The following is a 57,671-nucleotide window of genomic DNA, read 5'->3' as shown; positions in this document are numbered from 1 at the left end:
TTGGGGAGATTGGTGTATAGGAATTTATCGACTTCGTGCAGTCGGTTAGGCTGATTGACAATATTTTTGAAGAAATCCTTCAGTATGTCCACCGTATCGTTGCGTGCCGCGATAGCTTTTAATTTTGATCGCTGCTGCAGATTCGATTCGATGTCTTGGATCGTATTTTTGGCTTGATCCATCGTGTTGCGGAAATAGGCAATCTGTTCCTTGGTCATCCCTTTTGAATGGTAGAAGGCTTCTTTTTCGGTGCTCACTTTTCCCAGTGCGCCTCTTTGTTTCTTGGTCTTCCGTGACCATTGCATGCTTCCGCCGTTTTGGACGTAATATAGAAAGATGCCCAAGCCGATGGTCATCCCGATTGAAGTCCAGAAATCGAATTCGAAGATGAAAAAGAATATCACTAATGCAATCAGGCAAATTACGCTGGAAAACGTATATTTCAATATATCCTTGATGTTGCTCCACATAAATTTTTCCTCCTTTAATAACGTGCTGTTCACTTCGTCTGTGCTTATGCTATTATTTTAGCATAAAAGCCTATTAAGCACCTATCGGCCGAAAGGATGATTTTCAACGTCAACACCCATTTGCGCTGAATCTCTCGCGGCTCTTGTAAATAGCGGAAAAGATAGGTTATGATAATACATGATTCGGATAGTAGATTGGGAGGAAAATAAAATGGAATTTGAAGAAAAAACATTGAAAAGTGAAAGAATATTTGACGGTGTCTTGTTGCATTTGGTGAGGGAAGAAGTATTGTTGCCGAACGGAAAAACTTCAGTCAGAGAGATGATCAGGCATCCGGGCGCTGTAGCGATGATACCCTTCACTTCCGACGGGAAAATGGTCATGGTCAGACAGTTCCGCAAACCATTGGATCGGACCGTTGTCGAAATCCCGGCAGGTAAATTGGAGACATCCGATGCTGAACCTTTGCTGGCAGCGATCCGTGAGCTAGAGGAAGAAACGGATTATCGTGCGGAAAAATGGTCCGAATTGACGGTTTTTTATCCGACACCGGCTTATTTGGATGAGCGGATCACAATCTATCTGGCGGAAGGCTTGACGAAAGTCGATAATTCTTTGCCGATGGATGAGGATGAATTCATTGAGATCTTGGAATTGACATACGACGAAGCGAAAGTCTTGCAGGAGTCCGGAGAAATCTGCGATTCGAAAACAATCTATGCCATGCTGTACTGGGAGATGCGTCTTTTGCGTGAAAGAATAGAGGGATAGTATGTCAGAACCAAAAAAACCGTTGATCACCCGGGAACGCTATCGTCAGTACAAAAGGGACCAAACAACAAAACCGGGGACAGATGAAAAGAAAGTCGCTCCGCGGGTAAAAGATACAGAGCGTTCCGCTCCGGCAACGGAAAAGAACAATAAGCAGCAAACTGTTTCTGCGGGAGAGAATAGCAGTGTTCCAACCGAAAAGAAAAGGTCGGAGAACGGTAATAAAGCTAAGACTGCCAAGCCAAAGGCGAAGCTGTTCCGAAAAGCAGACAAACCTGCAGCTTCAACTAAGGTGCAGCGTCTGACGGACAAAGAAAGAGGCAGAAAACTGGACAACTATCTGAACAAAGCCATCCTGATTGTCATCTTGTTGATCATCTTGGTTTTTGTGATAGCCTTCGTCTTATGATCTAACAATGCAGCTACAAGGAAGGAAACACTCATGATCGGAATTATTGGAGCAATGGAAGAAGAAAACCGTATTTTGTTGGAAAATATGACTGAAAAGATAGAGGAAGTACATTTTCATCTCGCCTTTACACGAGGCAAGATCGAAAATCAGGATGTAGTATTGGTGCAGTCAGGCATCGGTAAAGTCAACTCAGCCATAGCGACCGCCTTCATCATTGATCGTTATCGTCCCGATTTCGTCATCAATACCGGTTCGGCTGGAGGATTAAACACAGACTTGCATGTGGGGGACGTCGTTGTAGCGGATAAAGTTGCTTATCATGATGTGGATGCTACGGCATTCGGTTATTCTGTGGGACAAGTGCCTCAGATGCCCCATTATTATACAGCTGATAAAAAAATCGTCGAAAAGATTACGCGGGCAGCTGAAAAAGTCGGTTTGCATGCCGTGCAAGGGACGATTGTTTCCAGCGATTCTTTTATCGCTTCCGAAAGCGGCACAAACCGCATCAAGGAACATTTCCCTGACGCCTATGCGACCGAAATGGAGGGCGCATCAATTGCCCAGGCTTGCTATGTATTGGGCACACCCTTCGCGATCATCCGTGCCATTTCGGACGGAGCGAGCGAGGGTGCGGCGCTGACGTTCGACGAGTTCATCGTCGAAGCCGGAAAGAAATCCGCGGAAATGGTCATCGAATTACTGAAAAATAGCGAAGAATAGGGGAGACGTTCATGCGAGCATTGTTGTCGATCGATTATACGAATGATTTTGTTGCGACAGACGGGGCCTTGACGACTGGAGCGGATGGCCAGCTCATCGAATCGGAGTTGGTTGCAATCACGCAGGCCTTTATCGAGAACGGTGATTTTGTCGTTTTTGCTATTGATTGTCATGATCTAGAGGACGTTTACCATCCTGAGAATAATCTTTTCCCCCCGCATAATCTTGTGGGAACCGATGGAAGGACACTGTATGGGTCTTTGGCAGCACTTTATGATGCGCATAAAGAGAGCCGAACCGTTCATTGGATCGACAAGCGCCACTATTCCGCATTCAGCGTTACGGATTTGGACATCCGTCTCAGGGAACGCGGCATTACCGAAATCCATCTGACGGGTGTCTGTACTGACATCTGCATCCTGCATACAGCTGTGGATGCGTACAATCTCGGATACAAAATTGTCATCCATGAGAAAGCTGTCGCAAGTTTCGATCCAATCGGACACGAATGGGCATTGCGGCATTTTGCCGGTTCTTTGGGAGCTGAAATCATCAATTAAGCAGGCCTGAACCACTCAACCGAAAATGGGGGAGTGGTTTTTGCTGTCTGCGGCACTTTAGGACGCTATTATTTCAGAAAAGGAAGTGCTTTATGTTTGTAAGGGTTTTTCAAAATATTGTACAATAAGGATGAGATGTCAGGCTAAGGAGGGGTTTTGGATGCGCCACGAACTGGTGATCGGGAAAGGGGACAAACCGGCAATCATCCATTTGGACAAGCTGAATCGCCACGGCTTGATCGCTGGAGCGACCGGTACGGGGAAAACGGTAACTTTGAAAGTGATAGCGGAACAATTGAGCAAAGCGGGGATTCCGGTATTCCTTGCGGACATCAAAGGTGATTTGGCAAGCATTGCGGAACCGGGTGAATTGAGCGGAAAAATAATGGAGCGAGTAACGAAACTGCAGCCAGAGGATTTTGAGCCGCGCGCTTACCCCGTTGAGCTTTTGGATATCTTTGGATCGAACGGTGTGCCGGTTCGGACAACCATTTCCGATATGGGGCCGATCCTGTTGTCGCGTCTGTTGGGGCTCAATGAAACGCAGGAAGGAATCATGAACATTGCGTTCAAAGTGGCGGATGAGAAACAACTCTTGCTCATCGACATCAAAGATTTGCGGGCGATCCTGAATTTTGTCGGAGACAACGCCACAGAATTACGCCGGGAATACGGAAATATTTCAAAGCAATCGATCGGCGCAATCTTAAGAGGTTTATTGGTGATCGAGGAACAAGGCGGGGATTTATTCTTTGGGGAGCCGATGTTCGATATCCAGGATTTATTGAAAACAGATCCAGCCGGACGCGGTTATGTAAACATTTTGATGGCGAATCGCCTGTTTATGTCTCCAAAACTCTACTCGACATTCCTTCTGTGGTTCCTTTCTGAGCTGTATGAGCAATTACCGGAAGTCGGCGATCTTGATAAACCCAAAATTGTCTTCTTTTTTGATGAAGCGCATGTCCTTTTCCAAGACGTTCCGGATGTTCTTGAGGAAAAAATCGAACTCATTGTCCGGCTAATCCGTTCCAAAGGAGTTGGTGTTTATTTTGTGACGCAAAATCCCACCGACCTTCCGAATGCTATTCTTAGCCAATTAGGCAACAAAATTCAACATGCTTTGCGAGCCTTTACCCCTAGGGAGCAGAAGACCGTCAAGGCGGTCGCCGAAACATTCCGGCAGCTGGAGGGGGAAGAATTGGACAAGAAATTGACGGAACTGAAGGTCGGTGAAGCGTTGGTCTCCTTTCTCGATCCGGAAGGAATTCCCGGCTATGTTCAGCAAGTCATGATTTATCCGCCGGAGAGCAAAATGGGCATCCTGGATCCGCTTGTCAAAGAAGAAAAAATCAACCGCTCCTTGTTGTATTATAAATACAGCGATACAATCGACAGAGAGTCCTCTTACGAACAACTGCAGCGACTATCGGAAATCAAAGCGATTGAGTTGGAGGAAAATGAAGAGCTTGCCGCAAGGGACAGGGGAAAAGCCGAACAGGTGAAGCAACTTGAAAAAGGGCGCCAAAAAGAACAAACCCAACAAAAACGGGCGAGCAGTTCCCGTGATTCGACGATGGACAGATTCACGAAAAATTTGATGTCGCAAGTAGGCAGGGAAGTGGGCCGCGTCATCTCCCGCGGTATTTTGGGCATCCTAAAAAAATGAATACAGTTCAATAAGACCAGTCCACACAAGGGCTGGTCTTTTCGTTTTCCTTTTTTCGGATGAACCCGAGAGATGAAAACGTTCCCCTTAAAGTTGCTTACTTTTTTTCATGGAAATCTCATGTTTGGTATTGTGTTTTATTTCAGTATCCAGTAGAATAGCACCTATACCGTCAATTGAGAATGATTCTCAATTAGAATCGTTATCATTAAGGAGTTGTTTTTGGAAGATGGTGAATAGATGTTGAGAAAAATGCTGCTCGTTCTGGCATTGGTAGGAGCGATGGTGCTGTCCCTGGGTGTGGGGACTGCTGCATTTTCGGTGGAACAGTTTCTGGTCGGGAGCAACACAGACCGTTTGATACTGTTGTCGTCACGGCTGCCTAGGACGATTACGGTTCTCTTGGCTGGAGCAGGATTGTCCTTATCCGGGCTGATTATGCAATCATTGACGCAGAACCGATTTGCCGCTCCCGATACAGTCGGTACGGTGGATGCGGCGAGAGTGGGCATGCTGTGCGGCATGATTTTCTTTCCGGGCTTATCCGTTGTGGGGAAAATGACTCTTTCCTTCCTCTTTGCAGCGGCAGGAACCTTCCTGTTTTTGGTGGTCGTGAATCGCTTGCCTTTCAAGAGCCAGATGACGATCCCTTTGCTGGGTCTGATGTACGGAAATATTTTGGGAGGGATCGCCAATTTTTTTGCCTTCCGCTTCAACGTCACCCAAAATCTTTCCGCTTGGATGCAAGGGGATTTTTCTTTGGTCATCAAAGGACAATATGAGGGGATGTACCTCATTTTCCTGTTATTTTTGGCACTTTATTTTTTTGCCGATCATTTTACGATTGCGCGCTTCGGGAAAGACGCGGCCAAAAACCTGGGTCTGCCTTTTGAAGCCGTCTTGTTCATCGGGACTCTGTTCGTCTCCTTGGCGGTCGCCGTCATCCTTAGTACGGTCGGCAATCTGCCATTTTTGGGAGTCATCATCCCGAATCTCGTCTCGTTGCGCTTCGGCGATAATATCCGCAATACACATGGCAAGGTTGCGCTGTTCGGAGCGATTTTCTTGTTGCTTTGTGATGTGTTCGCCCGATCGGTCATTCCTCCATACGAAATACCGGTGGAAACGGTATTGGGTGTTTTCGGCGGCGGCTTGTTCCTCTGGTTGTTGCTGAAGGGAGGGCGACCCGCATGAAAAACGTGTTGAACAACCGCATCATCATGAAACGGTTGGCTATCCTGGCGGTGGCGTTGGCTTTCCTTTATTTCTTTTGGAACCAAGGCAACGGAAATGTATTCATTGTGAAGTTGCGGAGCACGAAGCTTTTGACGTTTGCGGTCATCAGCATCAGCACTGCCTTTGCAACAGTCAGCTTTCAGACGGTCGTGCATAGCAATTTTTTGACCCCCAGCATCCTCGGGGTTGAATCCTTCTATCGCCTCCTGCAGACAGTGTTGATGTTCTTCAGCTTTTCGCTGCTGGGCAACCAATTGAATGCTGAATGGCAGTTCATTTTTCTGTTGTTCCTGATGCTTGGCAGTTACTTTTTGCTGTACCGGCTTTCTTGGAACCGGAAAAATTACGATATGCAGGTGATCCTGATGATTGGGCTCATCATGGGTACCTTCTTCAACAGCATCAGTTCCTTCATGCAAGTGCTGATGGACCCGAATGAGTATGACAAACTGCAGACGAAGTTGTATGCCAGTTTTCAGAATATCAATGATTCCGTACTTATTTTGGCTGTTCCGATTGCCGTGTTTTCGATCATTAGTTTGTGGCGTAAGCGCAAGGTATTGGAAGTTTTGGGGCTGGGGACACAAATGGCCAAAAATTTAGGGGTTGCCGTCGAAAAAGAGACCAAGCTCACCTTCATGCATGTCATCCTGCTGATGACAGTCTCCGCAGCGCTCGTCGGACCGATGATGTTCCTCGGGTTTGTGGCGGCGAACATCGCTTATCGTCTGTTCAGGACGTATTGCCTGAACTACCTGTTGCCTGGTGCGAGCCTGCTCAGTTTTGTGATGGTCGTGGCCGGACAATTCCTGGCAGAGGAAGTCTTCAAGCTGCAGACGAATTTGAGCATTCTCGTCGAACTGTTCGGGGGAATCTACTTCTTTTGGTTATTATGGAAGGAAAGGAGCAAGTTATGAAAATCAGTCATGTCAGCAAAGCCTATGAGGATGAAAAAGTATTGGATGACATCTCTCTGGCGATCGAGAAAGGAAAAATCACGGCTTTCATCGGTCCAAACGGGGCAGGCAAAAGCACACTCCTTTCGGTCATCAGTCGTCTGTTGACAAAGGACGAGGGGATATTGACGATACACGGGAAAGAAATCGAGGCTTGGCAATCCGATGAACTGGCGCGGGAGCTTTCGATCCTGAAACAACAGAATGCCTACCAAGTGCGCATGACGGTCCGCGAATTGGTTTCGTTCGGCAGGTTCCCTTATACGAAGGGCAGGCTGAACGAGGAGGATCATGCCATGATCGATAAGGTTCTGGGCTATCTGAACCTGGGGGAATTCTCAAACCGCTATCTGGATACTCTGTCTGGGGGGCAACTCCAGCGGGCGGCCATCGCGATGATCCTGGTGCAGGATACAGAGTACATCTTATTGGATGAACCGCTGAACAATCTCGACCTGAAACAAAGCATCGTGACGATGCAGACCATCCGGAATTTGGCGGATGAATTGGGTAAAACCATTCTGGTCGTCATACACGACGTCAATTTTGCTTCCGTTTTTTCGGACAACATCATCGCCATGAAAAACGGAAAAGTGTTCCAGAGCGGCACGGTCGAGGAAGTCATCCGGACACAAGTTTTGCAGGAATTATATGAAGTGCCATTGGAAGTCATCACGACTGCGGATGGAAAAAAACATTGCACGTATCAAGCAATTTAACATAGAGGAGAATGGAAAATGAAAAAATGGCAAAAGACAATCTTAAGTTTGGCTTCGATCTTCACCCTGGCGGCTTGCGGATCCCAGGAAGGGGCTGCTGATGCGGCAGATTCAACAACAGCGACTGCGGAAGCCGAAACAACGGTGACCATCGAGGATGCACGCGGATCCGTAGAAGTGCCCAAAGACCCGAAAAACGTGGCTGTTTTGGATTTTGGACATTTGGACACATTGATCGCATTGGGTAAAGAGGATGCAGTCACGGGTACAGCGACCGAAAACATGCCGGCTTATCTGGCGGATACAGCAGATCAATTCGAGAATGTAGGAACGCTTAAGGAACCGAATGTGGAGGCGTTGGCGAATTTAGCGCCGGAGCTCATCATCATTTCGAACCGATTGGTGGACTTTGCGGAACAATTGGAGGAAATCGCGCCCGTAGTCGTGCTGAGTGTCGATTACACGGATTATTGGGGTTCGGTCCAAAAGAACATCACTACTTTAGGGACTATCTTCGACGAAGAAGCTGCAGCCGATGAAGCCATCGCTACCTTGAACGAAGAGATTGAGGCCGTGCAAGCGAAGACCGCCGGAATCAGCGAGAAAACATTGACGTTGCTCTTGAACGATGGCAGCATGTCCGCTTTCAGCACAGGCTCACGCTTCGGCTTCATTTACGATACATTGGGCTTCACGCCTGTCGATGCAGCGATCGAGGATTCCACACATGGACAGTCCGTCGGCTACGAAGGATTGCTGGAAATCAATCCGCAGATTTTGTTTGTCGTCGACCGCACAGCGGCAATCGGAACAGCGTCGGATGAAAACGCGGCGTTATTGGAGAATGATTTCGTCTATCAAACGGATGCTTATAAAAACAACAAAATCATCAACCTGTCCTCCGACTTGTGGTATCTCTCCGGCGGCGGGATAGAATCAATCCACCTGATGGTCGAAGAGATCGCAGCGGATTTCCAGTAATCAAAAGCGGAATCAAAAGATTGTCCATATGTTGGTTTTTTCTCTATAATGAGGGAAGGAAATCAGAAAGAGGTGCACGGTTTGGCAGAAAATCACTTCAGCAAGGAAGACTTCACCGTTTTTGACATTCAGGGACTCGACGAAAGGATGGCAGGCATCCGCGAACGGATCCAACCCAAGTTCCGCCATTTCGCGGCAGCGGGGGCCCGCCTCATCGTTTCGGAAGAGCATGATGAATCGGTGGTTCCCGTGCATGTCGCCAAGCACCTGCGCCGCACGAAGTATGCACCCGAGAATACTTGGTGCGCCATCGGTGGGGACACGAGGGGCTACAAAAAGTATCCGCATTTCCAGATTGGGATTGCGAAAGAGGGAGTCAGCTTTTATCTTTGCCTGATTGATCAACCCGTCAAAGAAAAAGAGATGGCTGCCGCTTTGTTGGAACGGATTCCTGAGTTGGAGCAGTTGCCGCGTGATTACGTCGTTTCGGTCGACCATACCGTTCCGACTGTGCAGCCGATTGAGGCTGTCGATTGGCCGCCTATCCTAGTCCGACTGCGGGATGTGAAGAAGGCTGAATTGCTGATTGGACGCAAGTTGGCGCCAGCCGATCCGCGCTTGGCGACGGAAGTAGGCACGCTGGCAGTGATGGAGGAAACGCTCCGTGAACTGCTGCCGATCTACCGGGCCTGCATGGAACAGTATCGCTAAATGCGGAACCTAAGACAAACCAAAAAAGGACTGAACAGCAGGATTGATCGCTGTTCAGTCCTTTTCTTTGTACAAAAAAAACGGCAAATTGCTTTGCCGTTTCCTTGAAGCTGATCCCCGGGGAGATTAGCCTAATTTGTTGTAGTATTCTACTACGAATGACTCATCGATTTCAGCTGGCAATTCTTCGCGAACTGGCAGACGGTTCAATGAACCTTCGAATGTTTCTGTGTCGAAGGTGATGAAGTCTGGACGTCCGAACAAAGCTTCAGCAGCAGCTTTAACAACTACTAAGTTTTTAGATTTTTCGCGCAAGCCGATTACTTGGCCAACAGCCACTTCGTATGAAGGGATATCAACACGTTTGCCATCGACAGTTACGTGACCGTGGTTAACTAATTGACGTGCTTGACGACGAGTAGAAGCTAAACCTAGACGGTAAACTACGTTATCCAAACGTTGTTCCAATAAGATCATGAAGTTAACACCTTGTTTACCTTCTTTGATTTTACCAGCTTTTTTGAATAAAGTTGCAAATTGACGTTCGTTCATGCCGTACATGTGACGCAATTTTTGTTTTTCTTGCAATTGCATAGCATATTCAGATAATTTTTTACGGTTGTTAGGGCCGTGTTGACCTGGAACGTATGGACGACGCTCCAATTCTTTACCTGTTCCCAAAAGGGAGATTCCTAAACGACGAGCCTGTTTCCAGCTAGGTCCTGTATAACGTGACATAATAAAATTCCTCCAATAAATGTTTGATTTTTGGAGTAAAATAAGAATGATAAGTCAGCAATGCGTGCAGTTGATCCTTCAATCTTCACCTTATGCAGCCGCAAGGGTACGCAATTGAACCATCTAACGATGGCGATGAACTGTTGACGCGGGTGCTTCTTTCTCGCTGCATTATTTTACACAAAGGTTATTGTACCAAACAACAGAAGTTAATGCAATGGAAAAGTGATGTTTTTCAGACTTTGCCTGGCAGCGGAACGCTTTCACTGTTCCAAGGAAAGGAATTCCGTTCCCTTATTATTTTCTGGTTTCTGATTGGTTCTTTCTATGTTATACTAAAAAATGAGATATATTGGGCGTTTTCAATTTTCAGATCAAATAAACGAAATTGTCGGAATAGGTGGAGGATTTATTGATGGAGTTTATATACTGGTTAGTAGCGATAATATTATTAGTGTTGATCGGGTACGGTGCGATCATGTATTTGACGAGGCAACAAGCGAATCGAATCAAAGAAATCGATGAGAAGAAGCAAAAAGCGATGGCCATACCTGTGGCCGATAACCTGTTCACATTGAAAAATATGAATTTGACAGGGCAAACAAAGCGTACATATGAAAGTTGGCAAGCTACATGGCAGACCATCACGCGTTTTCAGTATCCTGAAATTGAGGCGGCGCTTGTCAGTGCTGAACAATACATCCAACGCATGAACTTCATCAAGGCGAAGCAAGCCATTTCGCAAGCGGATCAACTGATCGACGAAACGAAAAACAGCGTTGAAAAAGTGAACAAGGCACTCGAAAAACTATTGGAAAGTGCACAGGAAAACCGCAAAGAGTTGGAAGAAATCCAGGAACGCTACAATAAAATCCGCAAACAATTATTGGCGCACAGCTTTACATTCGGTCCAGCTATCGAAACGTTGGAGAAGAACCTGAATTACATGGAGTTGGATTTCACGAAATTCAATTCATTGACGAACGAAGGCGACCATATGGAAGCCAAAGAAATCTTATCGCGTATCGAGCAGGATTTGCTTGTTATGGAAGAAGTCGTTGAAAAGATCCCTCAGCTGAACGAAAAAATCAAAACAGAGTATGAAGAACAAGTGAATGATTTGAAAGACGGTTACCAACGCTTGTTGGATGAAAAGTACATTTTCGAAGGTGTGGATGTCTCCGTTGAGATAGCTGCTGTTGAAAAAGAAATTCAGGAAGCAAAAGATTCCATCGCCCTTGCCGATATCAATGAAGCAGGCAAGAAGATGGATAAGGTAGAACGCGATATCGAAGCGGTCTATGCCATCATGGAAAAAGAAATGGAAGCCAAGGAATTTGTGGGCCGTCATACGGCGAATCTGCAAAAGAAAATGGATCACGTCCTGCAGAGCAACCGTTATGTGCTACTTGAAATCGACCGTGTTTCCCAGAATTACTTCTTGAACAAAAATGAATTGGGCCGTGCGCAAGAGTTCGAAGAGCAGTTGCTGAAGGAAAATGAAGCTTTGCGTTACTACGATAAGATGATGAAGGAACATGAAATTTCCTACTCGGTTGTCCGCGAATATTATGAGAAAATCAGCCAACGCCTTTCGGAAATCGACAAAGAACAGTCTGAATTGGTAAGCAACCTCAGTGACTTGCGCAACCGCGAAAAGGAAATCAAGGACAGCATCGATTTGTACGAGTTGGACATGCGCAACATGAAACGGACAATCGAGAAATACCATCTGCCTGGATTGCCGAAAATCTATTTGGATCTTTTCTTCTCGGTTACGGATCGCATCGAGGATTTGGCTTCCAAGCTTAACCGAGTGAAGATAGACATGGACGAAATCGATGCCATTTCCAAGATGTGCGAAGAGGACATCGAAATGTTGGATAACCAAACCCAAACGATTGTGGACAATGCGATGCTGACGGAGTATATGATTCAGTACGCAAACCGTTTCCGTCATTCGCATGTGGAGATCGAAAATGCCATCAACAAAGCTTTGGTGCTTTTCCATCGTGAATTTGACTATGCAGGTGCATTGGAGGCTGTCAAAATCCCACTGAATCGCATCGAAGCAGGGGCTGCCCGCAAAGTGGAAGAGTCTTATCAGGAAGAAAAAAATCGTCACTACTATTAAATGCAGAACAAACAGAACGCAGGGGTCGGGACATTGTCTCGGCCCTTTTTTGGACCCTCTTTATATGAGAACGGAATAAAATTCAGCCGTATGCTTTAAATGGTCAGGCATTTTCTATATAATAGATGGGATGTCCCGATGAGAGTGCAAAGTTATTAAGGAAGTGTAGATAAAGATGATTTATTTTGACAACAGTGCAACAACAAAAATGTATCTGGAAGCTATGGATACATACCGGAAGGTCAATGAACAATTTTTTGGTAATCCTTCCAGTCTGCACAGATTAGGCAATGAAGCGGATGCTTTGTTGCAGCAATCGCGCAAACAGATTGCACTATTACTGGGTGCCCAGCCGGATGAAATATTCTTCACGAGCGGTGGGACAGAGAGTGACAACTGGGCGATCAAAGGTACTGCGATGGAGAAATTTGCAGCAGGGAAACACATGATCGCTTCTTCCGTTGAGCATCCTGCCGTATCAAAGTCGTTGGAGCAACTGGAAAAGTTAGGCTTTGAAATCAGCTACGTGCCTGTCGACGCGAACGGAATCGTATCCATCGAGGAACTTGAGAAAACGATAAGGAAAGATACGATCCTGCTGAGCGTTATGGCAATCAACAATGAAGTGGGTAGCATCCAACCAATCGAGGCTATCGGCGAGTTGTTGGAAAACTATCCTTGGGTCCATTTCCATGTGGATGCCGTGCAGGCTGTCGGTGAATGCGAGCCGCTGATCCGACACCCACGAGTGGATCTGCTGTCGCTTTCAGCGCATAAATTCCATGGTCCCAAAGGCGTCGGCATCCTCTATAAGAAACATGGCAAACGGATCGCGCCGTTGTTGACGGGAGGCGGGCAAGAATCGGGCATGCGCAGCACGACGGAGAATGTCGGGGGAGTCGCAGCGATGGCGAAAGCTTTGCGCATGACGCTTGAAGGCAGCGAATCCAGCCGAAAACAAGAATGGCTGGTCCGGAGTAAGTTGGTTGCGGCCCTTTCGGAATATGAAGATGTGCGGATTTTTTCACCTGAAGATGGCGCCGGCCATATCCTTTGTTTTGCCATGAAAGGCGTCAGGGGAGAAGTGATGGTCCATGCTTTCGAAAGTCAGGATATCTTCATTTCAACTACCAGCGCCTGCTCAAGCCGGAAGAAAGGCACGCCCTATACGTTGGGATCGATGGGCATCCCCCTTTCCTGGAGCCAGTGTGCTGTCAGGATAAGCCTTTCCGGCGAAAATACGGAGTCGGAAGCGGAAGCGTTCATTGGACATTTCCGGACGCTGCATGAACAGTTCCAAAAGATACAATAGACTAACAGACAGATAGGAAGAGAACATAAATGGAAACGCACATTCAAATCCGCTTTGGCGAATTGTCGACCAAAGGGAAAAATAAAAAACGTTTTGTCCAACAGTTGGCGCAAAATGTCAGGATGGTCACAAAGGATCATCCGCAGATAAAAATCAAACCCGAGCACGATTCTATGCTGTTGGACCTGAACGGAGCTGACGAGGCCGTCATCATCGAACGCCTGCAGCATGTGTTCGGCATCCAAAACTATTCGCCGGTCTATCTGGTTTCGCGTGATCTCGATGAAGTGAAACGGGTTTTGGTGGACTTGCTTGCCAAAATGGAGACTGCCGGAAAAACGTTCAAGATAGCTACGCGCCGTGCGGATCATACCTACGAGCATGACACGACCTTCATGAATGCCGAGCTGGGGGCTACCGTGCTGGATGCTTTCCCGGGTATTTCGGTCAAGATGAAGCAGCCGGACATCCTTGTGCGCGTAGACATCAAAACCGGCGGCATCATGCTGAGCACGCAAACCTATCAAGGGCCTGGCGGATTGCCTGTCGGCTCCAGCGGCAGAGGCATGCTTATGCTTTCCGGAGGCATCGATTCGCCGGTAGCCGGTTATCTTGCCATGAAGCGCGGCGTGAAGATCGAGGCGGTGCATTTCCACAGCCCGCCTTACACAAGTCCGCAAGCGTTGCAGAAAGCCAAAGATCTGGCTGCCAAATTGACTAAATTCGGCGGTGAAATCCAGTTCATCGAAGTGCCGTTCACAGAGATTCAGGAAGAAATCAAAGAGAAAATCCCTGCGGATTACCTGATGACGATCACGCGCCGGATGATGCTGCGGATCACCGATGCCATCAGAGCCGAACGCAAAGGGCTGGCCATCTTTAATGGGGAATCTTTGGCCCAAGTCGCTTCCCAGACGCTGGAGAGCATGATCGCCATCAATGATGTCACAACGACGCCGATCATTCGTCCTGTCGCAACAATGGATAAATTGGAAATCATCGATTTGGCGCAGAAAATCGATACCTTTGATTTGTCGGTGCAACCTTTCGAAGACTGCTGCACGATTTTTGCGCCACCGTCACCCAAAACGAAACCACATTTGGACAAGGCCAGACGTTTTGAAGCGATCCTTGATGTGGAACCGCTCGTGGCACGCGCGGTTGCGGGCATCGTAGTATCAAGCATAACCGGCCGCGAAGATACAGCCAGCCAAGACGAGGCGCTCTTTTCGGATTTGCTGTAACCTCTGCCAATGCAGGAGCGTATCCTTACCATAAATCACCGCTTATCTGTATAATGAGAGTACTATCGGATAAGGGGGAATGTTTTCATGCAAGTGACATTAAAAGGTGAGATTGTTGAAGTTTTAGGGAATCAGCCCGTAGTTGGGGAGAAGGCGCCGGCATTTTCGTTGTACAACACTGAAGACGAAAAGGTATCTTTGGATGATTTGCGCGGTTCGGTTGTTCTGATCAGCGTATTCCCGGACATCAACACAAGCGTCTGCGACAAACAAACACGCAAATTCAACGAAACGGCAGCGAATATCGAAGGCTTGACCTTGTTGTCGGTTTCGAAAAATACAAAAGAAGAATTGATCAACTGGTGCTCGGCAAACGGCATCGATATGCAGATGCTGCATGACGATGCAGGCGAGTTTGGGGAAGCCTATGGACTGAAAGTGCCCAAATTAGGCAACAAGTTAGCCCGCAGCGTATTCGTCATCGACAAAGAAGGCGTCCTTTCCTACATGGAAATCGTCCCTGAAATCGCGACCGAACCAGATGAAGCAGCAGCATTGTCAGCTGCAAAAAAATTACTTTAATCGCATTGAGATTTCGATCAAAAGGTGCTAAACTAGTGAAGTATAAATAAGCGTCGATCAAGAAGAGTAGCTTACCCGGAACCACACAAGAGAGAAAAGCGTTTGGTGAAAGCTTTTTTGGGGAAGGAAAGTGAAGTAGCTTGTGAGCAAGTTGTGTGAAGGTCTGTGGACTGGGTAGCGCAGCTCGGAGTATTCTCCGTTATCAAAAAGAGAGACAGGGATCCGATTCCTGTAATTTAGGTGGTACCGCGATCATATCGTCCTGCATATTCGTATGCAGGGCGTTTTTTTTTCGCAACAAATCGATGTAAAAGAGAGAGGAAGTGGCTGAATGTCTAAAGCAGATGCAATGCCGACAAAGTATCAACCCCAGCAAGTAGAAGCAGGAAAATATCAAAAATGGGTGGAAGCGGGACTGTTCAAACCGAGCGGCGACAAAAGCAAAAAACCGTATTCGATCGTGATTCCGCCTCCAAACGTAACCGGCAGACTGCACTTGGGCCATGCCTGGGATGTGACGCTGCAGGATATGTTGATTCGCCAAAAACGCATGCAAGGATTCGATACATTGTGGTTGCCTGGGATGGACCACGCCGGCATCGCCACCCAAGCCAAGGTTGAAGCAAAATTAGCCGAGGATGGCCTTACCCGCTATGACCTCGGCCGAGAAGCCTTTGTCGACAAGGTTTGGGAATGGAAAGAGGATTACGCTAGCGTCATCCGTGAACAATGGGGAAAAATGGGCATTTCCGTTGATTATGACCGCGAGCGATTTACGCTCGATGAAGGTTTGTCGGATGCAGTACGGAAAGTTTTTGTTGGATTGTATGAAAAAGACTTGATCTACCGCGGCGCCTATATCATCAACTGGGACCCTAAAGCGAAAACAGCCTTATCCGATATTGAAGTCATCCACAAGGACGTTCAGGGCGCCTTCTATCACTTCCGCTATCCGATGACGGATGGTTCAGGCTACCTGGAGTTGGCGACTACCCGTCCCGAAACCATGTTGGGCGATACTGCCATCGCGGTTCATCCGGAAGATGAAAGATATCAGCAATTCATCGGCAAGACCGTGACATTGCCGCTGGTGAATCGGGAAATCCCGGTCATCGCTGATGATTATGTTGAGATGGACTTCGGGACTGGTGTCGTTAAGATCACACCCGCTCATGACCCGAACGACTTTGAAGTCGGATTACGCCATGATTTGCCGCAAGTGAACGTCATGAACGATGATGCGACGATGAACGAAGCAGCCGGAAAATATGCAGGAATGGACCGTTTTGCGGCGCGCAAAGCGATCATAAAAGATATGGAAGAACTGGGCTATTTGGTCAAAATTGAAGAAATGACCCACAGTGTCGGACATTCAGAACGCACAAACGTTATTGTGGAACCGCGCATCTCGACGCAATGGTTCGTCAAAATGCAACCGTTGGCTGAGCGTGCTGTCGAAAATCAATCGGCAGAAGAAAAAGTTTCCTTCTATCCGGAACGATTTGAGAATACATTCCTGACTTGGATGGGCAACGTCCATGACTGGGTCATTTCTCGCCAATTATGGTGGGGACATCAAATCCCGGCCTGGTATCATAAGGAAACCGGCGAAATGTACGTAGGCATGGAAGCTCCGAGCGACAGCGAAAACTGGACGCAGGATGAGGATGTTCTGGATACGTGGTTCAGTTCAGCACTTTGGCCGTTCTCGACGATGGGCTGGCCGGATGAAGATGCGGAAGATTTCAAACGTTATTTCCCTACCAGCACGTTGGTTACCGGCTATGACATCATCTTCTTCTGGGTAAGCCGAATGATCTTCCAGAGTCTGGAGTTCACCGACAAGCGTCCGTTTGAGAATGTGCTGATCCATGGTCTGATCCGTGATGAGCAAGGCCGCAAGATGAGCAAATCGCTCGGAAACGGAATCGATCCGATGGAAGTTGTCGAAAAATACGGGGCGGATGCTTTGCGTTGGTTCTTGGCCAACGGTTCCGCACCTGGACAGGATGTGCGCTTCAGCTATGAGAAGATGGATGCATCCTGGAACTTCATCAACAAAATCTGGAATGCCAGCCGTTACGTGCTCCTTAATTTGGAAGATCTGACTTTCGACGACATCGACATTTCAGGGGAAAAGACAATCGCCGATAAATGGATTCTTTCCAGCCTGAACAAGACCATCACAAAAGTGACGGATCTGTTCGAGAAATTTGAATTCGGTGAAGCAGGCCGTTTGTTGTACCGTTTCATCTGGGATGATTACTGTGACTGGTATATCGAAATGTCCAAAGAAGTTCTGCAAGGGGAAAATGAAGAGGCAAAACGCACAACCCGCAGCATCTTGGCGTATGTTTTGGATAATGTCTTGCGCTTATTGCATCCGGTCATGCCGTTCGTCACCGAAGAAATCTGGCAGAATGTACCGCATCAAGGCGATTCTATCGTAACGGCAGCCTATCCGGAAACGGATGACAGCTATATCGATGAAGCAGCTGAGGAAGCGATGGAAAAACTGATCGAATTGATCCGTGGCGTCCGCAATGTCCGCGCAGAAATGAACACACCGTTGTCCAAGAAAGTTCCGATGCAGCTGAAAGTGAATGACGAGGCGACCGAAGCGATTTTCCGCGCCAACGAATCCTACATCTTCCGTTTCTGCAATCCGGATACGCTGGAAATAGGTCTACACATCCAAGCAGCCAGCGACGCTGTCACCGCCGTTTTCTCAGGCGGAGAAGTGTACATGCCTTTAGCGGGTCTGATCAAATTGGAAGATGAGATTTCCCGTCTCGAAAAGGAAGCGGAGAAATTGACCAAAGAAGTCGACCGGGTGGAAAGCAAATTGAATAACGAAAAATTCATCAGCAAAGCACCGCAGGCTGTAATTGATGGGGAGAAACAAAAAGAAACGGAATACCGCGATAAACTCGTGGCTGTGGAAGAACGTATCGCTGCTCTGAAAGAACAGTTGGCTTGACCATAGAATTAAATTGAATTGAATTGAACAGGAAGAACCCTATTAGCAAGCGCCTTTGTGGATAGGGTTCTTCTTAAATGGAAATGGAGTGAAGCGGTAGATGTTTGCAACTTATGAAGAAGCGATGGAATGGATCCATTCCCGCAAAGGCATGGGTCCTAAACCGGGAATAGCCCGGATGAAATGGTTGATGGAAAAACTGGATCACCCGGAACGTAAATTCAGATCCATCCATATTGCCGGAACAAATGGAAAAGGGTCGAATGTTGCTTACTTAAGAAGCCTGTTCATGGCGGCTGGCTGTACGGTGGGAACCTTCACCTCGCCGCATATCGTCAGTTTCAATGAAAGGATCGGCGTGAATGGAGCGAACATCCCGGATGAGGACGTATTGGAACAAGCGAACATTCTGTACGCACTTTATGAGGAAATCGGCCTGACGGATATGGGTCCGCTGACGGAATTCGAAGTAGTGACCGCCATGATGTTCTCCTATTTTGGCTCCCATCCGTGCGATGTCGTATTGTTGGAAGTCGGCCTGGGCGGTCTTTACGACAGCACGAATGTTGCCGAGCCGGATTTGTCGCTCATCACGACGATAGGCAAAGATCACAGCAATATTCTTGGAAATACCATTGAGAAAATCGCCTTTCAAAAAGCGGGCATCATCAAGAAAGGGACACCGGTCGTCATTGGAAGATTGCCTGAAGAGGCTTTGTCGGTGATGCGTGACACTGCGGAAAAAAAGGCTGCGCCCTTGCATGTATTCGGCCCGGATTTCAGCGTCTCCAATTGGCATGAGGGTTCTGATTACCATGAGGTCTTTGACTTTACCTCTCCGTTGGGCACTTTTGAAAACCTGGAAATAACCTTGATGGGTGGCCATCAAGTCGATAATGCGGCCACTGCGCTGCAAGCTTTCTTGCTGTTCTGCCAAAAGTACGTTTTAGACTATTCGGAAACCACGATCAAAGCAGGGCTTCTCGGGACAGCTTGGCCGGTTCGGATGGAGATCGTTTCGCAAGAACCATTTGTCATGCTGGATGGTGCGCATAATATCCCGGCTATGGAAGTTCTGACTGAAGCGATCAAGAAGAAGTTTTCGGATAAGGACATCACCATTCTGTTGGCGGCGTTGGCGGATAAGGACCTGGAGGAAATGGGCCAGTTGATTAAGTCAATCCCTGACAGCAAGCTTTACGTGACCAGTTTTGATTTCCCAAGAGCTGCATCGGTCAAGGAACTGTGCGAGCGGATGGGCATATCCGAAGCTGCGGCCTATGAAGATTGGCGCATTGCAATCGATGATCTGAAGGCGAAGCAATCCGAAGAAGGCCTGTTGTTGATCACAGGCTCACTGTATTTTCTTTCCGAAGTAAGACATTATTTATTAAAGAATGAGGAGTTTTGAGATGCGTAAAAAAGCAGTCATTTTTGATATGGATGGATTGATGTTCGATACGGAAACGTTGGGATACCAGGCACAAGGTGAATTGGCTGAAGAGCTGGCTTTGCCGATAGCGTTCGACTTTGATTATTACCTGAAACAAGTAGGACGATCCGATAGGGATGTGATGCCTGAATTGGCCTCCGACTTCGGTGACGCTGAACTAGCGGAGCGATTCCTGAGAAAAATGAAGAAAAGGCAGACAACCATCGCCTCCGAGCAGGGGCTTCCGATCAAAAAAGGCCTGTATGATCTGCTGGCCTTTCTGAAGGAAGAAGGAGTGGTGTGCGTCGTTGCTTCCAGCAGCCGAAGGAGGGAGGTCAGCTTCTACCTTGAATTGGCTGATATTTCGCAGTATTTCCGCTACCAAGTCTGCGGGGATGAAGTGTCCTTCGCCAAACCGGATCCGGAAATTTTCCTGAGTGCCTGGAAACCCCTCGGCATTCCGAAAGAGGATTGTCTGATCCTGGAAGATTCGCTTAATGGCATCCGTGCGGCTTATGATGCGGGCATTGAAGTGATCATGATCCCCGATCTGATTGTTCCGGATGACGAAGCGAAAGCAAAAACGACGGCCATTTTGCCGGACCTGCACGCGGTCATGGATTGGTTGAAAGAGAAATAACCTGTTTTCGCCCCTTCCTGCGTATCTATTGAGTAGACGGAAGGAAAGGGGTAAAACAGGATGGTGCAAGAAACAAATCTGCTGATGGAGGTTCCGAAAGCCTCGCGCCCGCGTGAAAGATTGGATCAATTCGGAGAAAAAGCCCTAGCGACGCATGAATTATTGGCGATCATTCTGCGTACAGGGCCCAGGGACAGCAATGTTATGCAGTTGGCCTTACGGGTGCTGAATGAGTTCGAGGATTTGCATTCTTTAAAGCTGGCCTCACTGGAAGAATTGACTTCGATCCACGGAATCGGCCGAACCAAAGCGATCGAAATAAAGGCCTGTGTCGAATTGGGAGTCCGTGTAGCCAATGCCACGCAATTGAAGAGCGGTACAATCACCTCGACGCAAAGCGCCGGAACACTTTTGCAGAAAGAGATGCGCGACCTCCAGCAGGAACACGTGGTGGCTGTCTATCTGAACACAAAGAACGAAATCATCAAGAAGAAGACGATATTCATAGGCAGCCTGAACAGTTCGGTTGCGCATCCGCGCGAAATTTTTCGGGAGGCGGTAAGGTTTGCCGCGGCGCGGATCATCCTCGCTCACAATCATCCTTCCGGGAATCCGGATCCCTCTGAAGCTGATTTGGTGTTTACCCGCCGGATGGTGGAATGCGGAGAAATGATGGGTATTGAGATTCTTGATCATTTCATCATCGGGGTCGATGATTATCTCAGCCTGCGTGAATACGGGATCATTTAGTTTCTATTGCCGCCAGTATTTCCGCAGATAAAAATGAAAATCTGATGGCAAAAAACTTGCAATATCGGAAAACCTGATATATCATTATATTAGTGTTTTTGTTTGGTAAAGAAAAGATTGTCTTGAACATTCCTATCGTACCAAAAGCAAGAATCACATTTTTAGTGCTTTGCACGAGGAGGAATTTTTCATGGAAAAAGGAACAGTAAAATGGTTTAACGCAGAAAAAGGTTTTGGATTTATCGAACGCGAAAGCGGTGACGATGTATTCGTACATTTCTCAGCTATCTTAGGCGACGGATTCAAATCATTAGAAGAAGGACAAGCAGTTTCATTCGAAATCGTTGATGGAAACCGTGGACCGCAAGCTTCTAACGTAGAAAAAATCTAATATTCCTTAACTTAAACGATCAAAGGGTCCGGGACACTGTCTCGGGCCCTTTTTAAATGCCAAGCGAATTGGTTTGTCGCGTATCCGATGTTCATCAAGGAATGCTGACCAACTGGCGGATTCACTGTGAATCGTGTAGTCATATTGTGTCAATTGGAATGAATATTTGACGACAGTATTACTGAACGACGGCTTTCCTGTCAAATAGATTAATTCTTTCTTTTGTTTGTTACATTGATGTTTTTCTTGTTCCGGTTTGTGGTAAAATAGAAAAGAATTTGTTTGTGGGAGAGTTTGTAGTCAATCAGACGGAAGGATGAGAAGTACTTGGTAAGTTTGAATTTTAAAGGTAAAAACATCGGAATTGATTTAGGTACGGCCAATACGATCGTCTTCATAGCCGGCAAGGGCATCGTGATCAGAGAACCTTCTGTCGTCGCAAAAAATATCCATACGGGGGAGATTCTTTCCGTTGGGGAAGAAGCTTTCCAGATGCTTGGCAGGACGCCCGGCACCATTGTGGCTTCGCGCCCGATGAAAGAAGGCGTCATTGCGGATTACGATACAACTGTCGCAATGATGAAGTATTTCATCAAAAAAGCGACTGGGAATGCATTCATAAAACCATATGTGATGGTCTGCGTACCGAGTGGTGTGACGGAAGTCGAGAAGCGGGCAGTTCTTGATGCTACCCGGACAGCCGGCGCCAAAGAAGCATTCATCATAGAAGAGCCTTTCGCCGCGGCGGTGGGAGCGGGACTGCCGGTGCATGCACCTACAGGCAATATGGTGGTGGACATCGGTGGCGGGACGACGGATGTCGCGACGATTTCCCTTGGTGGAATCGTTACAAGCCGCTCGAGCACAGCCGGTGGTGATCGTATGGATGAGGCAATCATTCAATTCATACGCAAAAAATACGGTCTGCTGATCGGTGAGCGCACTGCCGAAAACATCAAAATAACAATCGGCTGTGCCGACATCGAACAGGCAGCTTCTTACGGCTCCATGGAAATAAGAGGCCGGGATATGGTGAACGGCCTGCCCAAAACTTTAGAGATCCATGCTGAGGATGTAGCGGTTGCGATTCATGATGTGGTCGAGAACATCATCCTTTCCGTGAGGGAAGTGCTGGAAGAGACCCCTCCCGAAATATCTGCTGACGTCATTGACCATGGCATCGTTCTGACAGGCGGCGGCGCTTTGTTGAAGAACATTGCTGAAGTCATTTCAGCGGAAGCAGAAGTTCCTGTGTTTATCGCCAACGACCCATTGGATTGTGTTTCCATCGGGACAGGCGAAACATTGAAGAATATCAACGTGTACAAGCGTAAAAATTTAAGGCATTAAGCATAATGAATGTAATTGAAAGTGATGTACGAAATGAGGTGTCAATGTGAATCAGTTTTTTAACAATAAAAAATTGATCATCCTATTGATCAGTGTGATCACCTTTATCAGCTTGATAGCATATTCTCTTACGAACAACAGAGAAGATACATCGATACCGCAACAAGTAGGGAACGATGTGACAGGCTCCATTGCGAGAATATTTTCTAAGCCGGCGGAAGTAGTGGCGAATTTTGTTGATTCAGTCGATAACCTGATGAATACGTATGAAGAAAATCAATCTTTAAAAAGTAAAATTGATACCGTTTATGAGCTGCAAGTGAAAGTCTATAATCTGGAGCAAGAAAATGCACGGATGCAGGAAGAACTTGAATTAAAAAGCACTTTATCAGAATATGAACAAATCAATGCTTCTGTAGTATCCCGCAACCCAGACAGTTGGTTGAACCAAATCGTCATCGACAAAGGATCACAGGATGGGGTAGAGGTCGACATGTCGGTGATGGCCGGAAACGGTCTGATCGGCCGTGTATCCGAAGTCAATTCAACCAGCGCGAAAGTTCTCTTGTTGACTACTTCGAACGATACGACCAACCGGGTGTCTGCTGAAATCCAAACGGAATCCGGTCCCGTTCATGGCATCGTCAATGGCTATGATGAGAACACGAAGATGCTTTCCATGTCCCAGATTGCCCCTGATGCGGTAATCAATCCGGGCGACAGTGTGATCACTTCAGGCTTGGGCGGCGTTTCGCCAAGCGCCTTGTTAATTGGAACCGTCAAAGAAGTATCCATGGACAGCTACGGCTTGTTCAAGCAAGTTACGATTGAGCCCGCCGGAGAGGTTTATAATATCCGCTTCGTGACGGTCATCAAACGGCTGAGCGGGAGTGGTGAGTGATGGTGCAGAACAGATCTTTACATCACACTTATTTCATCCCTGTGATGCTTTACTTGCTTTTGATTTTGGATGGCTTTTTGATCAATGCCTTCCCGGGCCAGTTCGTCAGTGAAGAGTATATCCTCGTGCCGCACCTGGCGCTTTTCGGGTTCGTGCTTTTTTCCTACTATTTCCCAAAGCAGCCGATGCAGTTCTACGCGGTTCTGTTCGGGCTGTTGTTCGACAGTTACTACAGCGGCATTTTGGGCGTGTACGCAGTCGCTTTTGCGGTGATCGTGTATTTCGTGAAGAAAATGCAGAAATATTTGACGGAAAATGTTTTTGTGTTGGCCTTGTTGTTCATCCTGGCAATTGTAGCGGTAGATTCATTCGTTTTTGGCTTTTACAGCTTGATGGACATTACGCAGCTTGATTTCAGCGCCTTCGCTTCAGAACGGCTGGGACCCACAATCGTGTTGAATATTGTGTTGTTCATTGTAATTTATTATCCCTTGTTTAAGCTTGTATCCTGGATGTATGATTGAACAGGATGAGAAATAAATGAGACTTTTTTTAATGAAATACTTGCATTTAACGAACGCTGTGGTATTATTGTCTTAAATTCTAAATGCAATGAAGAGAAAAAGTAACTTTTGCCTATTTCCAGAGAGTTTGCGGGTGGTGCGAGCAAACAATAGCGATCAGTGAAATCACATCTCTGAGCAAGAATGCCGAAAAGACAGCATCCGCTGCCCTCAGTAGGTTGACTCGGTTGTGCCCGTTACAGCACTGACGTTTCAAAAGGAACGTTATGAGGCGGTTTCTGTGAAGATGCCGCAAAAAAAGGTGGAACCACGACTTCAATCGTCCTTTAACTTTCAGCAGGAAGTTAGAGGGCTTTTTTTATTGGAAATGGCTTGATGAGGGGCCACCACAAAATACGGTAATAAAAAAGTACACATATATGGAGGAGAAGAATATGAAAAAATTAGCATTAATGTTGTTGGCGTCTACAGGTTTATTGGCTGCATGCGGTGGAGGAGCTGCTGAAGATTCTTCCGCAACCGGATCGGAAGCTTCAGGAATCAAAGAAACATTGGTGATGGGGCTGGATGATACTTTTGCACCGATGGGCTTCAAAGACGAGAGCGGCGAAATCGTCGGTTTCGATGTCGACTTGGCGAAAGAGGTTGCTGAACGCTTGGATGTGGAAATCACTTTCCAACCGATTGATTGGGCAATGAAGGAAACCGAATTGGCTTCCGGGAACATCGACATGATCTGGAATGGCTATACCATCACGGATGAGCGCAAAGAGAAAGTACTTTTCACAGAACCGTATCTGAACAACAGCCAAATCATTGTCACAATGGCAGACAGTGATATCGAAACAAAAGCCGATTTGGCTGGGAAAGTCGTCGCGACGCAACAAGGATCTGCAGCTTACGATGCCATCAACGCCGACGAAACGGGAATTGGCGCTGAGTTTGAAGGGGGAACGGCTATTTTGTACCCTAGCTTCAATGACGTGTTCAACGACCTGGAAAGCGGCCGCAGTGATGCAATCGTCGTTGATGAAGTATTGGGCCGTTATACAATGAAGCAGAAAGGTGAGGAAAAGTATGTCGTTCTTACCGATAATTTTGGCGATGAAGAATATGGTGTGGGTCTCCGCAAGGAAGATGTCGCACTGAAAGAAGCGATTGACGGAGCGCTGAATGATATGCGTGAAGATGGAACGTACGATGAAATCTACACAACTTGGTTCGCTGAATAACATTATTGTTTGTTGAAGGAGGAAAGGCGCATGTTGGATAAGCTAAAAAAAGCTGCCTTGATCGGAACGGGTTTATTGTTGTTGGCTGGATGCAACAGCGGTACTGCTGATGACGCTTCCGCCAGCTCGGAAGCTGTTGCTGAGGAAACGCTGATTGTAGGTTTGGATGACACGTTTGCGCCGATGGGATTCCGTGATGACAATAATGAAATCATCGGATTCGATGTCGATCTGGCGAAAGAGGTCGGTGAACGGATCGGAGCCGAAATGGTTTTTCAACCGATTGATTGGGCAATGAAGGAAACCGAATTGGATTCCGGTAACATCGACATGATCTGGAATGGCTATGCCATCACGCCGGAACGGGCTGAAAAAGTGCTCTTGAGCGAACCGTACATCGTGGATGCGCAATCCATCATCGTCTTGAAGGACAGCGAAATCCAAACGAAAGCGGACTTGGAAGGGAAGTTGGTTTCGACGCAACAATCTTCCAGTTCAGTGGATAAAATCATGGAAGATGCATCAGGGATATTTGAAAAGTTGGGCGGAGATCTGGTGCTTTATCCTTCCAATAACAATTCCTTCAGCGACCTGGAATCGGGCCGCGTGGATGCTATCGTCGTCGGTGAAGTCTACGGGCGTTACTACATGAAGCAGTCCGGTAAAGACATCTACCGTGTCCTGGCTGATAACTTTGGGGAAGACGAGATGGCGGTTGCCTTCAAAAAGGATAACACGGACTTGCAGGAGCGTGTCGATGCAGCTTTGGCCGACATGAAGGACGACGGAACCTTCGATGAAATATACGATAAATGGTTCTATAATGAATAACGAAAATATAGGGTAAGAAAGAGGTTTATGAAATGGACTTGATACAGACGATACTGCCATCATTGCTTGACGGCTTGAAGATGACACTTACGTTGTTCTTCATCATAGGGATCTCCAGCATTCCGTTAGGATTTCTGATTGCCGTCATCCGGGTTTACGGACCGAAGTGGCTGGGTTTTCTGATCCAGATATATGTCTTCATTATGAGAGGGACACCATTGCTGTTGCAATTGATGTTTGTTTTCTTCGGTTTGCCGCTGATAGGCATTACGTTGGATCGTTTTTCGGCAGCAATTTTGGCATATATGATCAACTACGCTGCCTATTATGCGGAAATCTTCCGTGGAGGTATCACTGCTGTTCCGAAAGGACAGTTCGAGGCCATTTCGGTGTTGGGTATCGGTAAGGTCAGAGGGTTTTTCAAAATCATCATTCCGCAGGTCACTAAGATTGTATTGCCATCTGTAGGGAATGAAGTGATTGCGCTAGTAAAAGATACATCTTTGGTTTATGTCATCGGTCTCGGGGAACTGTTGCGCGCGGGGCAAATTGCTGCGAATACATATGCCTCGTTAGTGCCTTTCTTGGCTGTGGGTATCGTCTATCTATCCGTTACGGCTGTCATTACGGTGCTGCTGAATAAACTTGAATCCAAAGGGAACTTTTAGGGGGGAGCGGCAATCATGTTATTAAATGCGATGAATTTAAAAAAGTCTTATCATGACATAACCGTAATCGATGATTTTTCTTTCCACATCGATTCCAATGAGATCGTTGTGCTTGTAGGGCGTTCCGGAACTGGTAAAACAACATTGATGCGTTTGCTCAACAATCTTGAAAAAGCAGACCAAGGCACCATTTCGATTGAGGATGCTGTCTTGTGCAAACAAGGTTTGAAGGGCGCAGAATATGCGGACCGCAAACAAAGGCGTCTTTACCAAAATAAAATCGGCATGGTGTTTCAGGATTACGCTTTGTTCCCGAACCTTACTGTGCTGGACAATCTGCTGGAGGCGCCGCTTGCACAAAAATTGGGCAGCCGTGAAGAGTTGACGGCGAAGGCAGCTGGATTGTTGGAACAAATGGGATTGGAAGACAAATTGAATTCGATGCCGTCGACGTTGTCCGGAGGCCAGAAGCAAAGGGTTGCGATCGCCCGGGCAATGATGTTGAATCCGCGCGTGCTTTGTTTTGACGAACCGACTTCTGCGCTTGATCGTGAATCTTCCGACAGCATCGGAAAGCTGATCCAGGAAATTGCAGCAGGAGGAACCGGTATCCTGATCGTTACGCATGATATCGAGTTCGGGCAACAATATGGTACCCGGATCGTATCCTCAAGTGAATTCGTCAAGAACCGTTAAGGATATTGTGCAGACTAGGGTATGTCCGCAGAAAATTGGACAGTCCAAACAGGAAACAGGGCAGCTGCTCTGTTTCTTTTACTGTTTTTGGTCCTCCGTGAGGTAAATGGCGCCTTATTTGCCGAATGTTTTGATTTAGGTTGACTTGAGGCCCGATTTTTGATAAGCTATTAATGTTGTAAATGTGCGCACCACGGCTACAACCGCACGAATGGGAGTCATAAGACCTTAAAGGGCACTTCGTTTGGCGAGTCTAAGTAAAATAAGGAGGTGCAGAGAATATGTACGCAATTATCGTAACAGGTGGTAAACAATTAAAAGTTGAAGTTGGACAAGCGATCTACATTGAAAAATTAGATGCTGAAGCTGGTGATAAAGTAACTTTTGATGAAATCGTATTTGTAGGTGGAGAAGAAACCAAAATTGGCGCTCCATTCGTAACAGGTGCTTCTGTAGAAGGCACTGTTGAAAAACAGGGCAAAGAAAAGAAAGTAACTACTTTCAAATACAAGAGAAGAAAAGATACACACCGCAAGCAAGGTCATCGTCAACCTTATACAAAAGTAATCATTGACGCAATCAAAGCATAAGAGTGTGAATAAACATGATTGAAGTGAAATTTAAAGAAGATGACCATGGCAACCTGCTTTCTTTCGAGATTACGGGACATGCCGGATATGGAGTAGCAGGTGAAGATATTATCTGTGCCGCTGTTTCCGTACTGGCCATCGAAACTGTGAATAGCGTGGAACGTTTAGCCGGTTACCAGATGCTTGTTGATGAAGCAAATGATGAAGGCGGGTATCTCTATGCGGAAATACTTTCCGAAAGGGAAGCGGAACAGCAATACATTACGCAGATTTTACTGAAGCATCTATTCTATTCACTGGAAGATGTCGCTCAGACATATCCAGATTATGTGACCATAAAAATGCAATAAAAACTGTACTACTTAATAAGGAGGTGCAAACCACATGTTGAAATTGAATCTACAATTGTTCGCCCACAAAAAAGGGGGCGGATCTACTACCAACGGACGTGAGTCCCAATCTAAACGTTTAGGCGCTAAACGTGCAGACGGACAAACAGTAACTGGCGGATCGATTTTGTACCGTCAACGCGGAACAAAAATTCATCCAGGTACTAACGTCGGTATCGGTGGAGATGACACTCTATTTGCAAAAGTTGACGGTGTCGTTCGTTTCGAACGTTTAGGCCGTGACAAAAAACAAGTTTCTGTATACCCTACAGCTAAATAATACTTGTACTTTTGCCGATCAACCAATTACATACACACAAAAAACCTTGCGGGGGCAAATGATTAGTCACTTCCTTCGCAGGTTTTTTTGTTTTTTACAAAACAACAAAAAGTAAGGGACGGTGAACGACTTGAAAGCAACAAATGTTGAGAGTCTTTTCGGTTTAATGGATGAAGCCATCAAATTACTTCAAACGGAAGCTGAACTATCATACATAGAAGCGTTGTCCGAAACGCTGGAAAATCTTTCCTTTGAAGGGAAAGCACAACAAGTGGAAGGATTGCCCTCAAATGAGGCAATCGAGCGCCTGAACAGCCTCTACAAAAAGATGAATTTGGAAGCCTTGGATAAAGAAATCATCCGCAAGAGCATACAACTGACTTTCATCAAAGCTACGAAAGAAGACAAGCTCCAGATGAATCATCAAATGACTCCGGACACGATTGCGTATCTGATTGCTTATTTTATCGGAGAAATAAAAAAAGATAAGACAGAAAAACTGCATGTTTCAGACTTGGCAGCAGGAACTGGGAATCTGCTCAATATCGTTCTGGCGCATTTGGCAAGCAGAGGCAATGAAGTGACTGCGGAAGCAGTTGACAACGATGACCTGTTGATCAGTGTCGCGGCCAACAGCGGATCCTTGATGGGATTGGCCGAAAAAATCCATTACACCCACTCGGACAGCCTTCAGGAACTGTTGATTGAACCCTCGGATATCATGGTATCAGATTTTCCAATCGGCTATTATCCAGTGAATGAGCGCGCAAAAAATTACAAAACAGCTTTTTCGGAAGGAAATTCTTTTGCGCATTTCTTAATGTTTGAACAAAATGTGAACTATTTAAAAGAATCCGGTTGGGGGGTTTTTATCGTTCCATCCGATATTTTTGAAACAGATAAAACATCTGTATTAATGGGGTGGCTAAAGGAAAACGTTCATATACAGGCATTTTTGAGCCTTCCGGCAGATCTGTTCCACAAAAATGGAATGAAAAAATCAATCATTATTGTTCAAAAAAATGGTGGAAAATCGATTCAAGCCGAACAAGTGCTTTTGGGGGAAATTCCAGATCTTAAAAACGCACAAAAGATGCAATCTTTCCTGGATATTTTCCACAATTGGAGCGCAAAGATGATATAATATTTATTAGAGATATAAGAAAAATCAGTCAATTTAAAGGAGAGAAAAAAATGTCAAAAATCATCGCTATCAATGCTGGTAGCTCAAGCTTGAAATTTACATTATACGCTATGCCTGATCAGGAAGTTCTTGCAACCGGAATTATCGAAAGAATCGGTTTGAACGATTCCGTCTTCACAATCAAATATGGAGAAGGCGAAAAATTCAAGGTAACGGAAGATATTGCGAACCATGAGATCGCGGTACAAAACTTGCTGGATCAATTATTGGCACTAAACATCATTTCAAGCTACGATGAGATCACAGGTGTTGGCCACCGTGTCGTTGCCGGCGGCGAAATCTTCAAAGATTCCGCGCTTGTGGATGATCTTGTCCTGGAACAAATCGAAGAACTGGCTGAATTGGCGCCGTTGCATAACCCAGCGAACGCTACCGGAATCCGTGCGTTCAAAAAATTGTTGCCTGAAATCACAAGTGTTGCTGTATTCGACACCTCTTTCCATACAACAATGCCGAAAGTAAATTACCTTTACAGCATCCCGATGGAGTACTATGAAAAATATTCTGCAAGAAAGTACGGCGCACACGGAACAAGCCATAAATACGTAGCTGAACGCGCTGCCGAAATGTTGGGAAGACCGATCGAAGAGTTGAAGATCGTTACATGCCACATCGGTAACGGTGGTTCCATCACTGCTGTCCAAGGCGGAAAATCGATCGACACATCCATGGGCTTCACGCCATTGGCTGGTATCACGATGGGAACTCGTTCAGGGGACATCGATGCATCTTTAATCGCGTATTTGATGGGCAAACTGGGCATCACGGATATCAATGAATTCGTTGACATCCTGAATAAAAAATCAGGTCTGTTGGGACTTTCAGGCGTATCAAGCGATATGCGCGATGTTGAGACAGAAGCTGAAAAAGGCAACGAGCAAGCTCAAATTGCATTGGATATCTTCCACAATCGCATCATAAAATATATCGGACAATATGTTGCAATCATGAACGGTGTGGATGCGATCGTCTTCACTGCCGGCGTCGGAGAAAATTCTGCGCCTACCCGCAAAATCATCATCGATGGCATCTCTTGGTTCGGTTGCGAAATCGACGATGAAAAGAACAATGTTCGCGGCGTTGAAAGAATCATTTCAACTGACGATTCAAAAGTTAAAGTACTGTTGATCCCTACGGACGAAGAAGTGATGATCGCTCGCGACGTCGTACGCTTCAGCCAAAAATAAGAAAAGCGGAACGGGTTCGTTCAGCCCTGAAAGAAATTTAGGAAATCGTGCCACGCAACGTTCTCTACGGTTACCTTTTACTGGGACTCTAAGGGATGAATCGCTAAAAGTCCCATGCAACTGAGCATCGTAGAGCGCAATATGCTGAGAGACTTCCTGCGTCAGCAGGGTAGTCGAATAGTATCCTTGGCTCGCAGAGTCAAGGGGTTCCTCTATCCTTTCCGAAGGGCTAACCCGTGCAGCTGGACAACTTTTTGGATGCATGAAAACTTTTGCAAACCTGTAAAACACCAACGGTGACGCACTTTTGGATTCAAAATGTATTATGCTTCCATAATAAAAAATAAAAATTCCGATATGCCAACAACTGGCATAACGGAATTTTTTTGTTGAATTTTTTCTGAGGCAGGGAGTTAGACCGCTGCCTGTCATTTTTTAGGTTTTGGTTTATTCTCCAGGTCGGTCCGGACGACCAGCACATCGCAAGGTGCGTTGCGGATGACGTACTCGGAAACGGAGCCGATGAACAGTCTTTCGACGGCATTAAGGCCGGTCGCGCCGATCATGATCAGATCCACGCCGTATTCGGCAGGCAAATCTTTTGCGATGATGGCTTTTGGCGAGCCGTATTCGATGACTGTGTGAACATCCGTTATGCCTTCGTTCGTGGCGTAGGTTTTGTATTCTTCCATCAACGTTTTGGATTGGCGGACGATTTCATCCGTAAAGCTGCCTTCAAAACCTGTAGGGGTCTGTATGGCTCTTGTATCAATAATATGAGTGATGATGATGGCTGCTTTATTCCGTTTGGCCACTTCCACTGCTTTACGGAAGGATAATTCTGATTCTCTCGATCCGTCAACCGGTATCAAAATTTTCTTATACTCTTGAAACATATTAACCACTCCTCTAAACTAGTATCGCTTACAAGTTTATTTTACTTCACTTTCCATAAAAATGAAAGCGTATGCGATATTTTCCGGAATTTATTGATCAGCGGCCCTGATCTTTCATCATGCCGGCCAGCCGGATGCTGAAGAGTGCTGTATACCCTGAGGCAATCAATACGGCAAATGCATAAAGCAGGGAACTCCTGAAGAAAATCGTCAGCAGACAGAGAAACCCAATCAACATGTACAGGGCTCCGCCGTTGCGGAAAAAGAGCCAGATCTGATGGCGTTGCTGTTCTGTGATCCGATCCGGAGCCAACACGAAGACAGTGGGGCCTTTCAATGTCATGAAAAGTCCGGTCGAAACCAATAATAATGAAAAAAGGGCAATCAACAATTCAACCAAAGTGTGTCCTCCTCAAGGAAATTGCGGGATAATGGCTCAAGAAATGCTTTCCCGAATATTTCAGTCTGCAAAAAAAGCTGCTCAAAGAGCAGCTCCAAAAGTATAAAACTTTATTAGAAATCCGATGGTGCCGGTGAGTTATATTCTACTAGTTTTGAACCCGCATATAAGCAGGTGGGCTCCAATATCCAGTCTCTAACTACCAAATGAAAAGGCGTGTTATCCACCGGAATAAACAGGATCCCAAGGTAGTAATAAATTGTTCGGTCAACACATTGAGAATATGTCGAACACCTCAGAAATCTATATACGTATAGTAGCATACTAATCAATCGTTGGCAAGCAAAACACAAGCATTTCAATCCGGAAACAGTACAGCAGCAACTGGTTAAACGCTGCCAAACAGTAATCAGGAATCTTTGTTGAAGCGGTGCTGCAATTGGCTGGCCAAGGCTTGTTCATATTTTCCGGTCGAAGCGGGCTCGTAGTATCGGCGATCTTTCAGCGAGTCCGGCAAATATTGTTGTTTGATCCAGTGATCCGGGAAGTCGTGCGGGTATTGATACCCGATGCCACGGCCCAGCTTGTTTGCACCGCTGTAATGGGCATCCCGCAGGCTATCCGGTATGTCGCCGGACTTTCCGGCGCGCACGTCGGCAAGAGCGCTGTCCAAGGCAATATAGGCCGAATTGGATTTCGGCGAAAGGGCCAGATCGACGACAGCATTAGCCAAGGGAATCCGTGCTTCCGGCAAGCCCAGCTTTTCGGCAGCCTGAACAGCCAAAACGGTTCGGGCCACAGCTTGCGGATTGCCTAAGCCGATATCTTCGTAGGCACAGACCATCAACCGCCTGCAGGCGATCAGTAATTCGCCGGCTTCCAGCAGCCTGGCCAGATAATGCATGGCCGCATCGACGTCGCTGCCGCGGATCGATTTTTGGAAGGCAGATATGACATCGTAATGGGCATCGCCGTTCTTATCGTGGACCAATGCCTTCTTTTGGACACACTCCTCGGCGATGTCCAAGGTTATGTGGATGGTTCCATCCGCATCCGGTTTGGTGGATAGCGCGGCCAATTCCAAGGCGTTCAGCGAGCCGCGCACGTCACCCATCGTACTTCTGGCGAAATGAAGCAAGGCATCTTCGTCGATCATAATCTTTTCTTTACCCAAACCGCGCTTTTCGTCAGCGATGGCCCGTTCCAGCGCCAATATGACGTCCTGTGTGCTCAGGGCCTTCAATTCGAAAATTTGGGTCCGGCTCCGGATAGCGGGACTGATGCTGATGTATGGATTTTCGGTGGTGGCGCCGATCAGGATGACCTGGCCGCTCTCAAGATGCGGCAAGAGAAAATCCTGTTTGGGTTTGTCCAAGCGATGCACCTCATCCAACAAGAGGATGACCTGGCCGGAAAATTTGGCTTCCTCCACGACGATCTGAAGATCTTTTTTTGTGTCGGTAGCGGCGTTCAGTTGCCGGAAAGCCGAATGGGTCGATCCGGCGATGGCGCTCGCAATGCTGGTTTTGCCGATTCCCGGTGGGCCGTACAGTATCATTGAAGAAAGCATCTTGGCATCGACCATGCGGCGGATGATTTTATTTTCGCCGACCAGATGACTTTGGCCGATGACTTCGTCGATGTGGACGGGACGCATACGGTATGCTAAAGGTTGTTTCATTATTCTCCGCTCCTTTTTCTCTCCCCATTATATGCCATCTGATAATAAAGAACAAACATTCGCCCGGTTATTTCTTTTTGGCAGCTTTGTGAAAATTGATTGAAAAGAAAGGCAAGCAACATCTTTACTATTTACAAGCAGAAAAGCTATAATGAATACATTGAAAATTGGAAGCAGAAAGCGAGAGTATATAATGACGGATTTCAAAGAGATTATTTTAACACATAAATTATCGGCATTATTTTCGAAAGCCTCTTTTGGAATCGAAAAAGAAAGCCAACGGATAACGGGTGAAGGTACAATCGCCAAGACAAACCACCCGACTGTATTCGGAAATCGCAGTTTCCATCCTTACATACAGACTGACTTTGCGGAAAGCCAACCGGAATTGATCACGCCGCCGATGCAGTCAATCGAGGAAACACATGAGTGGCTGACGGCTATCCATGATGTCGTACTGCGATCCTTGCCGGAAGATGAATACCTGTTGCCTTGCAGCATCCCGCCTACCATGCCGGCAAGTGAAGAAATCAAAGTAGCCAAGTTGGACAGCGCGGATGATGTGGCGTACCGGGAGTACTTGGTCTCTGTTTACGGGAACAAGAAACAGATGGTCAGCGGCATCCACTTCAATTTCGAATTGAATCCTGCCCTCATCAAAGAACTTCATCAGCTTTCCGGGTCTGCCGGGACACTTAAGGCGTTCCAATCGGATGTCTACTTGAAGATGGCGCATAACTTCATCCGTCACCAATGGATCATGACCTATCTTATGGGAGGATCCATATCCGCCGACAGCTCCTACTTCGAAAAAGAAACCCAACAGGATTTGCCTCTGGACAGCTACACAAGAAGCATCCGCAGCAGCAAATATGGATACGTCAATAAAGCGGACGTGCATGTTTCTTTTGAATCGATTGATGCCTATGTACAGGATATCGAACGGATGGTAACCAGTGGAAAGCTTATTGCCGAAAAGGAGTTTTATTCCACTGTCCGTTTCAGGGGGGCCAACAAAGCGCGTGATTTGCTGACGAACGGAATCGCCTATCTCGAATTCAGGTTGTTCGATCTGAACCCATTTGCCGAGTTCGGAATGCATAAAGAGGATATGTACTTCATCCATTATTTCCTGCTCTATTTATTGTGGATCGAGAAGGATGCCAGCGAAGAAGAGATGAAAATCGGGAAAGAAATGAATTACAGCACGGCATTGGAGAATCCTCTGCAGCCATCCGCATTCCAATCGGAAGGGCTGTCCGTCCTGGAAGGGATGCTGCAGATGCTGGAAGCGATCGGCGCAGAAGAGAAAATCAGCGCAATCGTTAAAGAAAAAATCGAAGCATTCCACAATCCGGAGAAAACAGTGGCAGGGCAGATGGTCAAGGCAGTGGATGCAACAGAGGACAAAACGGCTTGGGCCACATCTTTGGCCAAAAAGTACAAAGAAGCTGCCTGGAAACGTCCATATGCCTTGAGGGGCTTTGAGGACATGGAACTCTCCACACAGATTCTGATGTTCGATGCCATCCAAAAAGGTTTGAAGATCAACATGCTCGACCGTTATGACCAATTCATCTCGCTGACCTACAAGAATCATCGCGAATATGTGAAGAACGGCAATATGACGGCAAAAGACAGCTATATCGGCCCGCTCATTATGGAAAATAAAGTCGTCACCAAAAAAATATTGGCGGAGAACGGATTCGCGGTGCCGGACAGCGGTGAGTACCATTCTGTGGCCGCAGCCTTGCGCGATTACTCTATCTTTGCTGGGAAAGGCATCGTCGTCAAACCTAAGTCAACGAACTACGGGTTAGGGATTTCCATCTTCAAGGACGGCGCAACAGCCGAAAACTACGAAAAAGCAGTACGCATCGCATTTGAAGAGGACGAGGATATATTGGTCGAGGATTTCTTGGCCGGAACCGAATACCGATTCTTTGTCATAGGCAATGAAACGAAAGCCGTGTTGCTGCGTGTGCCGGCCAATGTGGTAGGTGATGGCAGCCACACAATCCGTCAATTGGTCGAGGAGAAGAATAAAGACAGTCTCCGCGGAAAAAATCACCGTTCCCCATTGGAATTGATAGCGACTGGGGAACTCGAAAAATTGACGATCCAAGGGCAAGGGTATACTTTCGACAGTATCCCACCTGAAGGCACGAATGTCCGTCTGAGGGATAATTCAAACATCAGCACCGGCGGCGATTCAATTGATTTTACGGATCAGATGGACGACAGCTACAAAAAGTTGGCTGTGCAGATGGCAGCCTCACTGGGTGTTGCAGTCTGTGGGGTGGATATCATCATCCCGGATCATTCGGTCCCGGCCACGAAAGAGGAGCCGAACTACGGGGTGATTGAGGCGAACTTCAACCCAGCCATGCTAATCCACATTTATCCATACCAAGGGAAAAGCCGACGCTTGACGATGGAAATCCTGCGCTTATTGTTCCCGGAAATGCAGCTGGAGGAAGAGTAGGGGGGAACTTCATGAAAAAGTCATTTCTGAGAATTGCCAGCCATATTACAATTGCCTTCATCATGTTTTACGGCTATCTCGTCGCGAAGGGATTCAACGACTGGGGGAAGCTGTCGTCTTTTAATCCCCTGCTCGTTCCAGCTCTATCGGCAGGCCTGTTTCTATCCATCCACGTGCATGTCTTTCTTCATGAAGGGGGACATTTTATCTTCGGAAAATTGAGCGGTTATCGGCTGATCAGCTTTCAAGTCAGACGTTACAAATATAGCCATGCGGATCACAGCCTGCATCATATGCAGGCTGCCTCCCCGTTGCTGGCTGGCCAATGCTTGATGGCGCCACCTAAAGGGGACTATGCGGAATTGCCGTATCGCAGTTATCTGCTGGGGGGCATTATGGCAAATGCTTTGACGGGGACACTCCTGTACAGCCTGGCTTTTTGGATGGAACTGAAGACAGGCTCCCTGTTCGTTTTGTTCAGTTTGGTGCCTGTCTGGATGGCTTTAGCGAATCTGCTGCCGAAAGCGCAGAATGACGGAGCTTTGCTGAGGGAAGCAAGCCGCTCATTGCCTGCGCGCAGGCTCCTGTTCCAGCAGTTGGAGATGGCACAGCTTATCGAAGAAAAAGTGCCTTTTGCCGACTTACCGGACGCCTATTTCGAAAGCATAAACGATGCCCAGTATCAAAAAACCTTCCTGGTTGACTACTTCTACATGGTCGCGTATGTCCGCGCTTTGGGGGAACTGGATTTTGAAGAAGCCGATTCATTGTTGCAGACTTTTTCGGCCAACCGTCCAGTCAAAGAGTCAGTCTATTGGCCCGTTTATATGATGGAATCTTTGTTTTGCGATGCGCTGTTCGGTCGGCTCGTAAATGCAGAGGAAAAATACATCCAAATACAAGCTCATCCTTTGTTAAAAAGGTACTGGATCGTAAACAACAGAATAAGGGCGGCCTATGCATTTTTCTGTCTTACCGATATTGAAGAAACGAAAAAATTGTTGGGACAGGGTCCCGCAACTGCCCAAGATTCCTCGAAGGAAATGGAAACCAGCATCGAACTGCGCCTGTACCGTTGGCTCAACAGTTATTTTGAACACTAGAAAGACTTGCGACAGAAAGAAGGTAACAAATTGATTTATTTCGACCACGCCGCTACGACTCCGGTGAGACCTGAAGTTGTATCGGTCATTCAGGAATCGCTTATCGAAGATTTCGGGAATCCTTCCAGCACCTATGCTCTGGGAAGACGAACAAGACAGCATATCGACCAGTCACGCAGGATTTTTGCGGCATCCATCCAAGCAGACCCGGCTGATATCATCATCACAAGCTGCGGCTCCGAATCCAACAATACAGCGATCATACCGACTGCGTTGGCTCTGAAGGAAAAGGGCAAACACCTTATCACTTCTGCAGCGGAACACCATGCAGTCCTGCATCCGATGCATTATCTGGAAACGTTAGGCTTTGAGGTGACCTATCTTCCGGTGGACGATACCGGAAAAGTAACCTTGCAATCCCTGAAGGATGCGATTCGCGAGGATACTATCTTAGTCTCATTGATGTATGCCAACAACGAGGTGGGCAGTATCAATCCAATTGCCGAAATAGGTGCTTTTTTGACAGAACAGAACATCCTATTCCACACCGATGCCGTTCAAGCATATGGCAGCGAGCGGATTGATGTGGAGCAACAGCATATCGACTTCCTATCGGTTTCCGCGCATAAAATCAATGGTCCCAAAGGCATTGGATTTTTATACCGTAAAAATAGTCTGCACCTGCCTAATTTCATCCATGGCGGCAGCCAGGAGAACGACCACCGTGGCGGTACGGAAAATACGCCATACATCCGGGGGTTTGCTGAGGCCGTCACTCTGATGGAAGCAGAACGCAAAGAAAGCAACCGCAAAAAACGTGAACTGGGCAAGTATTTACTGAGCGGACTTGAAAAAAGCGGGATTCCATTTGAATGCAATGGTGTCTATCCTGAGGGAGTCCCGCACATCTTGAACATCTGGCTGCCCGGTATGCGTTCCGACAAAATGCTGATTCAGTGCGATCTCAAAGGGATCATGCTGGCGGCCGGATCCGCTTGTACAGCCGGCAGCATTGAACCGAGCCATGTATTGGCAGCGATGTACGGAATGGATAATCCGCGAGCAACCGAATCCTTACGCATTTCATTCGGACCGGATAATACGACTGATGAGGCGGACACGCTGATCGCCTTGCTGAAAAGCATCCACAGTAAGCAATACAAGAACGGCTGAACGAAAGAAAAAAATGTGTTATGATAGAGAAAACGTTATCTTGGAGGACTGCATATGGCATTCGAAAAAAATGTATCTTTAAAGGGATCCGGAAAAACCTTTCGATTGGACGAACAGGTGAAACGCTACACTTTGCGCGACAATGGTTTTGAGGAAACCAAAAACGCCAATTTCCAAATGGTCCGCGATTTGGACAACAGCGTGTTGCATAAACAAGGGATCAAAGTGAAAATTGTCGTCGCTGCCGATCTGAAAACATTGAAAGTTTCCACAACGACGAGCAACGGATTGCAGCTAGTGGATGTCTACGGTAAGGAAACCATGTCGGCTGCGAAAGAACAGTTGGAATACATTTTGGACAGCTTGGTAGAAAACGGCGTCCTGGCTGAAGTGTCGGAGTAATCCCAATTTATTTGTGATATTTGAAAACAACGGACCGGTTCTGTAAGAGTAAATCTTACAGCCGGTTTTTTTTTCATCAAATGGGAAAATGGAACTTGCTAAAATCCATGTGCACAAAAAAAACACCATGCATACTATAAATGCATTAATATAATTATATAAACAGTTGTTTTTTTCATTCCAATTCTTATGAAATATGATATACTTATTCAGAATCGCACAAACAATTCGGGAGATGAAGAAAGTGGAACAAAAATATCAAGGCGCAGCCATGACTACAGTTGATAAAAGCGCCCTAAAGAAGTCACATTTATTTGAGACTTCACAAGTAAAATATTTCATCAGATGTATGCTTGCTGGTATGTTTTTGACGTTGGGTACCTCAATTGCTGTAATGGTCGCTGAAAAAGCAGAACACATGCTGCCCGGTAGTGGGAAATTTTTCTACTCATTCATGTTTGCATGGTCTTTGGTCATGATCAATTACATGAACACAGAATTGGGTACATCCAACATGATGTACATGACAGCAGCTATTTACCGCAAGGTGTTGGCACCCAAAAGAGCTTTAGCAATTTTATTCGCTTGTATCCTTTTCAACCTTATCGGTGGTACCATCGCTTCATTCGTCATGTCATTCACGAATATTTTCCAGGATTTACCGGCTGAGCACTTCCTTTTCCATGCAGTTGAAGGCAAGTTGCTCAAAACACCTATACAGATGGTTGCTGAAGGTATCTTCGCGAACGTCATCGTGAATACGACTGTATTTGTGAGCGCGCATATGAAAGATGACGCCGGCAAGCTCTTCTCGACCATTTTCATCATCTTCATCTTTGCATTTTTAGGCTTTGAACACGTTATCGCCAACTTCTCTTCCTTCAGCCTTGCGTTTTTCGCATTCGGCGGCGCTTTGCCAGGGATGACGGTCGGCAGCGTCCTGACGAACTGGTTCTTCGCTATGATCGGCAATTACATCGGTGGCGGATTGATCATTGGTTTGCTTTACGCATGGATGAACAAGGATTCCGAAGTATACGTAGACTAAGCTTTACAACCAAAAACGAGAAGGGTCCGGTAACCGGATTCTTCTCGTTTTTTCTTCTACGGATAAAAAAATGTCCGAATGAAGATTTGTTCGTTTTTCCGAGGTGATAGTTATCCCAATTGGCGATAAAACTTACGGACCGTTGACAAAAGCGAAGATTATCTGTATTGTTTTACTGTTATTTGTTAACAAAAATAAGGCATGCTGGCCGACCGTCGCAAGCGGCTGATAGATAGAACGAAATGTGATTAAGGAGGATTTTTTTATGAAATTGCTGGAGGAACGTATACTGAAGGATGGCATCGTGTTGGGGGACAACGTGTTGAAGGTGGACAATTTCTTGAACCATCAGATCGATCCCATATTGATGCAACAATTGGGGGATGAATTTGCACGGTATTTTGCTGACAAAAAAATCACCAAAATTTTGACGGTGGAGACATCCGGCATTGTGCCCGCAGTATTCACAGGTTTGGCATTGGGAGTGAAAGTTGTTTTTGCAAGAAAACAAAAGAGTCTGACGATGAAAGACAATCTGTACTCGGCCACTGTCTACTCCTTCACAAAAGATGTCACCAACGAAATTACAATTTCCAAACAATATCTTGACGAGAATGATCATGTCCTCATCATTGATGACTTTTTGGCGAACGGACAAGCCACTAACGGCTTGATGGAAATCTGCAAACAGGCAGGAGCGGAGATCGCTGGTGTCGGTATCGTCATCGAAAAATCCTTCCAAAAAGGCAGAAAAATTTTGGAGGAACAGGGTATGGATGTCTATTCATTGGCGCGCATCAAGTCCTTTGAAAACGGCACGGTACAGTTCATAGAAGAATAGCAGCACAGGAAGGCAGATAATCTCTGTCTTTTTTTTGTTTTCAAACATGGAAAATTTTGGGCGTTCAGGATCTTTCGATTTGGCTTCAATATCTCCACAAAGCCTTTTGGAATTGTGGTAAAATGTTAAATATACATGAGATTATGAGCGTTATCTTAATGAGGAGGTTCAATAATGAGAATCGAAACACAATGTTTACACGAAGGGTATCACCCAGGGAACGGAGAGCCAAGCGCGCTTCCGATTTACCAAAGCACCACTTACAGATATGACTCCACGGAACATATCGGGAAATTATTCGATTTGACTGCTGCCGGGCACATGTATTCGCGCATCTCCAATCCGACTGTTGGAGCCGTGGAAGAAAAAATCGCGGCGATGGAGGGTGGCGTAGGGGCTTTGTGCACAACTTCCGGCCAGGCTGCCACCATGATAAGCTTGATGAACATCCTGAAGGAAGGGGATCATTTCATCAGTACCGCCTCCATTTATGGCGGAACAATCAATCTGTTCGCCGTAACTTTGAAGCGATTCGGAATCGAATGCACATTTGTCGATCAAGAACTGCCTGAGGAAGAAATCCAAAAAATGTTTAAACCGAACACAAAGGCTGTTTTCGGCGAAACCATCGCCAATCCTGCTTTATCTGTTCTGGACATCGAAAAATGGGCCGCGATTGCGCACAACAACAACGTTCCTTTAATCGTAGACAACACGTTCCCGACGCCATACCTTTGCAGGCCGTTCGAGTTTGGAGCGGACATCGTGGTCCATTCCACCTCGAAATACATGGATGGCCACGCTGTACAGATGGGCGGAGTCATTGTCGACAGCGGTAATTTTGACTGGAAAAACGGTAATTTCCCGGAATTTACCGAACCGGATGAATCCTATCACGGCATCGTCTATACGGAAAGCTTTGAGAACGCTGCGTATATTACAAAAGCACGGGTACAGATGATGAGGGACATGGGGGCGTACCCAACCGCCAATGCTGCCTTCTTGTTGAATCTAGGGCTTGAAACGCTGCCTGTGAGAATGGACAGACATTGCAGCAATGCCTTGAAAGTCGCTGAATATTTCAAACAATCCGAGAAAGTTGAATTTGTGAATTATCCGGGATTAGAAGGAGACAAATACCACGAATTGGCAAATAAATATCTGCCGCTCGGAACGTGCGGCGTCATTTCACTGTCTATCGAAGGAAGCAGAGAAAATGCCATCAAATTCATGGACAGTCTGAAGTTGGCGTCCAATGAAGTCCATGTTGCCGACATCCGGACTTGTGTGCTCCATCCGGCAAGTTCAACCCACAGACAACTGACCGATGAACAATTGGCGGCGGCAGGCATTACGCCAGGACTGATCCGCTTTTCGGTAGGGCTTGAAAACATTGCTGACATCATCGAAGACATTGAGCAAGCATTGGCAACCCTGAATTTGGATGCCAAGCCTTATACAGTCTGATCGACAGTTTCCCTGAAAATGAAGCAGAATCCCTTCCAAAGGTGTTCTGCTTTGTTTTCTTTAGTGGGAAAGATTTCTCTTTTGCATCCCATATCATTCAAGAAGATCGGAAGTGAAGCAATGGCATACAACAATAAAACAGCACTCATCAAATGGATTGCGATCCTCACAATGACGATCGATCACATCGGCTATTATCTGTTCCCTTCTTTTCTTTTTCTACGTGTGGTCGGACGCATCGCGTTTCCTTGTTTTTTGTATACAACCGTGAAAGGGGTAAGGGAAACGCGTGATTTTCGCAAGTATTTGTTGCGCTTGGTCCTGACCGGGGTCATCAGTATGCCGATAACCGCACAAGTAGGGAATGTCTTCAATATTCTCTTTACTTTGGCTCTTTTTGCCTTATCGATCAAAGACTATCGTTTCATCTTGCCGGCAATCTTTTTGGTCCAGTTTACGGAATACGGCCTGTATGGCTTTATGATGGGGTGGACAATCTATGTACTCTTAGAAAAACATGTTGGAGCGGGAATTGCCTTGTTTTTGCTAGTGAATGCTTTGCAGTTCCCCTCCTTGCAGGCATTCGCGGCAGTAGCGCTTATTCCCATGCTTATGCCGGTCAATTTTGGGATCAGTCCGCTACCGAAATGGACCGGTTATGCCTACTATCCGGTCCATCAAGTTATCCTCATGCTTATCGCCAGGCTGATGTGACCGTCGGCTTGTCTGCGGACAGGCGAGAAAGCTTGAAATATGCGCCGGGATGGTGTAAACTGTTTCTTTGTATCGGATGTTACTTATATAATGTAAGAAGTGAGAAAATACACAAATCAAGTAAGGGTGTGAAAGGCATGCAAGACAATTCAAAAATACGCGTGGTGGTCGGAATGAGCGGAGGCGTTGACTCTTCTGTCACAGCATTGCTTTTGAAGGAACAAGGCTACGATGTCATCGGTATTTTCATGAAGAATTGGGATGATACGGATGAATTCGGATTCTGTACGGCAACCGAAGATTACAAGGATGTGCAAGCTGTCGCACAGCAAATCGGCATTCCCTATTATTCTGTCAATTTTGAAAAGGAATATTGGGATAAGGTGTTCCAATATTTCCTGGACGAATACACGAAGGGACGGACACCGAATCCGGATGTCATGTGCAACAAAGAAATCAAATTCAAAGCCTTCTTGGATTATGCGATGGAACTGGGGGCGGATTATGTCGCAACCGGGCATTATGCGCAAGTCGTCCGTGACGAAGATGGCACTGCTCATCTTCTCAGAGGCGTGGACGATAACAAAGACCAAACCTATTTCCTGAATCAGCTTTCCCAAGAGCAACTTTCCAAAACGATGTTTCCGCTAGGCGGAATCAAAAAGCCGGAAGTGCGCCGCATTGCTGAAGAAGCCGGTTTGGCGACAGCCAAGAAAAAAGATTCGACGGGCATTTGTTTTATCGGCGAGAAGAACTTCAAAGAATTCTTGACGAACTTTCTGCCGGCGATCCCGGGCAAAATGGTCACCTTGAGCGGGGATGTGATGGGGGAGCATGCCGGATTGATGTACTATACGATCGGGCAAAGAAAAGGTCTGGGAATCGGCGGCGGCGGAGAATCCGATGATCCTTGGTTTGTCATAGGCAAGGATTTGGCGACCAATACGCTCTACGTGGGCCAAGGCTACCATCATGAGAACCTGTATGCCGACAGTCTGGATGCGACCGATATCCACTTCACCTCCGAAGGCAAGAAACCATCTGTCTTCACTTGCACGGCTAAATTCCGTTACCGTCAACAAGACACGGCAGTCACTGTCTATCTGAACGAAGATCAGACGACTGCCCGTGTGGAATTTGCGGAACCGGTCCGCGCCATTACGCCTGGCCAAGCTGTTGTTTTTTATGACGGTATGGAATGTCTGGGTGGGGGCACGATCGACAAGGCTTATCAAGCCGAACGCATCCTGCAGTACATCTGAATAATGAGTGAGAGGCTGGTTTTTTCTACGGCCTCTCTTTAATTTGGGCGGGAATTGTGGTATCGTTCTTAAGGAATCTTGTTACAAGTCTGAATATTATAAAAAGGGAGGGGATCATCCGGATGGATACAGAACAAGGCTATATCGTTGGAGAACTCAAAGCGATTTTCTTTGAAAACGCGAGTAATTTCTACAAGGTCATACTGATTTCAGTCAGTGAATCGAATCTCCCACAAAAGAATGAGGAAATTGTAGTGACGGGAAGCTTTGGGCAAATAACCGAAGATACAGCCTACCGCTTTTTCGGTGAGGTCGTGGAGCATCCGAGATACGGCGTCCAATTCCAAGCCAATTCCTACCAGCAGGAAAAACCCACATCCAAGAATGGGTTGATTGCATTCTTGTCGGGGGAACGGTTCCCGGGCATCGGTAAACGCACGGCAGAAAAAATCGTCGAGACTTTTGGCGAGGAGGCAGTCGATGTCATCCTCGATGACCCGGAAGCTCTGAAAAACATCAGCGGCATGACACCCAAAAAGAGAGAAATGATGCGCGATGTCCTGATGCAGACGCAAGGAACCGAAAAAATCCTGATTGCTTTGGGAAACTATGGATTCTCCAATAATCAGGCGGCGAATATCTTCCATTTTTACCGCACCGAAACGCTGACTGTCCTTAACGAAAATCCTTACCGCCTGCTCGAGGACATTGAAGGCATCGGTTTCAAGAAGGCCGATCAATTGGCGGAGGAGTTGAATTTCGCTCCGGATCACACAAGCCGGCTGAAGGGTGGCTTGTTCGCGACGTTGCAGGAACTTTGCCTCTCGAACGGGGATACGTATGTCGACGGGACTGTCTTGCTTGAGCGGACGATCCATTTGCTTGAGCAAAGCCGGCGTTTCATCATCGAGGATGCGCCCGTCATCGAAGCGCTGATGGAGATGGTGATGGACATGAAAGTGGTCGAGGATCACAGCCGTTTTGCCATCCCGTCTCTCTATTTCGCCGAAGAAGGCATCGCTTCATCGATCGACAGACTTCTGAAACGAAAAACGAAAATTGCTTATCCGGGAGTGGATTTGGATCTGGAAATCGAGCAGCTGCAATCAAACCTGCAGATCCGCTATGGCGCCTCCCAAATCGAAGCGATTAAAGCAGCTTTGCTTTCACCGTTCTTCATCCTGACCGGAGGCCCTGGTACCGGCAAAACGACAGTTCTGAAAGGGATCGTCCGCATGTTCTCCGAACTAAACGATTTGCCGGAAGACCCTCACGACTACAAAGATGGACTTTTCCCGATATTACTTGCCGCTCCGACCGGACGGGCCGCAAAACGTATGCAGGAAACGACAGGTCTGCCCGGCAGCACGATTCACCGCTTACTGGGCTTGACGGGCCAGGAAAAGGAATCCGAAGAACTTTATACGCAAGAGCTGGAAGGCAAGCTGTTGATCATCGATGAAGTTTCGATGGTGGATACATGGTTGATGCACCGGCTCCTGAAGTCGGTGCCGTCGGGCATGCAAGTGCTGTTTGTCGGGGATAAGGACCAATTGCCGTCGGTCGGGCCGGGCCAAGTGTTGTTTGATCTATTGAACTGCAAATCATTGCCGCAGGTCGAGCTGAATGAGATATTCAGACAATCTGGCGATTCCTCAATCATTCCGTTGGCGCACGAAATCAAGAACGGCATCCTCCCACGCGATTTCCGGAACAATCAAGCGGACCGGTCGTTTCTGCCTTGCCAAACGCATCAGATCGAGCCGGTTATCCGGCAAGTCGTCGAAAAGGCAAAATCAAGAGGGTTCACCGCGAAAGACATCCAGATTCTGGCGCCGATGTACAAAGGCGCTGCCGGTATTGATGCCATCAATACGATGATGCAGGAAATTTTCAATCCGAAGGGGAACAAGAAAAGACGCGAAGTTGCTTTTTTCGATGTCGTCTATCGGGTAGGCGATAAAGTGCTTCAGTTGGTGAATCAACCGGAAAATAATGTCTTTAACGGGGACATGGGTGAAATCACTGCCATCCAATTCGCTAAAGAGACGGAAGAGAAAGTCGACCAGATCACGGTCCTATTCGATACTGTCGAAGTCACCTATAATCGTAATAATTGGAACAAGTTCGTGCTGGCTTACTGTTGTTCCATCCATAAATCACAAGGCAGCGAATTTACGATGGTCATTCTGCCGATGGTGAAACAGTACGGGCGGATGCTGCGCCGCAATCTGCTGTACACAGCCATCACCAGGAGCAAAAGCAAATTGATTTTGTGCGGCGATTACGAAGCTTTCGAAACGGCAGTCGTAAGCACCGGTGATATCCGGAAAACGATGCTGCACGAAAAACTGGAACGCAACCTGAACAATGACAAAGTCTTCACTGCGGAAGAACCCGCAGAAATCAAGGAAACGAAAGCACCCAGTGTTGGAATTGAGACTGCTGAATCACTCATCGAAACAACTACCGAATCTGCAACCCAAAAGCCAGAAAACAAAGAATCTCCAAAAATAATACCCATCTACCATTTGACGATCGAACACATTTCCGATGGGAGCATCGATCCGATGATTGGCATGGAAAATATAACACCGGAAACTTTCATGAATGAAAAATAATCCGGGAGAAGTCCGCAGATAATGAAGAATTTGTCTGCGGACTTTTCTGCTTTCAGAAAATCAGCGGCGCCGTCCGCAATAATCAACGGTGCCTCTATAGGCGCTCCCTTCAGCAAAAGAAATAAGCTACTCGCCGCCTCAATATTCTGCTATACTGACAGTAAAGCAATTTACTGGTTTTCCAATACAGCTACAAGAAGAGAGTGGTATAATGGAACTATTTGATCAATTGATGAATCCGAACTGGAAGAACATCCCGATGGAGCACAAGCTTGTTCTGGCCAGCAGCGTTGTCCGTTATTTTGTGAATCCGCTTTTGTCTGTCGCGGATATCCGTCCGGCGTATTATCAGATGGGCGGCATCAAGACCGAAACGTTTACAGTGGACATCAACGGCGCACCGTTTGTTTTTGTACCCGGGCACAAGGAGGCCGTCCTCGGATGGGACAGCGGAATCAACGGCCTGGACCCATTGGACATCAGCTCTGACAGGAAAGAGATGTACCTCGCCATCGAAAATTGCCTGAAACTTTCTGTTCAAGGCGCTGAATTTTTGCATGACGATCATTGGATGAAGAAGAAAATCGAACCGATCCATTCTTTGAATGAATTGGAAGAATTGGTCAACAGCCAAATGTCGCAGCTTCGGACGACAGAGATCCCTCCATTATTGGTGGAAGTCAGTCCGACTTATGTGGGGATGACGAAAGTCGGGAATTATGCAGTCATAAACGGGAAATTTGAGGGCCAAAGCGATTGGTTCAGCATACACGAGAAGGACATCCATCAAGCCTTGATGCCGAGCGCAAACGGATCATCGATATTTGCGGATTTTCCGGCGCATCTGGTCCAAAATGATTCTTTCTTCCTGAAACAGAACGAAGATTTGGATTCTTACACAGTTTTCGCGCCTTACCAGACCACTTATGCAGAGATGCGCAAGCAATTGGAGAAAGATGGCATGGGGTTGCTGTCCAGCGATGAATGGGAATATTGCTGCGGCGCATCGACGCGCAGGCTTTTCCGTTGGGGCAATCAGTTGCATCGTAACCTATTCGAACCCGAAGATAGCTATCTCTATAAAAAAAACATGTTTGGCTTGGAAATAGCCAATATGGGCTGGGGACCGGAACTTGTCGAAGACGGGTTGTTGGCCAAAGGCGGCTGGATTTTCATTCAAGCCGAGAATATACTGGAGAAACTCCTGCCCTACGCTACCTATTATGAAAACTATGCGGATGCTTTAAAGGAGAAGCAAGGGCTATTGACACCCGGTTATTACTGCGCAAGACGCTCCATCCGCATCGAAATGTGACCTGTTCTGCTTTTCTGAAGAACTGCTTGCAAGCGACCGGTATTTTGGTTATACTAGTTTTTGATTGAAGCAGAGGATATAGGAATGGATAACAAAAGAGAGTTTCCGTTTGGTGAAAGGAAACGCATCCGTTTATGCTCCCTTTGCGTAAATATAGTAGAAATACTATCGCTTCCAGCGTTAACGGATCCGAGAGGTAATGAATGATCAAAACATTTCATTGCAAACAAGGTGGTACCGCGTCATTCGTCCTTGTATGCAGTGGGGTGTTTTTTATTTTTTCCACTCCAAAAATAAATGAAGAGAAAAGGAAGGTAATAATGAAGAATCTGAAAAGCAGTGACATCCGTCAAATGTATCTTGATTTTTGGGCAACGAAAGGGTCGAAAGTGGAACCGAGCGCTTCGCTGATACCGGTCAACGACCCTACCTTATTATGGATCAACTCAGGCGTCGCAACGCTGAAAAAATATTTTGATGGCACATTGATCCCTGAAAATCCGCGCATCACCAATGCTCAAAAAAGCATCCGCACAAACGACATCGAAAATGTGGGCGTGACGGCAAGACACCACACATTATTCGAAATGTTGGGGAATTTTTCGATCGGGGACTACTTCAAAGAAGAAGCGATCCCTTGGGCTTGGGAATTCCTGACTGATGAAAAATGGTTGGCGTTCGATCCGGAGTTGCTTTACGTCACTTATTATCCGGAAGACACGGACACAAAACGCATTTGGCAGGAAAAAGTCGGTTTGCCGGAAGATCATATCGTTCCGATTGCGGACAACTTCTGGGATATCGGCGCAGGACCGTGCGGACCGGATACGGAAATCTTCTATGACCGCGGACCATCCTTCCAGGATTTGCCTGACGGAGACCCTGAAATGTATCCGGGCGGTGAAAATGAACGCTACCTGGAAATCTGGAACCTAGTATTCTCTGAATTCAACCACAAGCCGGATGGCACCTATGAGCCGCTGCCGCACAAAAACGTCGATACGGGGATGGGTCTGGAACGTGTCACAAGCGTAGTCCAAAACACACCGACCAACTTCGAAACGGATCTGTTCATGCCGATCATCGAAAAAATTGAGACGTTGAGCAACGGCAAGAAATATGGCGAAAACAAAACATTGGATATTTCCTTCAAAGTTATCGCTGATCACGTCCGCGCCGTTAGCTTTGCGATAGGGGACCGTGCCTTGCCATCAAATGAAGGCCGCGGCTACATTTTGCGTCGTTTGATCCGCCGCTCCGTCATGCATGGCCAAAAATTGGGCATCGAAAAAATGTTCCTGAACGAATTGGTTCCGGTTGTGGCAGCCATCATGGAATCTTATTATCCTGAAGTCAAAGCAGACCAAGATTTCATCATCAAAGTCATCACGAATGAAGAGCAACGTTTCCAGGAAACGATCCATGAAGGGATGGAAATCCTGAACAACGTCTTTGAAGAGATGAACGAAAAAGGTGAAACGGTCGTAAACGGCACGAATGCCTTCAAACTGTATGATACATACGGCTTCCCGTTGGAATTGACGAGCGAATATGCCGAAGAAAAAGGCTTCACAGTCGATACAGCAGGGTTCAACCAAGAGATGCAAGAACAACGGAACCGCGCTCGTGCAGCCAGACAAGTGGAAGACTCCTTCTCCGTGCAATCCCCGGTCTGGGCTGAAGTGCTGGTTCCGAGCACGTTTTCCGGCTACGCCCAAACAAAAATTTCGTCCGAGCTTTCAGTGATGGTTGCGAATGACGAAATCGTCGAAAAAGCAGCTGCAGATGATCGTGTTCAGATCATTTTCCGCGAAACACCGTTCTATGCAGAAATGGGTGGACAGGTCGCGGACAGAGGAACGATCAAAACCGAAGCTGGTGAAGTGATCGCAGAAATCGAAGACGTCAAGCGCGCCCCTAATGGCCAAACCATGCATATTGCGCGTGTCCTGACAGAAATCCATTCGAACGAAACTTATATCCTGCACGTGGATGAAGCGCGCAGAAGAAGCATCACAAGGAACCATACGGCGACCCATCTATTGCACCAAGCACTGAAGGATGTATTGGGAAATCATGCCAATCAAGCCGGTTCGCTGGTAAACCCGAATCAACTTCGTTTTGACTTCACGCATTTCGGCCAAGTAACAACAGAAGAGTTGGTACGGATGGAAGAAATAGTGAATGAAAAAATTTGGGAAGCATTGCCTGTCGTAACGGTCGAAACAACCGTCGATAAAGCGAAAGAAATGGGCGCCATGGCATTGTTTGGTGAAAAATATGGCAAAGAAGTCCGAGTCGTCGATGTCGGTGGCTATTCAGTCGAACTATGTGGCGGGGTTCATGTACAGAATTCGCAGGATATCGGAGTCTTCAAGATTTTGTCCGAATCCGGAATTGGTGCAGGTGTCCGACGCATCGAGGCAGTGACCGGCCAGGCAGCTTATCAGTATTTCCGCACAAAAGAAGCTGAATTGAGCGAGGCGGCACAGCTTGTGAAAGCCCAACAAACAAAAGAAGTAGCCGGTAAAATCAATCAGCTCAAACAAGAAATGAAGGAAATGCAAGGCGAAAATGAGTCTTTGAAAGCAAAAATCATGAATGCCGAAGCCAAAGATCTCTTTGAAAACGTGGAAACCGTCAATGGTGTCACATATATCACCTATGAAACAATAAATCAGGATATGAACGCGTTGCGTCAATTGGCTGACCAATGGCGTCAAAAAGCTGTCTCTGATCTCTTCGTGGCAGCTTCGGCTACAGATGGCAAAGTCAATATGCTGGCGGCAGTCTCCCAAGAGAAATTGGAACAAGGTCTAAAAGCCGGCGATTTGATCAAGATACTTGCTCCATTTGCTGGGGGCAAAGGCGGCGGACGTCCGGATATGGCACAAGCAGGTGGAAATAACCCAGCAGGCATCCCGGATGCCCTGAAACACGTTGGCGTCTGGATCGAGGAAAATACAAAGTAAGCATCCTTTCTCAGGGGCGGGCATCTAGACAAGATGCCGGTCCCTGTTTGTTGGGCCAATCCGCATGAAAAAAAATGCGGAATATACCAACAGGAGGGAAATTGGACAAGTCGCGACGCCCATCCGCAGAGGGCAGCGGCATTTCTTTGTTGTAGTTTTTTGTGATTTCTTGTAAAATGGTAAATATACTAAAGAAAACTGGGGTGTCGCTATGAGTTCGAAAGATGAAACGATGTTATTCAATTTTGATGACAATCTGAAAAAGAATGTACAAGAGACATTAGCCCTTGTTTATGACGCATTGGAAGAAAAAGGATACAACCCTATCAACCAGATTGTGGGCTACCTGCTTTCTGGCGATCCAGCTTATATCCCGCGTCATAACGATGCCAGAAACCTGATCCGCCGTCACGAACGTGATGAAATAATGGAGGAATTAGTGAAGAGCTATCTTTCTGGAACAGGCAGAATCATCCAATGAGGCTCATGGGCTTGGATGTCGGATCAAAAACGGTAGGAGTGGCCATCAGCGATCCGATGGGATGGACGGCGCAGGGGATCGAAATCGTCAAAATCGATGAGGCCAATGGCGTATTTGGCCTTGAGCGGATTGCCGAATTGGTCAAAGAATACGAAGTTGAAAAGTTTGTACTTGGCTTGCCCAAAAATATGGACAACAGCATTGGTTTCCGGGCGGAGGCTTCCATCGCTTATGGGAATTTGCTTGAAAAAGAGTTGGGTTTGCCGGTCGATTACGTTGATGAAAGACTTACCACTGTGCAAGCAGAAAAAATGTTGATTAATGAGGGAAATGTTTCCCGCAAAAAACGGAAAAAGGTTATCGACAAACTTGCTGCTGTCATACTTCTTCAGAATTATTTGGACAGCCAGTAAAGAGAGTGGTTTTTTTGTCCTATTTGCGTTACAATATCCTTTGTTTGAACGATAAAAATAATACTTAGATAAAGAGGTGCATACCATGACTGAACATAATCACGATCACGATCATGACCACAATCACGACCATGACCATGAAGATAACCACGAGCACATCACAATCGTGGATGAGAACGGAAATGAAGAGTTATTCGAAATCTTATTCACTTTCGAATCAGAAGATTTCGGAAAGTCCTATGTGCTGGTTTACCCAGCAGGAGCTCCTGAAGGAGAAGAAATCGAATTGCAAGCTTATTCCTATGTTGAAACAGAAGATGGCGGAGAAGGCGATTTGGAGCCGATCGAATCGGATGAAGAGTGGGATATGATCGAAGAAGTCCTGAACACATTTATGGAAGACGAAGACCTTCAATAATAGTGTAAGTGACTTCTAAAGAAAATAAAGGAGGATCAGGACAACTATTGTCTGGATCCTCTTTTGTTTTGCGGATGTTGCAATGCTGTTTTTGAGCTTTTGGCATCCAAACGGAGTCGAACTGATAAAATAATGAGAAAACTGTCCAATATGCTCTAGATGTCTATGCAAATAACGAAAAAGATTCAATTTATATTGGTTTTCGTGTATAATTACGGAAGTCGAATGGCTGATGGACTATCAACAGCCATATACTCAAGTAAGGAGGGCTAGTCTTTGTCACAAAATGATCAGCAAGAGCCTCAAGAGCAACAAAAACTCATTCGGCCTACGTTGGAGAAAGAAGCCGTAGACAAAATGAAAATACGCAAAAAAGAACGGTCACTAGTGCGGAAAATTGTTTTTGCAATCGTAACGATAGGTATCCTGTTAGGAGTCATCGTTGGCTTTGCCGGCTACAAATATATAACAGATGCACTTCAGCCTTTGGAACCAGAAAGTACGGAAGTCGTCGAAGTGGAAATTCCGATTGGGACGTCCACAAAAGGGATCACGCAGCTTTTGGAAGAAGGAAACGTCATCAAAAACGCGACCATCTTCAACTACTATATCAAGACGCAAAATGTTTCTGATTTCCAAGCAGGCTTTTATGAATTATCGCCTTCCATGAGTCTGAATGACATCATTGCGACGCTTCAAGCAGGCGGAAGTCCTGTGCCACAATCGAGCGATCACAAAATCATCGTAAGAGAAGGCAACACGATTGAAGAAATCGCAGCGGAAGTCGAAGAAAAGACGGATTTCACAGCTGAGGAATTTTTTGAGAAAGTGAATGATGCGGAATTCCTGACGAATGCGGCTGCACAGTACCCTGATATTTTGACTGAAGCATCCCAACGCACCGATACGCGTTATCGTTTGGAAGGCTACCTCTATCCGGCGACTTATGATTATTTGACCGGAAACAGTTTGGATGAAGTCATTTTACAGATGTTGCAGAAGACGAATGAAGTGCTTACGCCCTATGCAGAACAGATTGCTTCTTCGGGTCATACGCTTCATGAAATTCTGACGATTGCTTCACTTGTCGAAAAAGAAGGTGTTACTCAGGAAGATCGTGCGAATATTGCCGGCGTATTCTTTAATCGTCTGGAAATCGATATGCCGATACAATCGGACATCAGTATTTTGTATGCGCTGAATGAACACAAGGAATTAGTGACGTTCGATGATCTTGAAATAGATTCGCCTTATAACCTTTACAGGAATACAGGCATGGGTCCTGGGCCATTCAACAGTCCAAGCGAAGGGTCCATTCAAGCGACGCTGTCACCAGCGGATACTAACTATCTGTATTTCGTTGCAGACACAACAACCGGTATCGTTTATTTTTCCGAAACATATGAAGAACATTTACAATTGCAAAGCCAATACGTAGACAGCGAATAAGGCGAATAAAGTGAGTTGCAAGAAGAGAGGAAGAAACACCAGTGAAAAAACCTATCGTTATCGGGGTGACAGGGGGATCGGGAAGCGGGAAAACCAGTGTCAGTCGGGCCATCTTAGACAAGTTTACCGATGTTTCCATTTTGCTGTTGGAACAGGATTTTTATTACAAAGATCAAAGCGATCTACCGTTTGAGGAACGCCTGAAAACAAACTACGATCATCCGTTTGCGTTTGATACGGATCTGTTCATCGAGGATCTTAAAAAATTGATACAATACGAGAGCGTCGAGCAACCGGTTTACGACTACTCTAAGCACACGCGCAGCGATAAAGTGATCCACCGCGAGCCGAAAGAAGTCATAATTGTTGAGGGAATCCTGATTTTAGAGGATCAACGACTGCGCGATCTGATGGACATCAAAGTCTATGTGGATACGGATGATGACATCCGTATCATCCGCAGAATCAAACGCGACATGGAATCAAGAGGCCGGACACTTGATTCTGTCATCCATCAATATCTGACAGTGGTCAAGCCGATGCATCAGCAATTCATCGAACCAACCAAAAAATTTGCGGATATCATCATTCCTGAAGGTGGACAAAATCAAGTCGCAATCGATCTGATGACCACAAAAATTGCCTCAATTTTGTCTGGAAATGCAGAATAATAATAAATACCTGTAATATTTTAAAAATATAATTGCTTTTACTGGGATTAAGTGGTATTTTAAATTCACTATTAATTAGGCAGCCAATAAACGATGTAGAGCCACAGGAAATGATTATTTCTCTTTGGATGACATGCTACCTGTCCCAGATCCGTTTGGCTTTCGGGGACAGCTATCAATAAAAAAAGGGAACTGCAATCCTGTGCTGCATATTGAATATTGAATCATTACTTTAAAGGGGCATATTTCTTATGATCGAAAAAGCATATCCGATGACAGCTGAAGGTAAAGCCAAATTAGAAGCTGAACTTGAAGACTTAAAAGTGAACAAAAGAAGAGAAATCGTTGAACGCATCAAGATTGCCAGAAGCTATGGAGATTTATCCGAAAATTCGGAATATGAATCTGCAAAAGACGAACAAGCTTTCGTCGAAGGCCGCATCACAACATTGGAAAAAATGATCCGTTTTGCGGAAATCATTGAAGTACAAAACGTCGACAGCAATGTGGTTTCGATTGGACTGAAAGTGACATTCGTAGAATTACCGGATGGCGATGAAGAAACGTACACCATTGTCGGCAGTGCAGAAGCAGATCCGCTTGAAGGTAAGATTTCAAACGATTCTCCGATCGCTAAAGCCCTGTTAGGCAAGCAAATCGGCGCAGAAGTCGCCATCGGCACACCGGGCGGCGATATGAACGTGAAAATCGTCAGAATAGAACAAGCTTAAATAAAGCATTCAAGAAGAAGAGGGTAGGACAAAAATCATTCGAAATGATTTTGCTGTCCTATCCTCTGTTTGTTTACGTTCCGTTTTTGCTGATCGAGTATAAATGACAAAGGATATGCATTCAAATGGACTGTACGACTTTAGTCTTAGTGCACTATCCATCCTTAGCGCACTGTCAAAGCGGTCCAGGTAATCTATAATGGAAGCAGATACTTGCATTCTTGGTTGTCGCACTTGTAAGCTAGCGTTCAGCGGAAATGTATAAAACATCGAAGAGAAGGGAGGGGCCCAGGATGAAAAAGAGTGCCTTAAAATTATTCATGCTCATTGAAGGCCTGTTGGGGTTGGCGGTCGTGTTCCAGTTGGTACAGGACACAGATTTGCTGTTGGTCTTTGTATTCGGGCTGATATTTATAAAATTTGGCACCGGAAAAGGCGAGCGTCGTCAGATTCTTGGCTTGGTCGGATGGTTTATGGTAGGCATGAGCATACTTTCCACTTTCTCAGTGTGGCTGATGTTGATTTTTTTCATATTGTTCGTCGTCATCAACGGCAAAGGGATCTGGTCTGAGTTGAAGCTGGATACTTTTGTTGACGTTCCTTGGGAAGAAAAAGCATTTCGTACAGTCAAAACGAAAGAACCGGAACAGCGAAACGGTTCCAGAAAGCGTCAAAAATGGATTGGAAACACCAGTCTCGGGACAGATGTCTATGAATGGGATGATGTCAATCTGACTGTGTTCATGGGTGATACCATAATCGATTTGGGGAATACGTTGTTGCCGAAAGAGGAAAACATCATTCTGATACGCAAAGGGTTCGGAAAGACCAGGGTAATCGTACCTTTAGGAATCGGCGTGGCTGTCCATCATTCCACCATCAAAGGCCAACTTATGTTCAACGAAGATGAATTGGACTTGACCAATGAAACAGTTAAATTGTATAGCCGGGGCTACGATGAGGCAAATCGAAAAATCAAAATCGTCTCCAATAGCCTGCTGGGTGATTTGGAGGTGATCTATCTATGAGGAGAAGCGCGGTTTTGATTCTGTTCAGTACGATACTCGGCGTCTTTGCTTTTATCGTGGCTGGTGTTTTATTTGCCCTGAGGCCGTATTTAAGTTATCAGGAACTGGTCGAGGTGGATCGTTTTTATGTGCCGGCATTTCTTTACATCATCGTGTTGCTGCTTTTTGCTGCCATCGTTGTAACCTGGATCGCTCACTTTTATTTAAAAAATCAAGAAACTCGCATCAAGGACAAATTGCATTGGCTTTACCTTGGCAATTATGAGCATACGGTATTCAACAACAAACGAGATAAATCATTATTTTTGGATCAGTATTGCCATGCAATCCATATTGAAATTGAAATGCTCAGGAAAAAGATGCTTAGCTTGTCTCGGGAAGTGCAGCATTTAAGTGCAAATCCTCAGCAGATCGGCAACGAAACAAAAGAAGAAATTCTCGAACAGGAGAGGCATCGCATTGCGAGGGAACTGCATGATTCCGTCAGCCAACAACTCTTTGCCGCTATGATGATGTTGTCGGCGGTCAATGAGCGGTCGGATGCTTTTCCGGAAAAAATACAGAAACAGATGCGGCTCATAGAAGACATCATCAATGAGTCCCAGTCGGAGATGAGAGCGTTGCTCCTTCATCTTCGTCCAACTAAACTCGAAGGGAAATCCTTGAAAAAAGGGATCGAACAGTTGCTGGTGGAATTGAAGTCTAAAGTCCAAATTGCGATTAAATGGGAAATCGATGATGTCCACACGATGAGCGGCATCGAGGATCATTTTTTCCGTATTGTCCAGGAGTTGCTTTCGAACACCCTGAGGCATGCAAAGGCAAGCAATCTAGAA

56 protein-coding genes, 1 other RNA gene and 3 other annotated features (2 of these 60 running past the window's edge) are annotated in these 57,671 nt (G+C 46.3%); of the genes, 51 read left to right on the top strand and 6 right to left on the bottom strand.

The window, feature by feature from the left end:
- Positions 1–470 carry the 5' portion of a 5-bromo-4-chloroindolyl phosphate hydrolysis family protein gene (locus C7R56_RS07435; protein WP_107995918.1) on the bottom strand. It extends 250 nt beyond the left edge of the window, so the window shows 470 of its 720 coding nt (coding positions 1–470); it begins with the start codon at positions 468–470; its stop codon lies beyond the left edge, outside the window.
- Between the two features lie 211 nt (positions 471–681).
- On the opposite strand from C7R56_RS07435, the gene C7R56_RS07430 reads away from it, so the two are divergent.
- The 10 genes from C7R56_RS07430 (at position 682) to C7R56_RS07385 (ending at position 9,209) form a co-directional block, all read left to right on the top strand.
- Positions 682–1,242, top strand: coding sequence for an NUDIX domain-containing protein (locus C7R56_RS07430; protein ID WP_107995917.1), 561 nt, complete (start codon positions 682–684; stop codon positions 1,240–1,242).
- A gap of 1 nt (position 1,243) precedes the next feature.
- Positions 1,244–1,651, top strand: a complete 408-nt coding sequence (locus C7R56_RS07425) for a hypothetical protein (protein ID WP_107995916.1) — start codon at positions 1,244–1,246, stop codon at positions 1,649–1,651.
- Between the two features lie 33 nt (positions 1,652–1,684).
- Entirely contained in the window at positions 1,685–2,377 is a 693-nt protein-coding gene (locus C7R56_RS07420) for a 5'-methylthioadenosine/adenosylhomocysteine nucleosidase (RefSeq protein WP_107995915.1), read from the top strand.
- Between the two features lie 11 nt (positions 2,378–2,388).
- Positions 2,389–2,937, top strand: a complete 549-nt coding sequence (locus C7R56_RS07415) for a cysteine hydrolase family protein (protein WP_107995914.1) — start codon at positions 2,389–2,391, stop codon at positions 2,935–2,937.
- 160 nt (positions 2,938–3,097) lie between these two features.
- Complete coding sequence (locus tag C7R56_RS07410; RefSeq protein WP_107995913.1) at positions 3,098–4,606, top strand: helicase HerA-like domain-containing protein; 1,509 nt, start codon at positions 3,098–3,100, stop codon at positions 4,604–4,606.
- A 240-nt stretch (positions 4,607–4,846) separates the two neighbouring features.
- Positions 4,847–5,800, top strand: a complete 954-nt coding sequence (locus C7R56_RS07405; protein WP_107995912.1) for an ABC transporter permease — start codon at positions 4,847–4,849, stop codon at positions 5,798–5,800.
- On the top strand, positions 5,797–6,759 hold the full coding sequence (locus tag C7R56_RS07400) for an iron chelate uptake ABC transporter family permease subunit (protein WP_107995911.1): 963 nt from the start codon (positions 5,797–5,799) through the stop codon (positions 6,757–6,759). The genes C7R56_RS07405 and C7R56_RS07400 overlap by 4 nt, the downstream gene beginning before the upstream one ends.
- On the top strand, positions 6,756–7,517 hold the full coding sequence (locus C7R56_RS07395; protein ID WP_107995910.1) for an iron ABC transporter ATP-binding protein: 762 nt from the start codon (positions 6,756–6,758) through the stop codon (positions 7,515–7,517). The genes C7R56_RS07400 and C7R56_RS07395 overlap by 4 nt, the downstream gene beginning before the upstream one ends.
- Positions 7,518–7,535: 18 nt before the next feature.
- Positions 7,536–8,498 carry a siderophore ABC transporter substrate-binding protein gene (locus C7R56_RS07390; protein WP_107995909.1) on the top strand — a complete coding sequence of 321 codons (963 nt, stop codon included), beginning with the start codon at positions 7,536–7,538 and terminating at the stop codon, positions 8,496–8,498.
- Positions 8,499–8,579: 81 nt separating this feature from the next.
- Positions 8,580–9,209: a DUF1054 family protein gene (locus C7R56_RS07385; RefSeq protein WP_159072192.1), complete on the top strand. Its 630-nt coding sequence runs from the start codon at positions 8,580–8,582 to the stop codon at positions 9,207–9,209.
- Between the two features lie 126 nt (positions 9,210–9,335).
- Here the strand turns inward: C7R56_RS07385 and rpsD are convergent, their stop codons facing one another.
- Positions 9,336–9,947 (bottom strand): 30S ribosomal protein S4, encoded by a 612-nt coding sequence (rpsD, locus tag C7R56_RS07380; RefSeq protein WP_086985403.1) that lies wholly within the window; start codon positions 9,945–9,947, stop codon positions 9,336–9,338.
- 415 nt (positions 9,948–10,362) lie between these two features.
- Here rpsD and C7R56_RS07375 point away from each other — a divergent pair, with 415 nt between their 5' ends.
- The 21 genes from C7R56_RS07375 to C7R56_RS07275 all read left to right on the top strand — a co-directional run bounded on the left by C7R56_RS07375 (position 10,363) and on the right by C7R56_RS07275 (position 31,264).
- Positions 10,363–12,081, top strand: coding sequence for a septation ring formation regulator EzrA (locus tag C7R56_RS07375; protein WP_107995907.1), 1,719 nt, complete (start codon positions 10,363–10,365; stop codon positions 12,079–12,081).
- Between the two features lie 175 nt (positions 12,082–12,256).
- The gene (locus C7R56_RS07370; protein ID WP_107995906.1) at positions 12,257–13,393 is read left to right on the top strand and encodes a cysteine desulfurase family protein; all 1,137 of its coding nucleotides are present in this window, start codon (positions 12,257–12,259) and stop codon (positions 13,391–13,393) included.
- Positions 13,394–13,422: 29 nt separating this feature from the next.
- Positions 13,423–14,637, top strand: a complete 1,215-nt coding sequence (thiI, locus tag C7R56_RS07365) for a tRNA uracil 4-sulfurtransferase ThiI (protein ID WP_107995905.1) — start codon at positions 13,423–13,425, stop codon at positions 14,635–14,637.
- Between the two features lie 87 nt (positions 14,638–14,724).
- Positions 14,725–15,219: a thiol peroxidase gene (gene tpx, locus C7R56_RS07360; RefSeq protein WP_107995904.1), complete on the top strand. Its 495-nt coding sequence runs from the start codon at positions 14,725–14,727 to the stop codon at positions 15,217–15,219.
- A 44-nt stretch (positions 15,220–15,263) separates the two neighbouring features.
- Positions 15,264–15,487 (top strand) — a binding site (T-box leader).
- A 63-nt stretch (positions 15,488–15,550) separates the two neighbouring features.
- Positions 15,551–18,199 carry a valine--tRNA ligase gene (locus tag C7R56_RS07355; RefSeq protein ID WP_107995903.1) on the top strand — a complete coding sequence of 883 codons (2,649 nt, stop codon included), beginning with the start codon at positions 15,551–15,553 and terminating at the stop codon, positions 18,197–18,199.
- Positions 18,200–18,299: 100 nt separating this feature from the next.
- On the top strand, positions 18,300–19,610 hold the full coding sequence (locus tag C7R56_RS07350) for a bifunctional folylpolyglutamate synthase/dihydrofolate synthase (RefSeq protein WP_107995902.1): 1,311 nt from the start codon (positions 18,300–18,302) through the stop codon (positions 19,608–19,610).
- Between the two features lies 1 nt (position 19,611).
- Entirely contained in the window at positions 19,612–20,271 is a 660-nt protein-coding gene (locus tag C7R56_RS07345) for an HAD family hydrolase (RefSeq protein ID WP_086985395.1), read from the top strand.
- 60 nt (positions 20,272–20,331) lie between these two features.
- Positions 20,332–21,021, top strand: coding sequence for a RadC family protein (gene radC, locus C7R56_RS07340; protein ID WP_199903007.1), 690 nt, complete (start codon positions 20,332–20,334; stop codon positions 21,019–21,021).
- A gap of 190 nt (positions 21,022–21,211) precedes the next feature.
- Positions 21,212–21,412: a cold-shock protein CspD gene (gene cspD, locus C7R56_RS07335; protein ID WP_086628303.1), complete on the top strand. Its 201-nt coding sequence runs from the start codon at positions 21,212–21,214 to the stop codon at positions 21,410–21,412.
- Positions 21,413–21,748: 336 nt separating this feature from the next.
- The gene (locus C7R56_RS07330) at positions 21,749–22,762 is read left to right on the top strand and encodes a rod shape-determining protein (RefSeq protein ID WP_107996023.1); all 1,014 of its coding nucleotides are present in this window, start codon (positions 21,749–21,751) and stop codon (positions 22,760–22,762) included.
- A gap of 46 nt (positions 22,763–22,808) precedes the next feature.
- Positions 22,809–23,663, top strand: coding sequence for a rod shape-determining protein MreC (mreC, locus tag C7R56_RS07325; protein ID WP_107995901.1), 855 nt, complete (start codon positions 22,809–22,811; stop codon positions 23,661–23,663).
- Positions 23,663–24,187 carry a rod shape-determining protein MreD gene (gene mreD / locus C7R56_RS07320; RefSeq protein WP_107995900.1) on the top strand — a complete coding sequence of 175 codons (525 nt, stop codon included), beginning with the start codon at positions 23,663–23,665 and terminating at the stop codon, positions 24,185–24,187. Before mreC ends, mreD begins: the two co-directional genes overlap by 1 nt.
- Positions 24,188–24,266: 79 nt before the next feature.
- Positions 24,267–24,517, top strand: a binding site (T-box leader).
- A 104-nt stretch (positions 24,518–24,621) separates the two neighbouring features.
- Positions 24,622–25,419, top strand: coding sequence for an amino acid ABC transporter substrate-binding protein (locus C7R56_RS07315; protein WP_107995899.1), 798 nt, complete (start codon positions 24,622–24,624; stop codon positions 25,417–25,419).
- A 30-nt stretch (positions 25,420–25,449) separates the two neighbouring features.
- Positions 25,450–26,250 carry an amino acid ABC transporter substrate-binding protein gene (locus C7R56_RS07310; protein WP_107995898.1) on the top strand — a complete coding sequence of 267 codons (801 nt, stop codon included), beginning with the start codon at positions 25,450–25,452 and terminating at the stop codon, positions 26,248–26,250.
- A gap of 32 nt (positions 26,251–26,282) precedes the next feature.
- On the top strand, positions 26,283–26,918 hold the full coding sequence (locus tag C7R56_RS07305) for an amino acid ABC transporter permease (RefSeq protein WP_086941783.1): 636 nt from the start codon (positions 26,283–26,285) through the stop codon (positions 26,916–26,918).
- Between the two features lie 15 nt (positions 26,919–26,933).
- Positions 26,934–27,614 (top strand): amino acid ABC transporter ATP-binding protein, encoded by a 681-nt coding sequence (locus C7R56_RS07300; RefSeq protein ID WP_107995897.1) that lies wholly within the window; start codon positions 26,934–26,936, stop codon positions 27,612–27,614.
- Positions 27,615–27,805: 191 nt separating this feature from the next.
- Positions 27,806–27,879, top strand: a sequence feature (ribosomal protein L21 leader region).
- 16 nt (positions 27,880–27,895) lie between these two features.
- The gene (gene rplU, locus C7R56_RS07295; RefSeq protein ID WP_086628296.1) at positions 27,896–28,204 is read left to right on the top strand and encodes a 50S ribosomal protein L21; all 309 of its coding nucleotides are present in this window, start codon (positions 27,896–27,898) and stop codon (positions 28,202–28,204) included.
- Positions 28,205–28,218: 14 nt separating this feature from the next.
- The gene (locus tag C7R56_RS07290; protein ID WP_086985390.1) at positions 28,219–28,554 is read left to right on the top strand and encodes a ribosomal-processing cysteine protease Prp; all 336 of its coding nucleotides are present in this window, start codon (positions 28,219–28,221) and stop codon (positions 28,552–28,554) included.
- A gap of 34 nt (positions 28,555–28,588) precedes the next feature.
- Positions 28,589–28,873, top strand: coding sequence for a 50S ribosomal protein L27 (gene rpmA, locus C7R56_RS07285; protein ID WP_068560128.1), 285 nt, complete (start codon positions 28,589–28,591; stop codon positions 28,871–28,873).
- A gap of 121 nt (positions 28,874–28,994) precedes the next feature.
- On the top strand, positions 28,995–30,017 hold the full coding sequence (locus C7R56_RS07280) for a class I SAM-dependent methyltransferase (RefSeq protein WP_107995896.1): 1,023 nt from the start codon (positions 28,995–28,997) through the stop codon (positions 30,015–30,017).
- A gap of 50 nt (positions 30,018–30,067) precedes the next feature.
- Positions 30,068–31,264, top strand: coding sequence for an acetate/propionate family kinase (locus C7R56_RS07275; protein WP_107995895.1), 1,197 nt, complete (start codon positions 30,068–30,070; stop codon positions 31,262–31,264).
- A 428-nt stretch (positions 31,265–31,692) separates the two neighbouring features.
- On the opposite strand, the gene C7R56_RS07270 is transcribed toward C7R56_RS07275, so the two are convergent.
- From C7R56_RS07270 to C7R56_RS07255, 4 genes are all read right to left on the bottom strand, one after another.
- On the bottom strand, positions 31,693–32,160 hold the full coding sequence (locus C7R56_RS07270; RefSeq protein WP_086628292.1) for a universal stress protein: 468 nt from the start codon (positions 32,158–32,160) through the stop codon (positions 31,693–31,695).
- Between the two features lie 97 nt (positions 32,161–32,257).
- Positions 32,258–32,560, bottom strand: a complete 303-nt coding sequence (locus tag C7R56_RS07265; protein WP_107995894.1) for a hypothetical protein — start codon at positions 32,558–32,560, stop codon at positions 32,258–32,260.
- 114 nt (positions 32,561–32,674) lie between these two features.
- Positions 32,675–32,865, bottom strand: a non-coding RNA gene (gene ssrS, locus C7R56_RS07260) — 6S RNA.
- Between the two features lie 104 nt (positions 32,866–32,969).
- Positions 32,970–34,241, bottom strand: a complete 1,272-nt coding sequence (locus C7R56_RS07255) for a replication-associated recombination protein A (protein ID WP_107995893.1) — start codon at positions 34,239–34,241, stop codon at positions 32,970–32,972.
- A gap of 193 nt (positions 34,242–34,434) precedes the next feature.
- Between C7R56_RS07255 and gshAB the strand changes: the two genes are divergently transcribed.
- The 20 genes from gshAB to C7R56_RS07150 form a co-directional block, all read left to right on the top strand.
- On the top strand, positions 34,435–36,726 hold the full coding sequence (gshAB, locus tag C7R56_RS07250) for a bifunctional glutamate--cysteine ligase GshA/glutathione synthetase GshB (RefSeq protein ID WP_107995892.1): 2,292 nt from the start codon (positions 34,435–34,437) through the stop codon (positions 36,724–36,726).
- A gap of 11 nt (positions 36,727–36,737) precedes the next feature.
- The gene (locus C7R56_RS07245; RefSeq protein WP_107995891.1) at positions 36,738–37,829 is read left to right on the top strand and encodes a zinc metalloprotease; all 1,092 of its coding nucleotides are present in this window, start codon (positions 36,738–36,740) and stop codon (positions 37,827–37,829) included.
- Between the two features lie 30 nt (positions 37,830–37,859).
- Complete coding sequence (locus C7R56_RS07240) at positions 37,860–39,002, top strand: cysteine desulfurase family protein (protein ID WP_234402601.1); 1,143 nt, start codon at positions 37,860–37,862, stop codon at positions 39,000–39,002.
- Between the two features lie 54 nt (positions 39,003–39,056).
- Entirely contained in the window at positions 39,057–39,404 is a 348-nt protein-coding gene (locus C7R56_RS07235) for a cysteine desulfurase (RefSeq protein ID WP_107995889.1), read from the top strand.
- A gap of 271 nt (positions 39,405–39,675) precedes the next feature.
- The gene (locus tag C7R56_RS07230) at positions 39,676–40,452 is read left to right on the top strand and encodes a formate/nitrite transporter family protein (RefSeq protein ID WP_086628425.1); all 777 of its coding nucleotides are present in this window, start codon (positions 39,676–39,678) and stop codon (positions 40,450–40,452) included.
- 265 nt (positions 40,453–40,717) lie between these two features.
- Positions 40,718–41,293, top strand: coding sequence for a xanthine phosphoribosyltransferase (locus tag C7R56_RS07225; RefSeq protein ID WP_107995888.1), 576 nt, complete (start codon positions 40,718–40,720; stop codon positions 41,291–41,293).
- A 174-nt stretch (positions 41,294–41,467) separates the two neighbouring features.
- Positions 41,468–42,760 carry an O-acetylhomoserine aminocarboxypropyltransferase/cysteine synthase family protein gene (locus C7R56_RS07220; protein WP_107995887.1) on the top strand — a complete coding sequence of 431 codons (1,293 nt, stop codon included), beginning with the start codon at positions 41,468–41,470 and terminating at the stop codon, positions 42,758–42,760.
- 120 nt (positions 42,761–42,880) lie between these two features.
- Positions 42,881–43,474, top strand: coding sequence for a TraX family protein (locus C7R56_RS07215; protein ID WP_159072191.1), 594 nt, complete (start codon positions 42,881–42,883; stop codon positions 43,472–43,474).
- A gap of 137 nt (positions 43,475–43,611) precedes the next feature.
- A complete protein-coding gene (gene mnmA / locus C7R56_RS07210; protein ID WP_107995885.1) occupies positions 43,612–44,736 on the top strand; it encodes a tRNA 2-thiouridine(34) synthase MnmA in 1,125 nt (374 codons plus the stop codon).
- Positions 44,737–44,858: 122 nt separating this feature from the next.
- Positions 44,859–47,357, top strand: a complete 2,499-nt coding sequence (gene recD2, locus C7R56_RS07205; protein WP_107995884.1) for an SF1B family DNA helicase RecD2 — start codon at positions 44,859–44,861, stop codon at positions 47,355–47,357.
- 211 nt (positions 47,358–47,568) lie between these two features.
- Positions 47,569–48,672 (top strand): DUF7278 family profilin-like fold-containing protein, encoded by a 1,104-nt coding sequence (locus C7R56_RS07195; RefSeq protein WP_107995882.1) that lies wholly within the window; start codon positions 47,569–47,571, stop codon positions 48,670–48,672.
- Positions 48,673–48,992: 320 nt separating this feature from the next.
- Positions 48,993–51,644: an alanine--tRNA ligase gene (gene alaS / locus C7R56_RS07190; protein ID WP_107995881.1), complete on the top strand. Its 2,652-nt coding sequence runs from the start codon at positions 48,993–48,995 to the stop codon at positions 51,642–51,644.
- A gap of 211 nt (positions 51,645–51,855) precedes the next feature.
- Positions 51,856–52,125, top strand: coding sequence for an IreB family regulatory phosphoprotein (locus C7R56_RS07185; protein WP_086941762.1), 270 nt, complete (start codon positions 51,856–51,858; stop codon positions 52,123–52,125).
- Positions 52,122–52,538 (top strand): Holliday junction resolvase RuvX, encoded by a 417-nt coding sequence (gene ruvX, locus C7R56_RS07180; protein ID WP_106448780.1) that lies wholly within the window; start codon positions 52,122–52,124, stop codon positions 52,536–52,538. Before C7R56_RS07185 ends, ruvX begins: the two co-directional genes overlap by 4 nt.
- A gap of 85 nt (positions 52,539–52,623) precedes the next feature.
- Positions 52,624–52,956 (top strand): DUF1292 domain-containing protein, encoded by a 333-nt coding sequence (locus tag C7R56_RS07175; protein WP_086628276.1) that lies wholly within the window; start codon positions 52,624–52,626, stop codon positions 52,954–52,956.
- Between the two features lie 276 nt (positions 52,957–53,232).
- Complete coding sequence (gene mltG, locus C7R56_RS07170) at positions 53,233–54,405, top strand: endolytic transglycosylase MltG (protein WP_107995880.1); 1,173 nt, start codon at positions 53,233–53,235, stop codon at positions 54,403–54,405.
- 41 nt (positions 54,406–54,446) lie between these two features.
- Positions 54,447–55,076 carry a uridine kinase gene (gene udk, locus C7R56_RS07165; protein WP_107995879.1) on the top strand — a complete coding sequence of 210 codons (630 nt, stop codon included), beginning with the start codon at positions 54,447–54,449 and terminating at the stop codon, positions 55,074–55,076.
- 251 nt (positions 55,077–55,327) lie between these two features.
- Complete coding sequence (gene greA / locus C7R56_RS07160; RefSeq protein ID WP_086628273.1) at positions 55,328–55,807, top strand: transcription elongation factor GreA; 480 nt, start codon at positions 55,328–55,330, stop codon at positions 55,805–55,807.
- A 293-nt stretch (positions 55,808–56,100) separates the two neighbouring features.
- On the top strand, positions 56,101–56,835 hold the full coding sequence (liaF, locus tag C7R56_RS07155) for a cell wall-active antibiotics response protein LiaF (protein ID WP_159072190.1): 735 nt from the start codon (positions 56,101–56,103) through the stop codon (positions 56,833–56,835).
- Positions 56,832–57,671: the 5' portion of a sensor histidine kinase gene (locus C7R56_RS07150; RefSeq protein ID WP_107995877.1), read on the top strand. Its footprint extends 231 nt past the window's final position; 840 of the gene's 1,071 nt are visible here — the first part of the coding sequence; it begins with the start codon at positions 56,832–56,834; its stop codon lies off the right edge, out of view. Before liaF ends, C7R56_RS07150 begins: the two co-directional genes overlap by 4 nt.

This window comes from Trichococcus paludicola, from assembly GCF_003052295.1.
GTDB classification, from domain to species: domain Bacteria; phylum Bacillota; class Bacilli; order Lactobacillales; family Aerococcaceae; genus Trichococcus; species Trichococcus paludicola.
This window is presented reverse-complemented; position numbering and strand designations above follow the sequence as displayed.

Excerpts from the sequence above, each read along its gene's own strand:
- C7R56_RS07430 (WP_107995917.1), top strand. The coding sequence starts at position 682 with ATGGAATTTGAAGAAAAAACATTGAAAAGTGAAAGAATATTTGACGGT.
- C7R56_RS07425 (WP_107995916.1), top strand. The coding sequence starts at position 1,244 with ATGTCAGAACCAAAAAAACCGTTGATCACCCGGGAACGCTATCGTCAG.
- C7R56_RS07420 (WP_107995915.1), top strand. The coding sequence starts at position 1,685 with ATGATCGGAATTATTGGAGCAATGGAAGAAGAAAACCGTATTTTGTTG.
- C7R56_RS07415 (WP_107995914.1), top strand. The coding sequence starts at position 2,389 with ATGCGAGCATTGTTGTCGATCGATTATACGAATGATTTTGTTGCGACA.
- C7R56_RS07410 (WP_107995913.1), top strand. The coding sequence starts at position 3,098 with ATGCGCCACGAACTGGTGATCGGGAAAGGGGACAAACCGGCAATCATC.
- C7R56_RS07405 (WP_107995912.1), top strand. The coding sequence starts at position 4,847 with ATGTTGAGAAAAATGCTGCTCGTTCTGGCATTGGTAGGAGCGATGGTG.
- C7R56_RS07400 (WP_107995911.1), top strand. The coding sequence starts at position 5,797 with ATGAAAAACGTGTTGAACAACCGCATCATCATGAAACGGTTGGCTATC.
- C7R56_RS07395 (WP_107995910.1), top strand. The coding sequence starts at position 6,756 with ATGAAAATCAGTCATGTCAGCAAAGCCTATGAGGATGAAAAAGTATTG.
- C7R56_RS07390 (WP_107995909.1), top strand. The coding sequence starts at position 7,536 with ATGAAAAAATGGCAAAAGACAATCTTAAGTTTGGCTTCGATCTTCACC.
- rpsD (WP_086985403.1), bottom strand. The coding sequence starts at position 9,947 with ATGTCACGTTATACAGGACCTAGCTGGAAACAGGCTCGTCGTTTAGGA.
- C7R56_RS07375 (WP_107995907.1), top strand. The coding sequence starts at position 10,363 with ATGGAGTTTATATACTGGTTAGTAGCGATAATATTATTAGTGTTGATC.
- C7R56_RS07370 (WP_107995906.1), top strand. The coding sequence starts at position 12,257 with ATGATTTATTTTGACAACAGTGCAACAACAAAAATGTATCTGGAAGCT.
- thiI (WP_107995905.1), top strand. The coding sequence starts at position 13,423 with ATGGAAACGCACATTCAAATCCGCTTTGGCGAATTGTCGACCAAAGGG.
- tpx (WP_107995904.1), top strand. The coding sequence starts at position 14,725 with ATGCAAGTGACATTAAAAGGTGAGATTGTTGAAGTTTTAGGGAATCAG.
- C7R56_RS07355 (WP_107995903.1), top strand. The coding sequence starts at position 15,551 with ATGTCTAAAGCAGATGCAATGCCGACAAAGTATCAACCCCAGCAAGTA.
- C7R56_RS07350 (WP_107995902.1), top strand. The coding sequence starts at position 18,300 with ATGTTTGCAACTTATGAAGAAGCGATGGAATGGATCCATTCCCGCAAA.
- C7R56_RS07345 (WP_086985395.1), top strand. The coding sequence starts at position 19,612 with ATGCGTAAAAAAGCAGTCATTTTTGATATGGATGGATTGATGTTCGAT.
- radC (WP_199903007.1), top strand. The coding sequence starts at position 20,332 with ATGGTGCAAGAAACAAATCTGCTGATGGAGGTTCCGAAAGCCTCGCGC.
- cspD (WP_086628303.1), top strand. The coding sequence starts at position 21,212 with ATGGAAAAAGGAACAGTAAAATGGTTTAACGCAGAAAAAGGTTTTGGA.
- mreD (WP_107995900.1), top strand. The coding sequence starts at position 23,663 with ATGGTGCAGAACAGATCTTTACATCACACTTATTTCATCCCTGTGATG.
- C7R56_RS07315 (WP_107995899.1), top strand. The coding sequence starts at position 24,622 with ATGAAAAAATTAGCATTAATGTTGTTGGCGTCTACAGGTTTATTGGCT.
- C7R56_RS07310 (WP_107995898.1), top strand. The coding sequence starts at position 25,450 with ATGTTGGATAAGCTAAAAAAAGCTGCCTTGATCGGAACGGGTTTATTG.
- C7R56_RS07305 (WP_086941783.1), top strand. The coding sequence starts at position 26,283 with ATGGACTTGATACAGACGATACTGCCATCATTGCTTGACGGCTTGAAG.
- C7R56_RS07300 (WP_107995897.1), top strand. The coding sequence starts at position 26,934 with ATGTTATTAAATGCGATGAATTTAAAAAAGTCTTATCATGACATAACC.
- rplU (WP_086628296.1), top strand. The coding sequence starts at position 27,896 with ATGTACGCAATTATCGTAACAGGTGGTAAACAATTAAAAGTTGAAGTT.
- C7R56_RS07290 (WP_086985390.1), top strand. The coding sequence starts at position 28,219 with ATGATTGAAGTGAAATTTAAAGAAGATGACCATGGCAACCTGCTTTCT.
- rpmA (WP_068560128.1), top strand. The coding sequence starts at position 28,589 with ATGTTGAAATTGAATCTACAATTGTTCGCCCACAAAAAAGGGGGCGGA.
- C7R56_RS07275 (WP_107995895.1), top strand. The coding sequence starts at position 30,068 with ATGTCAAAAATCATCGCTATCAATGCTGGTAGCTCAAGCTTGAAATTT.
- C7R56_RS07270 (WP_086628292.1), bottom strand. The coding sequence starts at position 32,160 with ATGTTTCAAGAGTATAAGAAAATTTTGATACCGGTTGACGGATCGAGA.
- C7R56_RS07255 (WP_107995893.1), bottom strand. The coding sequence starts at position 34,241 with ATGAAACAACCTTTAGCATACCGTATGCGTCCCGTCCACATCGACGAA.
- gshAB (WP_107995892.1), top strand. The coding sequence starts at position 34,435 with ATGACGGATTTCAAAGAGATTATTTTAACACATAAATTATCGGCATTA.
- C7R56_RS07245 (WP_107995891.1), top strand. The coding sequence starts at position 36,738 with ATGAAAAAGTCATTTCTGAGAATTGCCAGCCATATTACAATTGCCTTC.
- C7R56_RS07235 (WP_107995889.1), top strand. The coding sequence starts at position 39,057 with ATGGCATTCGAAAAAAATGTATCTTTAAAGGGATCCGGAAAAACCTTT.
- C7R56_RS07230 (WP_086628425.1), top strand. The coding sequence starts at position 39,676 with ATGACTACAGTTGATAAAAGCGCCCTAAAGAAGTCACATTTATTTGAG.
- C7R56_RS07225 (WP_107995888.1), top strand. The coding sequence starts at position 40,718 with ATGAAATTGCTGGAGGAACGTATACTGAAGGATGGCATCGTGTTGGGG.
- C7R56_RS07220 (WP_107995887.1), top strand. The coding sequence starts at position 41,468 with ATGAGAATCGAAACACAATGTTTACACGAAGGGTATCACCCAGGGAAC.
- C7R56_RS07215 (WP_159072191.1), top strand. The coding sequence starts at position 42,881 with ATGGCATACAACAATAAAACAGCACTCATCAAATGGATTGCGATCCTC.
- mnmA (WP_107995885.1), top strand. The coding sequence starts at position 43,612 with ATGCAAGACAATTCAAAAATACGCGTGGTGGTCGGAATGAGCGGAGGC.
- recD2 (WP_107995884.1), top strand. The coding sequence starts at position 44,859 with ATGGATACAGAACAAGGCTATATCGTTGGAGAACTCAAAGCGATTTTC.
- C7R56_RS07195 (WP_107995882.1), top strand. The coding sequence starts at position 47,569 with ATGGAACTATTTGATCAATTGATGAATCCGAACTGGAAGAACATCCCG.
- alaS (WP_107995881.1), top strand. The coding sequence starts at position 48,993 with ATGAAGAATCTGAAAAGCAGTGACATCCGTCAAATGTATCTTGATTTT.
- C7R56_RS07185 (WP_086941762.1), top strand. The coding sequence starts at position 51,856 with ATGAGTTCGAAAGATGAAACGATGTTATTCAATTTTGATGACAATCTG.
- ruvX (WP_106448780.1), top strand. The coding sequence starts at position 52,122 with ATGAGGCTCATGGGCTTGGATGTCGGATCAAAAACGGTAGGAGTGGCC.
- C7R56_RS07175 (WP_086628276.1), top strand. The coding sequence starts at position 52,624 with ATGACTGAACATAATCACGATCACGATCATGACCACAATCACGACCAT.
- greA (WP_086628273.1), top strand. The coding sequence starts at position 55,328 with ATGATCGAAAAAGCATATCCGATGACAGCTGAAGGTAAAGCCAAATTA.
- liaF (WP_159072190.1), top strand. The coding sequence starts at position 56,101 with ATGAAAAAGAGTGCCTTAAAATTATTCATGCTCATTGAAGGCCTGTTG.